This window comes from Photobacterium sp. DNB22_13_2 (genome assembly GCF_052873915.1).
Map to the genome: position 1 here is coordinate 1 of NZ_JBNNXU010000030.1, position 55460 is coordinate 55460.

At 49.7% G+C, this 55460-nt stretch carries 51 protein-coding genes and 1 tRNA gene; 12 read left to right on the forward strand and 40 right to left on the reverse strand.

The genetic code is table 11. From position 1 onward, the window contains the following. Positions 1-592 precede the first annotated feature (592 nt). Genes cysQ through cysG form a run of 6 tightly spaced genes read right to left on the reverse strand, consistent with a single transcriptional unit; the run spans position 593 to position 7520 of the window. On the reverse strand, positions 593-1339 hold the full coding sequence (gene cysQ / locus ACVA58_RS25700; RefSeq protein ID WP_446513110.1) for a 3'(2'),5'-bisphosphate nucleotidase CysQ: 747 nt from the start codon (positions 1337-1339) through the stop codon (positions 593-595). Between the two features lie 15 nt (positions 1340-1354). Beyond that, positions 1355-1975 (reverse strand): adenylyl-sulfate kinase, encoded by a 621-nt coding sequence (cysC, locus tag ACVA58_RS25705; protein WP_446513111.1) that lies wholly within the window; start codon positions 1973-1975, stop codon positions 1355-1357. Positions 1976-1999: 24 nt separating this feature from the next. Next, positions 2000-3727 carry an SLC13 family permease gene (locus ACVA58_RS25710; RefSeq protein WP_446513146.1) on the reverse strand — a complete coding sequence of 576 codons (1728 nt, stop codon included), beginning with the start codon at positions 3725-3727 and terminating at the stop codon, positions 2000-2002. Positions 3728-3732: 5 nt separating this feature from the next. Then, the gene (cysN, locus tag ACVA58_RS25715) at positions 3733-5163 is read right to left on the reverse strand and encodes a sulfate adenylyltransferase subunit CysN (protein WP_446513112.1); all 1431 of its coding nucleotides are present in this window, start codon (positions 5161-5163) and stop codon (positions 3733-3735) included. A 10-nt stretch (positions 5164-5173) separates the two neighbouring features. Continuing rightward, the gene (gene cysD / locus ACVA58_RS25720; protein ID WP_255045151.1) at positions 5174-6082 is read right to left on the reverse strand and encodes a sulfate adenylyltransferase subunit CysD; all 909 of its coding nucleotides are present in this window, start codon (positions 6080-6082) and stop codon (positions 5174-5176) included. A 13-nt stretch (positions 6083-6095) separates the two neighbouring features. Then, entirely contained in the window at positions 6096-7520 is a 1425-nt protein-coding gene (gene cysG, locus ACVA58_RS25725; protein WP_446513113.1) for a siroheme synthase CysG, read from the reverse strand. 410 nt (positions 7521-7930) lie between these two features. On the opposite strand from cysG, the gene ACVA58_RS25730 reads away from it, so the two are divergent. From ACVA58_RS25730 to ACVA58_RS25740, 3 genes are all read left to right on the forward strand, one after another. After that, a complete protein-coding gene (locus ACVA58_RS25730; RefSeq protein ID WP_446513114.1) occupies positions 7931-9892 on the forward strand; it encodes a bifunctional 2',3'-cyclic-nucleotide 2'-phosphodiesterase/3'-nucleotidase in 1962 nt (653 codons plus the stop codon). A 95-nt stretch (positions 9893-9987) separates the two neighbouring features. Beyond that, on the forward strand, positions 9988-10551 hold the full coding sequence (locus tag ACVA58_RS25735; RefSeq protein WP_446513115.1) for a Crp/Fnr family transcriptional regulator: 564 nt from the start codon (positions 9988-9990) through the stop codon (positions 10549-10551). A 102-nt stretch (positions 10552-10653) separates the two neighbouring features. After that, positions 10654-11103, forward strand: a complete 450-nt coding sequence (locus ACVA58_RS25740) for a GNAT family N-acetyltransferase (protein WP_446513116.1) — start codon at positions 10654-10656, stop codon at positions 11101-11103. 57 nt (positions 11104-11160) lie between these two features. Here the strand turns inward: ACVA58_RS25740 and ACVA58_RS25745 are convergent, their stop codons facing one another. Then, positions 11161-11874 (reverse strand): LysM-like peptidoglycan-binding domain-containing protein, encoded by a 714-nt coding sequence (locus ACVA58_RS25745; protein WP_446513117.1) that lies wholly within the window; start codon positions 11872-11874, stop codon positions 11161-11163. Between the two features lie 122 nt (positions 11875-11996). Here ACVA58_RS25745 and ACVA58_RS25750 point away from each other — a divergent pair, with 122 nt between their 5' ends. Together ACVA58_RS25750 and ACVA58_RS25755 are read left to right on the forward strand one after the other, a co-directional pair. Beyond that, positions 11997-12617, forward strand: a complete 621-nt coding sequence (locus ACVA58_RS25750) for an FKBP-type peptidyl-prolyl cis-trans isomerase (RefSeq protein ID WP_446513118.1) — start codon at positions 11997-11999, stop codon at positions 12615-12617. A gap of 210 nt (positions 12618-12827) precedes the next feature. After that, a complete protein-coding gene (locus ACVA58_RS25755; RefSeq protein ID WP_446513119.1) occupies positions 12828-13316 on the forward strand; it encodes a DUF2780 domain-containing protein in 489 nt (162 codons plus the stop codon). A gap of 131 nt (positions 13317-13447) precedes the next feature. Here the strand turns inward: ACVA58_RS25755 and ACVA58_RS25760 are convergent, their stop codons facing one another. The 7 genes from ACVA58_RS25760 to dusA form a co-directional block, all read right to left on the reverse strand. Continuing rightward, complete coding sequence (locus ACVA58_RS25760) at positions 13448-14209, reverse strand: phosphoadenylyl-sulfate reductase (protein ID WP_446513120.1); 762 nt, start codon at positions 14207-14209, stop codon at positions 13448-13450. Further along, positions 14202-15893 (reverse strand): assimilatory sulfite reductase (NADPH) hemoprotein subunit, encoded by a 1692-nt coding sequence (cysI, locus tag ACVA58_RS25765; protein ID WP_446513121.1) that lies wholly within the window; start codon positions 15891-15893, stop codon positions 14202-14204. The genes ACVA58_RS25760 and cysI overlap by 8 nt, the downstream gene beginning before the upstream one ends. Further along, positions 15893-17722 (reverse strand): assimilatory sulfite reductase (NADPH) flavoprotein subunit, encoded by a 1830-nt coding sequence (locus tag ACVA58_RS25770; protein WP_446513122.1) that lies wholly within the window; start codon positions 17720-17722, stop codon positions 15893-15895. Before ACVA58_RS25770 ends, cysI begins: the two co-directional genes overlap by 1 nt. A gap of 146 nt (positions 17723-17868) precedes the next feature. Further along, positions 17869-18102, reverse strand: a complete 234-nt coding sequence (locus ACVA58_RS25775) for a thymidylate kinase (RefSeq protein WP_255044259.1) — start codon at positions 18100-18102, stop codon at positions 17869-17871. Positions 18103-18218: 116 nt separating this feature from the next. Beyond that, on the reverse strand, positions 18219-18863 hold the full coding sequence (locus ACVA58_RS25780; RefSeq protein ID WP_446513123.1) for a TIGR04219 family outer membrane beta-barrel protein: 645 nt from the start codon (positions 18861-18863) through the stop codon (positions 18219-18221). A gap of 147 nt (positions 18864-19010) precedes the next feature. Continuing rightward, positions 19011-19241, reverse strand: a complete 231-nt coding sequence (gene pspG, locus ACVA58_RS25785) for an envelope stress response protein PspG (protein WP_446513124.1) — start codon at positions 19239-19241, stop codon at positions 19011-19013. Between the two features lie 217 nt (positions 19242-19458). Beyond that, positions 19459-20478 carry a tRNA dihydrouridine(20/20a) synthase DusA gene (gene dusA, locus ACVA58_RS25790; RefSeq protein WP_446513147.1) on the reverse strand — a complete coding sequence of 340 codons (1020 nt, stop codon included), beginning with the start codon at positions 20476-20478 and terminating at the stop codon, positions 19459-19461. A gap of 968 nt (positions 20479-21446) precedes the next feature. On the opposite strand from dusA, the gene zur reads away from it, so the two are divergent. From zur to ACVA58_RS25805, 3 genes are all read left to right on the forward strand, one after another. Next, positions 21447-21890, forward strand: a complete 444-nt coding sequence (gene zur, locus ACVA58_RS25795; RefSeq protein WP_446513125.1) for a zinc uptake transcriptional repressor Zur — start codon at positions 21447-21449, stop codon at positions 21888-21890. Between the two features lie 37 nt (positions 21891-21927). Next, complete coding sequence (locus ACVA58_RS25800) at positions 21928-22392, forward strand: chemotaxis protein CheX (RefSeq protein ID WP_255044256.1); 465 nt, start codon at positions 21928-21930, stop codon at positions 22390-22392. A 272-nt stretch (positions 22393-22664) separates the two neighbouring features. Continuing rightward, entirely contained in the window at positions 22665-22874 is a 210-nt protein-coding gene (locus ACVA58_RS25805) for a cold-shock protein (protein ID WP_255044255.1), read from the forward strand. A 73-nt stretch (positions 22875-22947) separates the two neighbouring features. Here ACVA58_RS25805 and pgi read toward each other — a convergent pair whose 3' ends face one another. After that, positions 22948-24600: a glucose-6-phosphate isomerase gene (gene pgi / locus ACVA58_RS25810; RefSeq protein ID WP_446513126.1), complete on the reverse strand. Its 1653-nt coding sequence runs from the start codon at positions 24598-24600 to the stop codon at positions 22948-22950. 293 nt (positions 24601-24893) lie between these two features. Between pgi and ACVA58_RS25815 the strand changes: the two genes are divergently transcribed. Further along, positions 24894-25313 (forward strand): secondary thiamine-phosphate synthase enzyme YjbQ, encoded by a 420-nt coding sequence (locus tag ACVA58_RS25815; protein ID WP_446513127.1) that lies wholly within the window; start codon positions 24894-24896, stop codon positions 25311-25313. 39 nt (positions 25314-25352) lie between these two features. Here ACVA58_RS25815 and ACVA58_RS25820 read toward each other — a convergent pair whose 3' ends face one another. From ACVA58_RS25820 to ACVA58_RS25845, 6 genes are all read right to left on the reverse strand, one after another. After that, a complete protein-coding gene (locus ACVA58_RS25820; protein WP_446513128.1) occupies positions 25353-26039 on the reverse strand; it encodes a hypothetical protein in 687 nt (228 codons plus the stop codon). 54 nt (positions 26040-26093) lie between these two features. Beyond that, a complete protein-coding gene (locus ACVA58_RS25825; protein ID WP_446513129.1) occupies positions 26094-26978 on the reverse strand; it encodes a hypothetical protein in 885 nt (294 codons plus the stop codon). Beyond that, entirely contained in the window at positions 26975-27724 is a 750-nt protein-coding gene (locus ACVA58_RS25830; RefSeq protein ID WP_446513130.1) for a hypothetical protein, read from the reverse strand. The genes ACVA58_RS25825 and ACVA58_RS25830 overlap by 4 nt, the downstream gene beginning before the upstream one ends. A 187-nt stretch (positions 27725-27911) precedes the next feature. Next, positions 27912-29162, reverse strand: coding sequence for a BamA/TamA family outer membrane protein (locus ACVA58_RS25835; protein WP_446513131.1), 1251 nt, complete (start codon positions 29160-29162; stop codon positions 27912-27914). 25 nt (positions 29163-29187) lie between these two features. Beyond that, positions 29188-30267 (reverse strand): alanine racemase, encoded by a 1080-nt coding sequence (gene alr / locus ACVA58_RS25840; protein ID WP_446513132.1) that lies wholly within the window; start codon positions 30265-30267, stop codon positions 29188-29190. A 92-nt stretch (positions 30268-30359) separates the two neighbouring features. Continuing rightward, positions 30360-31757: a replicative DNA helicase gene (locus tag ACVA58_RS25845; RefSeq protein ID WP_107351039.1), complete on the reverse strand. Its 1398-nt coding sequence runs from the start codon at positions 31755-31757 to the stop codon at positions 30360-30362. 226 nt (positions 31758-31983) lie between these two features. Between ACVA58_RS25845 and ACVA58_RS25850 the strand changes: the two genes are divergently transcribed. Next, positions 31984-32739 (forward strand): DUF481 domain-containing protein, encoded by a 756-nt coding sequence (locus ACVA58_RS25850; RefSeq protein ID WP_446513133.1) that lies wholly within the window; start codon positions 31984-31986, stop codon positions 32737-32739. A gap of 108 nt (positions 32740-32847) precedes the next feature. Here the strand turns inward: ACVA58_RS25850 and rplI are convergent, their stop codons facing one another. The 6 genes from rplI to nsrR all read right to left on the reverse strand — a co-directional run bounded on the left by rplI (position 32848) and on the right by nsrR (position 38371). After that, positions 32848-33300 carry a 50S ribosomal protein L9 gene (gene rplI / locus ACVA58_RS25855; RefSeq protein ID WP_107351036.1) on the reverse strand — a complete coding sequence of 151 codons (453 nt, stop codon included), beginning with the start codon at positions 33298-33300 and terminating at the stop codon, positions 32848-32850. A 37-nt stretch (positions 33301-33337) separates the two neighbouring features. Continuing rightward, positions 33338-33565 (reverse strand): 30S ribosomal protein S18, encoded by a 228-nt coding sequence (gene rpsR, locus ACVA58_RS25860; RefSeq protein ID WP_005421136.1) that lies wholly within the window; start codon positions 33563-33565, stop codon positions 33338-33340. Between the two features lie 301 nt (positions 33566-33866). Then, complete coding sequence (gene rpsF, locus ACVA58_RS25865; protein ID WP_255044247.1) at positions 33867-34265, reverse strand: 30S ribosomal protein S6; 399 nt, start codon at positions 34263-34265, stop codon at positions 33867-33869. Positions 34266-34528: 263 nt separating this feature from the next. Further along, positions 34529-35263 (reverse strand): 23S rRNA (guanosine(2251)-2'-O)-methyltransferase RlmB, encoded by a 735-nt coding sequence (gene rlmB / locus ACVA58_RS25870; RefSeq protein ID WP_107351034.1) that lies wholly within the window; start codon positions 35261-35263, stop codon positions 34529-34531. Between the two features lie 3 nt (positions 35264-35266). Beyond that, positions 35267-37822 (reverse strand): ribonuclease R, encoded by a 2556-nt coding sequence (gene rnr, locus ACVA58_RS25875; protein WP_446513134.1) that lies wholly within the window; start codon positions 37820-37822, stop codon positions 35267-35269. 117 nt (positions 37823-37939) lie between these two features. Continuing rightward, positions 37940-38371 (reverse strand): nitric oxide-sensing transcriptional repressor NsrR, encoded by a 432-nt coding sequence (gene nsrR, locus ACVA58_RS25880; protein ID WP_446513135.1) that lies wholly within the window; start codon positions 38369-38371, stop codon positions 37940-37942. A gap of 104 nt (positions 38372-38475) precedes the next feature. Here nsrR and hmpA point away from each other — a divergent pair, with 104 nt between their 5' ends. Beyond that, the gene (gene hmpA, locus ACVA58_RS25885) at positions 38476-39660 is read left to right on the forward strand and encodes an NO-inducible flavohemoprotein (RefSeq protein ID WP_446513136.1); all 1185 of its coding nucleotides are present in this window, start codon (positions 38476-38478) and stop codon (positions 39658-39660) included. A gap of 95 nt (positions 39661-39755) precedes the next feature. On the opposite strand, the gene motX is transcribed toward hmpA, so the two are convergent. The 12 genes from motX to ACVA58_RS25945 all read right to left on the reverse strand — a co-directional run bounded on the left by motX (position 39756) and on the right by ACVA58_RS25945 (position 53228). After that, a complete protein-coding gene (gene motX / locus ACVA58_RS25890; RefSeq protein WP_446513137.1) occupies positions 39756-40385 on the reverse strand; it encodes a flagellar protein MotX in 630 nt (209 codons plus the stop codon). A gap of 272 nt (positions 40386-40657) precedes the next feature. Then, a complete protein-coding gene (locus ACVA58_RS25895; protein ID WP_255045088.1) occupies positions 40658-41974 on the reverse strand; it encodes an adenylosuccinate synthase in 1317 nt (438 codons plus the stop codon). A gap of 121 nt (positions 41975-42095) precedes the next feature. Beyond that, positions 42096-42290, reverse strand: coding sequence for a DUF2065 domain-containing protein (locus tag ACVA58_RS25900; RefSeq protein ID WP_446513138.1), 195 nt, complete (start codon positions 42288-42290; stop codon positions 42096-42098). 89 nt (positions 42291-42379) lie between these two features. Beyond that, positions 42380-43378, reverse strand: coding sequence for a protease modulator HflC (gene hflC / locus ACVA58_RS25905; RefSeq protein WP_446513139.1), 999 nt, complete (start codon positions 43376-43378; stop codon positions 42380-42382). A gap of 2 nt (positions 43379-43380) precedes the next feature. Then, complete coding sequence (hflK, locus tag ACVA58_RS25910) at positions 43381-44538, reverse strand: FtsH protease activity modulator HflK (RefSeq protein ID WP_446513140.1); 1158 nt, start codon at positions 44536-44538, stop codon at positions 43381-43383. A gap of 57 nt (positions 44539-44595) precedes the next feature. After that, on the reverse strand, positions 44596-45885 hold the full coding sequence (gene hflX / locus ACVA58_RS25915; RefSeq protein ID WP_446513141.1) for a ribosome rescue GTPase HflX: 1290 nt from the start codon (positions 45883-45885) through the stop codon (positions 44596-44598). Positions 45886-45910: 25 nt separating this feature from the next. After that, the gene (hfq, locus tag ACVA58_RS25920; RefSeq protein WP_039458576.1) at positions 45911-46180 is read right to left on the reverse strand and encodes an RNA chaperone Hfq; all 270 of its coding nucleotides are present in this window, start codon (positions 46178-46180) and stop codon (positions 45911-45913) included. Between the two features lie 86 nt (positions 46181-46266). After that, positions 46267-47202, reverse strand: coding sequence for a tRNA (adenosine(37)-N6)-dimethylallyltransferase MiaA (gene miaA / locus ACVA58_RS25925; protein WP_446513142.1), 936 nt, complete (start codon positions 47200-47202; stop codon positions 46267-46269). Further along, on the reverse strand, positions 47195-49375 hold the full coding sequence (mutL, locus tag ACVA58_RS25930; RefSeq protein ID WP_446513143.1) for a DNA mismatch repair endonuclease MutL: 2181 nt from the start codon (positions 49373-49375) through the stop codon (positions 47195-47197). The genes miaA and mutL overlap by 8 nt, the downstream gene beginning before the upstream one ends. A gap of 2 nt (positions 49376-49377) precedes the next feature. Next, positions 49378-51261 carry a LysM peptidoglycan-binding domain-containing protein gene (locus ACVA58_RS25935; RefSeq protein WP_446513148.1) on the reverse strand — a complete coding sequence of 628 codons (1884 nt, stop codon included), beginning with the start codon at positions 51259-51261 and terminating at the stop codon, positions 49378-49380. Between the two features lie 4 nt (positions 51262-51265). After that, entirely contained in the window at positions 51266-51730 is a 465-nt protein-coding gene (gene tsaE, locus ACVA58_RS25940) for a tRNA (adenosine(37)-N6)-threonylcarbamoyltransferase complex ATPase subunit type 1 TsaE (protein WP_446513144.1), read from the reverse strand. Positions 51731-51737: 7 nt separating this feature from the next. Continuing rightward, positions 51738-53228: an NAD(P)H-hydrate dehydratase gene (locus tag ACVA58_RS25945; protein ID WP_446513145.1), complete on the reverse strand. Its 1491-nt coding sequence runs from the start codon at positions 53226-53228 to the stop codon at positions 51738-51740. Between the two features lie 179 nt (positions 53229-53407). On the opposite strand from ACVA58_RS25945, the gene queG reads away from it, so the two are divergent. Next, the gene (gene queG, locus ACVA58_RS25950; protein ID WP_446513149.1) at positions 53408-54535 is read left to right on the forward strand and encodes a tRNA epoxyqueuosine(34) reductase QueG; all 1128 of its coding nucleotides are present in this window, start codon (positions 53408-53410) and stop codon (positions 54533-54535) included. An 849-nt stretch (positions 54536-55384) separates the two neighbouring features. Here the strand turns inward: queG and ACVA58_RS25955 are convergent. After that, a tRNA-Gly gene (locus tag ACVA58_RS25955) sits at positions 55385-55460 on the reverse strand.

Genomic DNA, 55460 nt, shown 5'->3' on the forward strand with positions numbered 1-55460 from the left:
TTTCATTGATAATTCTTTTGTTGACTATCATTTCACGAGTGCCCACACAGATTGCATGGTCAAATTGTTAAAGAACGTTAACTCGACACTGCGTGTCGGTTGAGGCTGCGTATCTTACCAGTGCTAACCTCGATGTCAACAACTAATTTCAAAAAACATTTTTCAAAACTCTTTACTGACAAGGCTTGTTAATAGATACATTCTTATTTTAAAGAACTCATCGCTTTTAACAAGCAAGGCCGGCAATTCTAATTATTTACACTTCAGAGTCAAGCTCAAAAATGACAACAAAACTTAGCAGACCAACCACCAACAAGTTATCCACAATTTGTGAAGAGCTTACTAATAAGCCGTCATCCCGTTGGTGAGGCGGCATTATAGGGAGCACCAAAGTATTAGCAATGGTTTTTTTGACTTTTTTTGCCAATTGATGGCAAAAGAAACGTAAACGAGGAAAAAACACAAAAAACGGCCAAAGCAACGCTTCAGGTACCCGTTGTTATTGAAGCGCAACGTTAAGCGTAGACAATAACTACTCTCTCTGTGTGGTAGAACCTTTAAAAAAGAGGATATATTCGCCCTCTAATGAAATTTAGCTCGGTAGGCTAACAATAAAAGAAGGGTTTAGCAGATCTTCTCGGTCATAACGCAGTGGAGCATCATCAAGGCTTTTAACAATAGCTCCTGCACTTTCAGCAATACATTGACCTGCTGCAGTATCCCACATCATTGTAGGACCAAGCCTCGGGTAATATTGAGCTCGCCCTTCTGCGACTAAGCAAAACTTCAATGACGATCCCACCGCGACTAATTGGTATGTAGAAAGCTGCGCTAAGAACTGCTCCATCATCGGACTTGGGTGAGAGCGACTCCCAACCACTACAGGTGAGCTGGCAGATTTTACTTTTATCTCTTTTCGTAGATTATTACTAACGAGCCAAGCTTGATAGCCATTACCTAACCACGTCTGACCAAGGGCGGGAGCATGAACAACAGCCATAACCGGTTGCCCTTGTTCAATCAACGCAATATTAACGGTGAACTCACCATTTTTACGAAGGTACTCTTTCGTGCCATCTAAAGGGTCAACTAACCAAAATCGCTGCCAGTGTTTTCTCTGCGACCAAGGAATATATGCAGACTCTTCAGAAACGATGGGGATATCGGGTGTTAATGCTGCCAACCTTTTTAAAATAATTGCATTTGCAGCTAAGTCGGCAGCGGTAACTGGGCTGCGATCCTCTTTTTCTGATACCTCAATATGAGAGTGGTAAAGCGACATAATGGCCTCACCGGCTTCCAATGCAATTTGGTACAATGACTCAAGCTGGTTTCCCACACATCACTCCTTTCGTTATTCAATAATTTTTCGAGCTATCAGTACATCGACACATTGATCAACTAATCGCTGCACATCATCATGACCCGCAGATAAATGAACCTCAGCGTCTAATGGCTGCTCATACTCTGAATCAATGCCAGTAAACTGTTTGATCTCACCTGCACGCGCTTTTTTATATAAGCCTTTCGGGTCTCGCCTTTCACATTCATCTAGCGGTGTGTCTACGAACACTTCCAGAAACTCTCCTGAAGGAAGCATGTCACGTACTAACTGACGTTCGTGGCGGTGGGGAGAGATGAATGCGCTTAATACAATCAACCCCGCATCGGCCATAAGCTTTGCCACTTCGCCAATTCGACGAATATTTTCCCGACGGTCTTCCACGGAAAATCCAAGATCTTGGCACAACCCATGTCGAACGTTATCGCCATCTAATAAATAGGTGTGATACCCCATTCCTGCCAGGCGGTGCTCCAATGCCCCGGCAACCGTCGATTTACCCGCCCCACTTAGCCCTGTAAACCACAGTACACATGGTTGTTGTTTTTTCTGATCGGCCCGGAAGGCTTTATCGATTTGGTGAGAATGCCAAACAATGTTGTCATTGTTTGTCGAACGAAAAACCGACGTCATAACTGACTCCATATACGTTTATCATTAAAAAGGAAAAAGTCGAGGTATCAAGGCCAGTACGACGACCGAATACACCAGTGAAATAGGCAACCCAACACGTAAGTAGTCTTTCAGCTTGTAATTACCCACGCTATAGACCAACAAGTTAGTTTGATAACCATAAGGAGAAATAAAACTGGCACTGGCTCCAAATAAAATCGCCATGATGAAAGGCATAGGATCAACGCCATAACTCAGCGATAGACTGTAAGCAATGGGGAACGCCAATGCAGCTGCAGCGTTATTGGTCACAAGCTCCGTTAATACCAAAGTCAGTAAATACACTGCAACCAAAGCGCCGTATATTCCCCACCCTGCAAACCCGGTCATCAGCATATCTCCCATTCGTTCAGAGAGCCCGCTCGATAACATCAATTGAGCCAGTGACAATGCCGAGCCTACAATCACGACAATATCAATAGGAAAGCGCCGCCTAAGTTCGGCAAACGTGACCACTCCGAAGACAATCAACAATACTAAGTAACCAGCCAATCCTTTGATAATGGGCAAGGCATCCAATAATGCCGCCGCGATAACCAGCATGAAACCAAAGAGAACCATCGTACTTTTCTGGCTATCCAGCCTGGCACTCGAATCCAGTCCATTCACGAGAACAAATTCACGATTAAGCTGTTGCTTTTTAGTGTTGAAGTTTTTTCCCGGCACTACCACCAAGGTATCTCCAGCATGCAGTTCAATGTTACCTAGCCCACCAGCTAACCGTTCATGTCCGCGACGAATAGCGACAACAACCGCATCGAATCGCTCGCGGAACTGGACACTCTTTAAGGTCTTGCCACGGATTCCGGCTGAATGACTAACGATAACTTCAAGCATTGACTGACCATTAAGGTGATGCTGACCGAACAACTGGAGCCCGTTTATTTCCTGTAGTGTCGTTACACTCTCCACATCACCACAAAAGAGCAAGGTATCACCAGCCTTGAGCTGTGTGTCAGGACAGACCGGTGCCAATGTTTGGCCATCTCGAATGACCTCCGCTAGGAACAACCGTCTTAGCGCTCTCAAACCATTGTCGGCAACACTTTTACCGACTAAAGGAGAGCCCCCGATAACTTTAGCCTCCAAGAAATAAGGCAGATCGTCCTGTGAATTCTCGTCATAGATAGGAAGCAGGTAACTCAACGGGATCAAAATCAGCAAGCCAACAGCCAACACAGCCAGGCCAATCGTCGTTGGCGCAAAAAAGCCTAAACTGGGCAACCCGGCATCTTCGACAAAACTATTGATGATCAAATTCGTCGAGGTACCGATCAAGGTTAGTGTCCCACCTAAAATGGCGGTATAGGATAAGGGGAGCAACAAACGCGATGGTGCATGGCGCTGATTACGCTTAATCGCCCCAATTAAAGACACTACGACTGCGGTATTATTGGTAAAGGAGGAAAGAAAGGCGGTAGATAGTCCTAATTTTGCTACAACCGTCGATTGTCCTCCACTTGATATTTGTTTACCGACCCAACTGATCAATCGGGTTTTTTCCAATCCAATAGAAACAAGGATCAGCAACACCAAAGTCAATAGTGATGAATTGGTAAAATTGCTTGCCAACGTCGGCAGATCAATCATCCCAGCCTGAAAGCCAACGAAGGCCGCTCCCGCAAACAAATATGCAGGCTTGATCCTTGTTGTTAGCAGGCAGGTTACAATCACCATCAACATGGTGAGAACCATTCCTTGTTCCCATTGCATCATCATTATCCCAACAACTTACTGATGTCCTTCGCCTGCCAATCAGGGAAGTGTTTACGGATCAGGGCATTGAGCTCCACTTCAAACGCAGATACCGATGTTGAGGTGAGGGCTTGCTCTGCGGCAAGTGCCTCTCTAACCATACCAGCACCAACGGTGACATTGGTTAGGCGGTCTATAACAATGAAGCCACCGGTATCTGAACTATTAAGGTAGGGATCAACGGCAATGGACTCAATCAGAGTCACCTCACATAAACCAATACCGTTCAGTGGCAGACTGTCAGTCTCAAATGTGCCAAGATTGTTGATGTCCACCTGATGACGAATAGCTGAAATGCTCCCCACTGTCTTTTTACCGGCCACTTTAATATCGTATTGCCGTCCCACTTCAAGCGGTGCTTCTGCCATCCACACAATATCAGCTAGCACTCGGTTGCCCAATGGGACCTCGTTATTGGCAGCAGCTAAGGTATCACCACGGCTAATATCAATTTCATCGGCCAATGTCAGCGTAACGGCCTGACCCGCAAAGGCTGTTGACAGGTCACCATCAAAGGTCACGATACGCTCAACATGCGAGAGTTTACCCGATGGCAACACCTTAATAGCATCGCCTACGTTGATCGTGCCCGATGCGACAGTGCCGGCAAAGCCACGGAAATCCAAATTAGGTCGATTCACATATTGGATCGGCAGACGGAAATCTCCCGCTTGGCGGTCAACATTGATATCTACCGATTCCAGCATCGCTAGCAACGATTCACCACCATACCAAGGAGTCTCATCGCTGAGGTCAACAACATTATCCCCTTCCAGAGCGGATAGCGGTACCAGCTTGATATCCAGCTGTGGATTGAGCTGCTCGGCAAACGCGAGGTACTCATCACGGATAGATTCAAAACGTGACTGTTCAAAGCCCACCAAATCCATTTTGTTGATAGCCACGATGAAATGGCGGATCCCCAGCAAGCTGGCAATGTAGGAGTGGCGACGAGTCTGATCCAATACCCCTTTACGGGCATCAATCAAGATAACGGCCACATCACAGGTTGAGGCTCCGGTCGCCATGTTGCGGGTATACTGCTCGTGCCCAGGTGTATCGGCAATAATGAACTTTCGCTTTTTGGTCGAGAAATAACGATAGGCGACATCAATTGTGATCCCCTGCTCCCGCTCGGCCTGAAGGCCATCAACCAACAGTGCCAAGTCTGGTTTATCACCGGTCGTCCCGACCTTCTGGCTATCGGCATGAATGGCAGCCAATTGATCTTCATAAATCTGCTGAGAGTCATGGAGTAGACGACCAATCAAGGTACTCTTGCCATCATCTACCGACCCGCACGTCAGAAAACGCAGTAGGGATTTGTGTTGATGCTGGTCGAGATAGGCTTCAATACCCAGCTCGGCCACTTGTTGTTCAATTGCACTATTCATTATTCTCTCCTTAGAAGTATCCCTGACGTTTCTTGAGCTCCATCGAGCCGGACTGATCATGATCAATCGCCCGACCTTGTCGTTCACTGGAGGTGGCCACCAGCATTTCTTCAATAATGCCGGTGAGCGTATCGGCCTCTGATTCAATCGCTCCCGTCAGTGGGTAACAGCCCAAGGTTCTGAACCGCACACTCTTTTGCTCTATCTGTTCACCGGGTTGAAGTTTCATTCGGTCATCATCAACCATGATCAACATGCCATCACGCTCAACAACCGGTCGCACGGCCGACAGATACAAAGGCACTATCTCGATACCTTCGAGGTAGATATATTGCCAGATATCCAATTCAGTCCAGTTAGATAGCGGGAAGACACGTATGCTTTCACCTTTGTTTATCTGGCCATTGTAAGTCTTCCATAGCTCCGGTCTTTGGTTCTTCGGATCCCAGGTATGGTTCTTGTCACGGAATGAGTAAACCCGCTCTTTAGCGCGAGACTTTTCCTCATCACGTCGCGCGCCACCAAACGCGGCATCAAATCCGTATTTATTCAGCGCCTGCTTGAGACCTTGGGTTTTCATGATATCGGTATGCTTGGATGAGCCATGGGTGAAAGGGCCCACCCCCATTGCCAATCCTTCAGGGTTTTTGTGTACCAGCAGGTCAAAGCCATATTTCTCGGCAGCCCGATCACGAAACTCGATCATTTCACGGAATTTCCAATCGGTATCGACATGCAAAAGCGGAAACGGGATCTTCCCCGGGTAAAAGGCCTTACGGGCAAGATGTAGCATGACCGAGGAGTCCTTACCGATGGAGTACATCATGACTGGGTTATCAAACTCGGCGGCAACCTCGCGAATAATATGAATACTCTCCGCTTCCAGTTGCTTTAAATGGGTGAATCTTTTCGGGTCCATTACTCTCTCCATGCTAAGCCAGTTTCACCACGGAACCTTGTTCATCCGCATTGGGATAAGCAGGCTGTGGTTGCTTTCCAAACCAATGTAATTTTTCTGATAAATTGACCACTTCACCCACCACGATCAGTGACGGAGAAGCCGCCTGTTGAGCTAACTCTTCCAACTCTTTAAGTTGGCCTTTGTAAACCTTCTGGGTTGGCTGAGTACCACGCTCAATGATCGCAACCGGAGTGGTACCCTCGCGTCCATGCTGAATCAGCTGCTTCTGGATATCTGAGGAATTCATCAGTCCCATATAGATGACCAAAGTCTGATTGCCCCTGGCCAAGGTTTGCCAATCAAGCTGATCGCTACCAGCTTTTAGGTGCCCAGTAACAAACATCGCCGTTTGGGCATGATCCCTATGGGTCAATGGAATGCCGGCATACGCCGTTGCCCCCGCAGCCGCGGTGATCCCCGGAACCACCTCAAACGGAATATTGTGATCAAATAAGACCTCCAGCTCTTCACCTCCGCGGCCGAAGACAAAGGGATCGCCCCCTTTAAGGCGGACAACACGCTTACCTTTAGCAGCATATTTCACCAACAAACGATTGGTTTCCGCTTGAGGCACGCTGTGAAAGCCCGCTTTCTTACCGACACATACCCGCTCGGCATCACGACGGACTAAATCCATCACCTCATCCGATACCAAGTAATCGAACAGCACCACATCGGCCTGTTGCAATAATTGCAACGCCCTGAGAGTCAGTAGCCCAGCATCCCCGGGACCAGCACCAATAAGAGCGACGTCACCGCCAGAGCTTTGCCCTTGGCTCAATTGCTCCAGTTCATACTCTGCCGACTCAACCTGTCCAGCAGCTACCAATGAGGCAAAACGCCCATTGAAAGCTTGCTCCCAGAAGCGACGACGGGCAGAGAATGAGGTGGCCGTCTTGGCTAAGCGAGAACGAAAACGTCCTGCGATCGTAGCCATTAGGCCGAGGTGTTGTGGCAGTAATGCCTCGAGCTTTTCACGTATTAATCTTGCCAGTACCGGCGCTTGGCCCGATGACGAAACGGCGACGATAATGGGTGAACGATCGACAACCGATGGGACGATAAAACTACAGCGCTGAGTATCATCCACCACATTGACCAACACCTGCCGCTGGTTAGCTGATTGGTAAACAAGAGCGTTTAACGCCTTGCGCTCAGTGGCGGCAATCGCGAGGAAAATTCCATCAAGGTGATGTGGCGAGAATTCCTCGCCCAGGTAAGTCAACTGGCCGTTATCGACCGCTTGCAGGAAAAGAGGAGACAGCTCCGGGCTAATGACTTTTACGTCGGCCCCTGCTTTTAACAACATCTTCGCCTTGCGCCAAGCAATATCATTGCCCCCGACAACCAAGCACGGTCGGCGCTTTAAATCAGCAAAAATTGGCAGATAGTCCATATAGAGTGCCCCTGAGAATCCGTTGATAGAAGCACTATAGTTGCGGTGATTTATTACCTGAAATTCTTAAATTTCATTTTTTATTCCAAAAAGTTCACCCCAAAATTAATCCCTCGTCTCTTCCAGAAAAATAGAGATAAATCAGTTTATTTGGCAAAATGCCTACGATTGTCGGGAAAGGAATGATTCATCACGGTGATATAGGCGATTTACTCATAAGCTATGACTTTTTGGCCTAGGCTTATGCTTAGCCGAAATGTTGTTTTCTAATCCAACCTATTCCAACTACTCGAGAAAATACGCAGAAAAACGCGATTAATCACACATAAAAGCTATTCTCTTACGCAACTTAGGAAGCGTTTTTGTTACCTTATGCACGCTTTCCTATACCGACACTCACGGAGAAAATTATGAAGTTATCAGCCAAACCCTTATCGGTTGCGATTTTGGGCGGCATGCTGGCTATGGCAGGACCAGCTACAGCAGACACCATCAAGCTTCGCATCCTAGAAACAACGGATATCCATACCAATGTCATGGACTATGACTACTACAAAGACAAGCCGACCAAGAAAACAGGCCTAGTCCGTACAGCAACATTGGTAAAGCAAGCCCAGTCTGAGGTAACCAACAGTGTTTTGGTTGATAACGGGGATTTGATCCAAGGTAGCCCTATGGGCGATTACATGGCGGCTAAAGGCCTAAACCAGGGTGATATCCACCCCGTTTACAAAGCCATGAACCAATTAAACTACGAAGTCGGTAACATCGGTAACCACGAATTCAACTACGGCTTGGATTTCCTAGACAAGGCCATTGCAGGAGCGAACTTTCCGTACGTCAATGCCAATGTCTACGATCTTAAAACGGGTAAGAATCTATTTACTCCTTATGTGATCAAGTCACACACATTCAAGGATACGGATGGCGCCGAGCACGAAGTTAAAATCGGCTACATCGGCTTTGTGCCACCGCAGATCCTAATCTGGGATAAGCGCCACCTAGAGGGCAAGGTCAAGGCTGAAGATATCAAGCAGTCTGCTGAGAAATTCGTCCCTCAGATGAAAGCAGAAGGTGCTGATATCATTGTCGCAATCCCGCACTCGGGCGTGTCGACAGACCCTTACAAAGTCATGGCTGAAAATTCGGTGTATTACCTCACTGAAGTGGAAGGTATCGATGCGATTGCCTTCGGTCACTCACATGCTGTTTTCCCGAGCACAGCATTCGCTAACCTGCCAAATACCGATGTGGAGAAAGGCACCATCAATGGTATTCCAGCAGTCATGCCAGGCCGCTGGGGTGATCACCTGGGTGTTATTGACTTGGTCTTGAAGCAGAAAGACGGTAGCTGGACGGTAACCAGCGCTCAGACAGAAGCCCGCCCAATCTTCGATAAGATAAAAGGCGACGCGATTGTTGAAGCTGACGAGAAAATGGTCGAGGCCATTAAAGCTGAGCACGATGGTACTCGCGAATTTGTTAACCAGCCTATCGGCAAAGCCAACGATGTCATGTACAGCTTCCTGGCTCTGGTACAAGACGATCCAACGGTACAGATCGTCAGCCTTGCCCAGCAAGATTACGTTGAGCGCTTTATCCAAGGCGATCCGGATCTAGACGGTATTCCAGTATTGTCTGCAGCGGCTCCATTCAAGGCTGGCGGCCGTGGAAACGATCCAACAAACTTTACCGAAGTGGAATCTGGACAGCTTACCTTCCGTAACGCAGCAGATCTTTACCTGTATCCAAATACCCTCGTGGCACTGAAAGTTACAGGTAAAGAAGTGAAAGAATGGCTGGAATGCTCTGCAGGCCAGTTCAACCAAATAGACCTGAACAGCACCAAGCAGCAAGGTCTAATCAATTGGGATGGTTTCCGCACCTATAACTTCGATGTTATCGACGGCGTCAGCTACACCATCGATGTTTCCCAGCCAGCCCGTTACGATGGCGACTGTAAGCTGATCAACGACAAATCAGAACGTATTCAAGATTTAACCTTCAATGGCAAGCCTGTTGACCCAGCCCAACCATTTATCATCGCCACCAACAACTACCGCGCTTACAGCGGTAAGTTTGCCGGTACCGGCGAAGAGTACATTGCATTTGCTTCGCCAGATGAAAACCGCACTGTTGTCGCGGATTACATTACCCGCGTAAGCAAAGAGCAGGGTGAAGTAACACCAAGCGCCGACAACAACTGGCGTTTTGCCCCGCTGAAGAGCGAGAAAGAGCTAAACGTCACTTTCGAAACCTCACCGGGCGACAAAGCAGCCAGCTTCATAAAAGACAAAGCACAATACCCAATGGAAAAAGCCGGTAAAGATGAAATCGGCTTTGCGGTTTACCGAATCGACCTGCAAAAGTAAGTCAGAAGAACTAATCGCCTATGAAAATACCGCAGCCTCGGCTGCGGTATTTTTTTTGGTATGATAAAGCGTTATCAGATCCCTGCGAGCACAAGATGAAAACAGCCCTGACTCAGTATCTCCAGAACCATGGCGCCGATGAAGAGACCCTCCAGCAAGCCATTGCGGCAGCAGAGCCGATGGAACTGCCGACCCGCCATATCCTGCTCAACCAAGGCGCGCAACCTGACTGTGCCTATTTTCTGGCTGAAGGTATTTGTCATGCCAGTTACCTAACGCCTGAAGGTCGTCAGTTCAGCAAGGAGTTTTACTGGGAACAAGAGCTCATCATCGGCTTTGAAAGCCTACTGACCGGCCGACCTTCCGAGTATTTACTGGAGACCTTATCAGCTAGCCAATTACTGGCACTGCCCCTTACGCTTATCGAACAATGGAAAACGACCAGCCCTCGCCTTTATATAGGCTTACTGGAGCGCCAACTACTGTTTAAGGAGCACAAAGAGCGCTTTATGCTCATCCACTCCCCGGAAGAAAGATATACCTTGTTTTGCGAACACTTCCCAGATCTTCAGGCACAACTTGCCGATTACCAAGTTGCCTCTTACCTTGGCATTACCCCCACCAGTCTGAGCCGGATCCGAAGCCGAAGCTGTGAATAACCGCAAAAATAACAGCTCAACTTATCTTAAGTTAATGCCAAGCCTATAGGGTTCATTTATCCTGATGGGCCTATGAACCACATCAACCATCAGGAGAATGTGATGCAATGGCAATGCCTTCGCTTTGACCAACTGACCACACACCAGCTTTATGATTTACTCAAGCTGCGTAGTGATGTCTTTGTGGTTGAACAGACTTGTGCGTACCCGGACTTAGATGACCATGACAGAAAAACCGGCACTTACCATTTACTCGGCTATCAAGAAGAGACATTGATTGCCTACTTGCGCCTATTGCCTGCCGGTACGACCTATGATGGCGTCAGCATTGGTCGGGTTGTGACATCACCAGCGGTACGTGGCAAAGGGGTGGGTTATCCGCTTCTTGAACAAGGTCTGGCACTGGCCGAACAACTATGGCCGGGGAAAACCATTGAGATTGGCGCCCAGTCGCACTTACAACATTATTACCAGCGCTATGGCTTCGAGGCGTTTTCTGCTGAATACCTTGAGGATGGCATCCCTCATATCGATATGCGGATCACCAAATAAAAAAGCCACCTCAGAGGTGGCTTTTTTATTTGTATCTATCTAGGCGCAAATAATGCGTTACTGGGTACGGCGAACAAAGCTGCCATCGGAGCGGCGGAAAAACAATACCGGCTCGCTGTTACGACGCTCAATTTGCAGAGCATCTAAACCACCCTGCGCGGTCTGGCGGTAACGCAGCCATTGGCCAGCCTTGATTCGGCTCAGTGGCTTGTCATCTCCTTCAATCGCAGCCACCGCATAGAGATCATTAAGCGGTAGGTTATGCTGGCGGAATATATTGGCGAGGGTCTCGCCACTTTTTACCTGATAGCGCTGCCAATCAGCACTTTCTGACTGAGATAACGCAGCCTTCACCGTTTTTTCTGGCAGCTTGGTTTCAGGTTTGGAGGCAACAGGCTGGCTCTCAACCGGATCTAATGGCCTGATACGAGAAGGACGAGGCGGCGAGACAGGCTCTTCCCTATCCCCTGCCGCCACACTTTGTGGCTGCTGACTATCCAGATTCAGTGACAGTTCACGTCGAACAGGATCAGATGACTCAACACGCGCTGTTTGCTTTCCCGCAGGCATGATCAATAAGACAGCCGTAACCGGAACCAATACAGCCAAGGCACGGCGATGCAATTTAGGTAACTGCTGCCATTTGCTTTTCAGCGGTGCAAACTTAGCACGGATAGCCGCTCCTCCCTGTTTGAACGCCTCCTTATCAAAGGTGATACGAGGCCACGTAAATTCACTCTTTTTGTTCGAACGGCGTTTGGCCTGTCCCATACACTCCACTCCAGCGCTATCTAATTCACGCTATCCATCGACAGCTTATTACAATGGTTTACCCCTAGGGGGAGAAACTGTTATCCTGCCTGCTTTATTTATTCTACTAAAGAGATGACACCATGTCTGACGTAAAACTAGATACAGTTGAAACTAAAGCAAGCTACGGTATCGGTCTTCAAATGGGCCAGCAACTAGCACAAAGTGGTCTAGAAGGCCTTAATGTTGCTGCTATCGCCAAAGGTATCGCTACTTCTCTAACTGGTGACATGCCAGAAATCGAAGTTGACGACATCAATAACGCACTACGTGACCTACACACTCGTGCAGAATCTGTTCGTCAGGAGCAAGCTCAAGCTGCTGCTGCTGAAGGCGAAGCGTTCCTAAAAGATAACGCACTACGCTCAGAAGTTACAGTAACTGAATCTGGTCTTCAGTACGAAGTTCTTGTTGAAGGTAACGGTGAAATCCCAACTTCAGACAAGCAAGTACGTGTTCACTACCACGGTCAACTAACTGACGGTACTGTTTTCGACAGCTCTGTTTCTCGCGGCCAACCTGCTGAGTTCCCTGTAACTGGCGTTATCGCTGGTTGGGTTGAAGCTCTACAAATGATGCCTGTTGGTTCTAAGTGGAAGCTATGCATCCCACAAAACCTAGCATACGGTGAGCGCGGCGCAGGTGCAGCGATCCCTCCATATGCAGCTCTAGTATTCGAAGTAGAACTACTAGAAATCCTTTAATCGCACAGCGATTACTGGCAAAAACGGTGCTTCTGGCACCGTTTTTTATTGGCTAAACCTCGCCGCCCTTCCCTATTATCCTAACCAAAGTTTGTCTCTTTTTATCTTTTTATTCATTTTTTGCCATAGAATTTGGTATCTAAGCCGCATTCCTGACTAATCTTTAATAAGAAACCCAATAGTCGACGCCTACATGGAGGATTGCGAAAGATGTACCTATTGACCCAAACCCGAGCCAAAACTTGGCTACTGCTGCTTGTTGGCAGCTTGCTATTGCCTGCCACCAGCCACGCCTTCAGCCTTTCGGACTTATTCGGCGGTGATGACGAAGAAGCGGCATCTACCCTCAGTAACCCACTGACCGATTTACTCAGCAGCCAGCTCGATGTCTCGACTGAGCAAGCCGCAGGCGGGGCTGGCGCCTTACTTTCCATTGCAGCTAGCCAGCTTGGTGGTGAACAAGCGACCGAGCTAACCCAGATGATCCCCGGGCTGGACTCCCTAACCGGTAGTCTGCCTCCCGGCACCAGTGCATTGCTTGGCAATATGGATACTATCAACCAAGTTTTCAGTGCCCTCGGTATGGATCCAAGTATGGTAAGCCAGTTCATACCGGTCGTAATGCAGTTTGTGGGCGATCAAGGGGCCAGTTCGTCCCTAATGGATAACCTCGGAAGCATCTGGCAAGCGGCAGGCTAACCAGCAGCGACCGATAAAAACGCGCGCAAAGATACCGCGCAAGCCAAACCTTTCTGTCAGCATGATGTAAAAAAGCCTTACTCAGCAATGAGTAAGGCTTTTTATTCCGCTATATAAACAAGCAGAGCCGACTAGATACCGGAACCATCCGCTTCGACATCATCTTCATGCAAGCCACATTCACGCTTGAGTCCGAAGAAACGGGTTTCCTCTTCCTTCATGCCAGGCTGCCATTTTTGGCTGGTATGAGTATCCCCGATAGAAAGGTACCCCTCGTCTTTAAGTGGATGATAAGGAAGTTGATATCGGTCAAGATACTGCTCAATATCCCGGTCACTCCAATCAATCAGCGGCAGGAACTTGAATAGGCCATTTTGCACCGCCAGTACAGGCAAGGTCGCCCGGCTTTGTGATTGTTCACGGCGTAAGCCGGAGAACCATGCCGAAACTCCAAGCTCATCCAAGGCACGCCGCATCGGCTCGACCTTGTTCAGTCGGTTATATTGCTTGATCCCATCAAGGCCCTGCTCCCAAAGCTTACCAAATCGCGCCTCCTGCCAATTAGGACTCAATTCAGCACGGTAAACGTGCAAATTCAAGCCCAGACGATCAGTCAACTCATCGACAAACTGGTACGTTTCCGAAAAGAGGTAACCGGTATCGGTCAGAATCACGGGGATATCAGACTTGATCCGCGTGACCAGATGCAGCATCACGGCAGATTGAATACCAAAGCTCGACGCCAAACCAAACTGTCCGGGCAAATTGTCCAGGGCCCAACGGATTCGTTGTTCTGCGCTCATCACTTCAAGCTTGGCATTGACCTCTGCCAATTTTAGGATCTGCTCTACCTTGCTGGCTTTCAGCAATGAGGCATATTGGCTATCAGGCATAAAAGTCCCTCTTTGAAATCAGAACCGGCTCAATAATCCCGGTACGGATAGTGAAGTCGCCAAAATCTTCACCGTCTTCTCTTTCCTTGGCCCAACGGCCCACTAGGCTATCTATCTCGGTAAGAATTTGTTCGACTGTAATGTTCTCACGGTACATTTTCGGGATCCGGGTACCATTACGGTTACCACCAAGGTGCAGGTTATACCGCCCAGGCGCCTTACCCACCAAGCCGATTTCAGCCAGCATCGCCCGGCCACAACCATTCGGGCAACCGGTCACCCGCAAAATGATGTTGTCATCTTCAGGCAGGCCGTGCTTAGCCAACAACTGTTCGATGTCAGTCACAAACTCCGGCAGAAAACGCTCCGCCTCAGCCATTGCCAGCGGACAGGTGGGCAGCGAGACACACGCCATGGCATTTTTCCGCTGTTCGGATACGTCATTATCGATCAGGCCATGATCGCGGGCGATCCTTTCGATCTTAAGTTTATCTGCCGCAGGAACGCCAGCGACAATCAAATTCTGGTTCGCCGTCATGCGAAAATCCCCTTTATGGATTTTCGCGATTTCCGCTGCACCTGTTTTCAAAGGCTTACCCGGATAATCCAACAAACGACCATTTTCAATAAACAACGTCAGATGATGCTTACCATCAATCCCTTCGACCCAACCAATATTGTCGCCGCGTTCGGAAAATTCATAAGGTCGGCTCGGGGCAAACGCAATCCCCGCCCTCTTCTCGACTTCGGCCTTGAAGACATCAACACCAACCCTGTCCAGCGTGTATTTGGTCTTGGCATTCTTGCGGTTAGATCGGTTACCCCAATCGCGCTGGGTGGTGACAACTGCCGCTGCGACATCGAGGGTTTTCTCCAGCGGAATAAAGCCAAAATCGTCCGCCTGGCGAGGGTAAGTTGCCTTATCGCCATGTGTCATGGCCAAACCGCCGCCCACCAGTACATTGAAACCAATCAACTGGCCCTGCTCGGCAATCGCGACAAAGTTCAGATCATTGGCATGAACATCAACATCGTTTTGCGGCGGGATCACCACGGTAGTCTTAAACTTTCTCGGCAGATAATTGCTGCCTAGGATCGGTTCTTCATCCGTGGTTTCCAGTTTTTCACCATCAAGCCAAATCTCGGCATAAGCACGGGTTTTCGGCAATAAATGTTCGCTGATCTTCGTTGCCCACTCATACGCCTGCTGGTGCAGCTCGGACTCCACCGGGTTGGAGGTACACAACACATTACGGTTCACATCGCCGGCGGTGGCAATGGAATCAATCCCTATCTGATTCAGAGTTTGGTGCATCAGTTTGATATTCGGCTTGAGCACACCATGAAACTGGAAAGTCTGGCGGGTGGTCAGGCGAATACTGCCATACAGAGAATGCTCCTCGGCAAACTTGTCAATTGCCAACCACTGCTTGGGGGTGATCACCCCACCCGGCATCCTAGCTCGCAACATCACATTTTGTAGTGGCTCCAGTTTCTGTTTAGCTCGCTCAGCGCGGATATCCCGGTCATCTTGCTGGTACATGCCGTGAAAACGGATTAGCTGAAAGTTATCAGCGGTAAAGCCACCGGTAATCCGATCATTCAAGTCCTTGACGATAGTGCCACGCAAGAAGTTACTTTCACGCTTGAGGCGTTCGTTATCCGACAGTTTTTGCTCGCTCATTAGTACACATCCTTTTGATAACGCTTGCTCTTGCGCAGTTCACTTAAATATTGCTCGGCCTGCTCGCGACTCTTACTCCCCTGCTGTTCGACAATCGAAAGCAGAGCGGCGTGAACATCTTTGGCCATGCGGGTAGCATCACCGCAGACATAGAAATGGGCCCCCTCTTGCAGCCACTGCCATACTTCTGCCGCATGCTCGAGCAAGCGGTGCTGGACATACACCTTTTCGACCTGATCGCGGCTAAATGCCACATCAATTCGATCAACCACTCCGGACTTCAAATATTTCTGCCATTCAACCTGATACAAAAAATCCTCAGTGAACGTTCGGTCGCCAAAGAACAACCAATTTTTGCCTTCGGCATCGCGGTTATCCCGCTCCTGAACAAAGGCACGGAATGGTGCGATACCGGTGCCTGGCCCAACCATAATCACTGGTGTTGTATCATCTGCTGGCAGTTTGAAATGGTTGTTGGGCTCGACGAACACTCTTACACTCTCGCCTTCTTCCAGCCGCTGGGCTAGATAGCTTGAGGCTCCGCCATGACGGGTTTCGTCCCCTTTCTGGTACTCCACCACCCCAACAGTCAGGTGCACTTCTTCACCGACTTCTTCTTGGCTCGAGGCAATCGAATACAAACGCGGGGTCAAACGACGCAGCAAGCCAAGTAACTGCTCTGCGCTCAGGGCGGCCTTTTTCTCGCCGAGTACATCAATAACCTGGGTATTAGCGGCGTATTCACGCAGCTTGTCTTTATCTTCAATCAGCTTGGCCAGTTTTTTGCTGCCTGACAGTTCAGCGTATTTCGTCACCAGCAGCGGGTTAGCCAGCGTAATTTCATAGTGGTGGATCAGGGCATCACGCAACGACAGTGACTCGCCATCGACCTCAACCACCTCGTCGACCGATAAACCGGCCTTAAACAAAATCGCTTCCGCCAAAGCCGGTGCATTGTCATACCATACTCCTAACGAGTCACCCGGCTGGTAGCTAAGGCCTGAGCCCTCAAGATCGATTTCAACATGACGAACATCTTTGCCAGACTGCCGGCCGGTAATTTTCTGGCTGGTCAGCAATGCTGCCAGGTAAGGGTTCTTCTTGTTGTAGGCCGATACAGCTGGTGCTGCTTGGCCAAGTGGTAACTGAACCACATCCGCGTCACCGGATACCGCCTCAGATTTCAACGTTTCCTCAACCTTACCCAGAGCCTGGGCTCGCCACTGCGTAGCCTCTGACTCGTAGTCCACGTCACAATCGAGACGAGGCACAAACGCCGTTGCCCCAAGTTTGCCAAGGAAGGCATCAAAGTCTTTGGCGGTCTGGCAGAAGTACTCGTAACTAGAATCACCCAAGCCAATCACGGCATACTGCAAATTAGGCAGTTTGGGGGCCTTCTTCGATTGCAGAAATTCATGTAGCTCAATCGCATCATCGGGAGCCTCTCCCTCACCGTGGGTAGAAGCCACGATAATGACATGGGTTTCCTTGGCGAGATTTTTCCCCTTGTAATCCCCGCTAGCAAAAACCTCAGCCTTGATGCCTTTGGCATCGGCTTCGCCTTTCAACTGCTCAGCGATCCCTTTAGCATTCCCAGTCTGGGAGGCATAAATGATAGTCAGCTTACCGGCAGGTTGATTGCTGGTTGCTAAGGCCGGAGCCTGAGCAGGCTGAGTCTGACCAGCCACCTGGGTTTGGCTAAGGCCCCAAAAATAACCACTGATCCACGCCAACTGTTGTGGCGAAAGCTCGGCAGCAGCCTGCTGTAATTGACCTATTTGCTGATCATTGAGCGGGCTGGCCAAAGCTGAGAGTTCCTTAAGTAACATGACACGACGATCCCTATACATTGCGTATGGGTTAGATTAGCTACTCAGGGAAATAACAAGAAAGAATAGATAAGAATGTTTTATAACGATTTGTAAGGGTGGGAGGTAAAAAAAACTGCAACTCATGCTGCAGTTTTTCTTTGTATTCAAAAAGTATCGGCTATCCTCACTTGGTGAAAACCGACCTCGAATGCCCGTTCGGTGGCCGTATCAATATCGTGGTAGCATTTTTCACTACCGGATCCATCGGTAAGAGGAACAAAGCCCCCTCGGCGATGGCGAAACTCGACAATCCATCCATTCGCCTGAATGGAGGGTTCAATTACGGCTTCCACTATATCGCTATTGGTATAGAGGTTCTGCAATTCTGTTAACGTCATAAGCCTCTGCCCCTTCCAGTTGCACCTTTTATAAAAATGGTACAAAACCGAGAAAATAGGCAACAAAAAAGCCACGATTTCTCGTGGCTTTGGAATTAGTATTCTATTTGAATCGTTTAGATATCGAACTCTGCACCAAGGAACCAACCGTCAGCGAAGAATTCACCGCCGTTAGAACCCTTAATGAAGTCAAAATCGTAGTCCATCACACGGTAGCCCGCACGCAGGTTCAAATCTGCCGCTACCAGTGGAATGCTCCACTTCACGCCAACTTGGCCGTCTACCGTACTCGTGCTGTCGTAGTTACCGAAGTTAAGGTCACCAAACAATGATACTGGCGTCATTGGGATACCCAACTCCACGTTACCGTAGATATTTGGCTGCCACTCACTGAAGCTCTCGCCATTGAACTTGCCCGAGTTGAACTTACTCATGGTCACACCGATATCGAACGCTACAGCATCGTTATCCAAGATCTCGTAGTATGCGGTGTAATCCGTTTGACCGAATGAAACATTACCGTTGTCTATATCGGTGTAACGCAAACGGAAGTTTGGCACCAATGGAACGAAGTGCTCAAACGCTACATAGTAAGAGCCTGAGGTATTGCTGTCAGACTGGCTACGACTATCGTTAACCTTGGCATCGGTGAACCAAGCATCGGCACCGGCTTTTACCCCAAAAAGCGTTGCTGCTTGGGCAGGTACTGCCGCAGACAGTACGACTGCAGCGGCTACCGCAGAAAGCGCTAATTTTTTCATTTCGAGTCTCCGCTCTTTATTAGTATTTAGATAAAAAACGGCCAGACTATATCAGATGCCGGTTAATAAAACTGCACCTGTAATGTCAAACATCTAGTTTCTTTTCAAAATTTTACATTCTTTTTACTGCTTCATTTACAGCCACTATCAACGGTAATAACGCTTTCTGTGCGTTTGCTCAGCCTTATGCTCACGGTAAAACCATACCCCGACAGCAATCAGCAGCAACCACGGCAGCAGCTTAAACATCACCCCAATCATGCCCACAACCGCCATGACGACAAAACCGGCAGCAACCGCCAACGCCATACCCAATATACTCACACCGGTACATACCAACACCACAGCAAACACTAGCAAAAATAGAAACTCGATCATCGCTCTCTCCCCTTACATTCAATGAGATCTTTGGCAACATCATGCACCTTGTATGACATAGACACTGCACAAACCAGACCAAGTTTCCATAAGCCACTAAATTCATAAAAATCAAAGCATTAAAAAAGGCCCTCTACTAAATAGAGGGCCTTTTCTTGAGAGTTGTGGTATTTTTCGCCAACTATTTGGCTTAATTCACCATTAGGGTTCCACAGCTTTACACGTCTAGGTGAGCCGGGATTTTCGCCATCGCCTGCTGAAGTACCTCAATTCCAGAACCTGGTTTGTGGGCATTTTCACTGATATGACGACGCCATTGGCGCGCGCCAGGCAAGCCCTGGAACAAGCCCAGCATATGGCGGCTAATGTGATTTAGGTAAGCCCCTTTCGCTAATTCACGCTCAATATACGGGTACATTGCTTCCACAATTTCACGGCGCTTTTTCACTGGCTTATCAGAGCCGTACAAACGCTGATCAACCTCAGCCAGCAAATAAGGGTTTTGGTAGGCTTCGCGGCCAACCATAACACCATCCATGTGCTGAAGGTGTGCTTCAATCTCTTCCATGGTCTTCACACCACCATTGATCCCCATGGTCAGGTGCGGAAAATCTTTCTTAAGCTGATATACACGCGGGTAATCCAGAGGTGGGATCTCGCGGTTTTCCTTCGGGCTCAAACCGCTCAACCAAGCTTTACGGGCATGGATGGTAAAGTCTTCACAACCGCTTTTTTCGCTGACAATGCGGATAAAGTCGGTCAAAAACTCGTATGAATCCTGATCATCAATACCAATTCGAGTCTTTACCGATACAGGAATATCCGCCACTTCGCGCATCGCCGAGACACATTGCGCCACCAAATCGGCTTCACCCATTAGGCATGCACCGAAACGACCATTCTGCACACGATCAGAGGGGCAACCAACGTTTAGGTTAATCTCGTCATAGCCACGCTCTGCCGCCAGCTTAGCGCACTGGGCCAGATCAACCGGGTTTGAACCACCCAGCTGCAATACCAGCGGGTGCTCTTCTTCGTTGTAGGCCAGGTAGTCACCCTTGCCGTAAATAATGGCACCCGTGGTCACCATTTCGGTATACAGCTGAGTACGCTCACTGATCAAACGATGGAAATAACGGCAATGACGGTCAGTCCAATCGAGCATCGGTGCAATAGACAAACGACAATCTGGGTATTGACCCAACTGTGGTTGCTCATCATTAGACTGTTCATTCATTACAACAGCAGTATCTGTCATCGGAAACCTCATTATCGACCGCTAAATCTCTCGTTCAAGGCACTTTGGGAAGGATCCTCCCATGCCATGGATCTCACAACGCTGCGAGGAGGCGGATTCTACCCTATTACAGCCTCTATCCCAAATCACATCGCCATGGCCTATAAATTCTAGGCAACAACTACTGTAAACCCCAACACTTCACATTAGTATATAGGTCATGGCAATCATTTCAAAAATCAAAATAAAATCAATAAAAACAAGCACATAAAATCTACATTCGTTTACACGTACAGCTTTATAACCAGTTAGAACACCGGTAACTAAAAACCCCTTAAAAAGCTGAACACGCTCAGTAAGCAATTGAAAAGATAGACATAAAACCCTTAGCCGACATCAAACCCAAACACCAGAACAGCTTTTCGTTGAGATTCACCCTCATAGCTGCACGGCGTATTGACGAAATACTCCTGTCATGAAAACCAGTAAAAGGATCATAATAGGCTCAAAGCTTTGATTAAAAGGATCATAATAGGCTTAAAACTTCCACTAAAAAGAACATGATAAGATAATTACTAACAGTAAAAATAACATCATGTTCCAATTAATCCCAACAGCCAAATCAAACCACCATAAACCACTGATTTTAAACAAAATGGTTATTTACCACCAATAGGCAAATAGCCAAGTCACCTTAACCAGTAAAAAGCCCAAAAAGCTGAACACCAAAATAAACCCTTACCAATCAACATCTTAAACCACAAAAGTGCCGACACCACACACTTGTACACCTTTTAGCTGATATAAAAAGAAATGCTGAACACGCATACAAATGGCTTTGAGCCGGGCTAAAAACACAACCACCAGCTGTTGTTTTCAGGCGTGATTAACGGAATCGCCATAACAAAGGTCACTTTGGGCATGAGTGTGGTAATATGTAAGACTTATCGCTTGTATTTTGAGGTTATATGGCAAATAAAGGTCAGTTGCTGGCAACCGCCCAGCAGCTCTGTGAGCAACGAGGAGTAAGACTGACACCTCAAAGACTGAAAGTTCTGACTCTGATCATCGAACACCACAGTTCCATCAGTGCCTATGAACTCTTGGATTTGCTGCGCGAAAGCGAACCCCAAGCCAAGCCGCCGACGGTTTACCGAGCGCTGGACTTTCTTCTTGCCCAAGGCTTTGTCCACAAAGTCGAGTCAACCAATAGCTATATTGCCTGTTGCTTACTGGGCCACGCTGATCATTGTTCCCAGCTTCTTATCTGTAGCCAGTGCGGTAACGTCGAAGAGTGCCATGACGAAGAGCTTGCCAAGCTCCTTCGCCAACGCGCCGAGCAGCGAGGCTTTGAGGTCACTAACCATGTCGTTGAAAGCCATGGTGTTTGCCAGCAGTGTAAAAACAAGTAAGTTATTTTATTCAGACAGAGATCGTCGTTATTAAATTATGCGCGCAGAATTCGTAAACCCTTTCTTAGCGTCACTGTTGAATGTTCTTAAAACAATGGCGTCAATGGAGCTGGCTCCTCAGAAACCCCGGCTAAAAAAAGATGAAGTAGCCAGAGGCGATGTCTCAGGCTTGATTGGTATGGTCGGACCGAAAACCAAAGGTTCGATGTCGATCACCTTTGATGAAGGCCTGGCACTGGAGATCATGCAGAGAATGCTGGGCGAACGCCCACACAGTATTAACGAGGAAGTCACTGACATGGTCGGTGAAATCACCAATATGGTGACAGGTGGTGCAAAACGCATTTTGGCCGAGAAGGGTTACGAGTTCGATATGGCCACGCCTGCCGTCGTCTCAGGCCGTGGCCACACCATCACTCACAAATGTGATAGCGCCATCATCATCATGCCGTTTGATTCCGAATACGGTAAAGCCTTTATCGAAATATGCTTTGATGGCTAACCTCCCCACCTAGGCTCTCCTTTAAACTTCAGCCAGCCTCGCTGGCTGAAAGTATTTCCCGAAGCATATCATTAAACTTATCACTTTGATTTTTATGTGAAGTTGCCACAACTCTCGAACAAAAAATCTACCAACTGTCATATATTCGATCTAGACTCGATATGCTGGATAGGCATCAAGACACTTATGATTTGATGTCCCCCTGCGCGCCTTTTTGCTTACCCGTAGGGGCTAAGCAAGGAAATACCCTCATTCAAAGGAAAGAACGTAACATGAACAAACTGACTGGAACCGTTAAATGGTTCAACGATGAAAAGGGCTTTGGCTTCATCTCCGGTGCTGATGGCAAAGATGTATTCGTCCACTTCAGTGCGATTCAGGCCCAAGGCCGTCGCAGCCTGCAGGAAGGTCAAAGTGTTGAGTTTATCGTGACAGATGGTCAGAAAGGTCCACAAGCTAGCGAAGTTGTTGCTCTGTCTTAATGCCGCCAACTAACTCTTCATAAAAAAAACGCCGCTAAGCGGCGTTTTTTATTGTCTCAACAACTAATGGCCCTTACTGGCGCCATTGTTTGAATGCATTAATCAAACCGTTGGTTGAGCTATCGTGGCTCGCCACCGCTTCTTCACCACCTAGTTCAGGTAGGATCTGGTTTGCTAGCTGCTTACCAAGCTCTACTCCCCACTGATCAAACGTGAAGATGTTCCAGATTACACCCTGAGTGAAGATCTTGTGCTCGTAAAGAGCAATCAGAGAGCCCAATACCGCAGGGGTCACTTGCTTAACAAGGATAGAGTTAGTTGGACGGTTACCGTCAAATACCTTGAATGGTACTAGCTCTGCCACTTCTTCCTGAGTTTTACCTGCCGCCAGGAATTCTGCTTCAACCTGTGCTTTGGTCTTACCAAATGCCAACGCTTCAGTCTGGGCAAAGAAGTTCGCCATCAGTTTTGGATGGTGATCGCTCAGCGGATTGTGGCTCATAGCCGGTGCAATGAAGTCACAAGGGATCAGTTTAGTCCCTTGGTGGATCAACTGGTAGAACGCGTGCTGGCCGTTGGTTCCTGGTTCACCCCAGATAATTGGACCCGTTTGGTAGTCAATCGGGTTACCACCGCGGTCAACACACTTGCCGTTTGACTCCATGTTGCCCTGCTGGAAGTACGCCGCAAAGCGGTGCAGGTACTGATCATACGGCAAAATCGCCTCAGACTCAGCGCCATGGAAGTTGTTGTACCAAATACCGATCAGAGCAAGGATCACAGGCAGATTCTGCTCAAGCGGCGTTTGGGCGAAGTGCTGATCCATTTCATGGGCACCGCCAAGCAACTCAGCAAAGTTGTCAAAACCAATAGATAGGCTGATAGATAGACCAATCGCCGAACATAGCGAATAACGTCCACCAACCCAGTCCCAGAACTCGAACATGTTATCGGTATCGATACCGAACTCTGATACTGACTGAGCATTAGTTGATAGCGCAGCAAAATGCTTAGCGACGTGAGTTTGATCACCAGCGGTAGCTAGGAACCAATCACGTGCAGAGTGCGCGTTAGTCATCGTTTCCTGAGTGGTGAAAGTCTTAGAAGCAATCAAGAACAGCGTCGTTTCAGGGTTAAGTTCTTTAAGTGTCTCAGCAATATGAGTGCCGTCAACATTCGATACGAAGTGCATGTTAAGACGAGTTTTGTATGGTACAAGCGCTTCGGTCACCATATATGGACCAAGGTCCGACCCACCGATACCGATATTAACTACATCGGTGATCTCTTTACCGGTATAACCTTTCCATTCACCGTCAACAATACGTGCAGTAAAGGCTTTCATCTTTTCCAGTACCGCATTAACGTTTGGCATCACGTCTTCACCGTCAACCAGAACCGGTGTGTTGCTGCGGTTACGCAGCGCCGAGTGCAATACCGCGCGTCCTTCTGTTTGGTTGATCTTTTCACCGCTAAACAAATCAGCAATCGCAGCTTTAACTTCTGTCTGCTCAGCCAGGGCAAATAGCTTACCCATGGTCTCTTCAGTGATCAGGTTCTTGGAGTAATCCAGTAGGATGTCATCGCCAAAGTTGGCCGAAAACTTATTGAAACGCTCGCTGTCGCTCGCAAAAAGCTCGCTGAGCTGAAGGTCCTGTGCGTCTTCGAAGTGTGCAGTCAGCGCTTTCCACGCCTCAGTATGGGTCGGATTGATGTTTTTCAACATGATGAAATTCCTGATTTTTAATTGTTAATCCATTAATCTTGTTAGCATTATCCAAGTAATGGATCCCCGATTTTAGTAAATGTTATTCGTTATGTTGACCCTAGTGTAGCTCAACTTATCAGGCCAGCTAAATTTTTGTAATTTTACAACTTATGAATGATTATGACGTGAAGGGATACCTACCTTCATTGCGTCAGGTCACGAAATTCGAGAGTAAGTTGCAGGGGCAAAAGACCGCCATGTATTCAATCTCTGTGGCATATCTTGCTCTAGTATCTGTAAGGATAATAACGATGTGGTACCAAAAAACAATCCAGCTTCGTCCACGAGCCCGTGGCTTCCACCTTATAACCGATGAAATTGAACAACATATTCCGGCACTGGCCCAGATCAATATCGGCCTGGCTCACCTCTTTATTCAGCACACCTCGGCCAGTCTAACGCTCAATGAAAATGCCGACCCGACTGTACGCAGCGATATGGAGGCGCACTTCAACCAAGCCGCTCCCGAGCGCGCCCCATACTACCAGCACACCTATGAAGGCGATGATGACATGCCGGCCCATATCAAGGCCTCAACACTTGGAACCAGTGTCAGTGTACCGATCAGCCATGGCAGGCTGGCATTAGGAACCTGGCAAGGGATTTATCTGGGAGAACACCGAGACCAGGGCGGTAGCCGGCGGGTCGTGATCACTCTGCAGGGAGAATAATGCCTAACGGGCGAGCTGGGGAAAGGAGGCTACTCAGGATCACCACGGAAAGGTGGGCTTCTTGCGAGGTTTACGCTTCTTCTCGATATCAACGATACAGAGGAAGTCTTCATGAAACTGCGGAAGATCGAGGATCGCCTTTGGCACGAATAGCTGCACCTTCGAGTCGGCCAGAATAATGGTCTGCAGCGTGTCTGCTGGCATACACACAATCTCGCCAGCAGTCAGCTTCACCCCATAATTGAAAAACACCTTGCCGTTGTTACCGACGGATTTAACCAGGGGGTAGCCAAACAGGGTCAGAGGCTCTGCCGTTAACTTAATTGTTTCGTTGAAGGTCGCTTCGATATAAAACAGTTCGGAATTGATCTGCTCGGCTAATTTGTCGACTTCATGTTTGATGGCCGCCGAGAAGACCCATTCATTGAGCACCGGCTCCCATTTGCCGCCGAGCTGCAAACAACGCTTATATACAAAGCGGTTCTTTCGCCCCGTGGCCAGAGTACAAATGTCGATGTTCCCCTGCTGCTCAAAAGGCATCAGCAACCGGAACACGCTATCGTTGGCATGGTGGATATAACGGTCTGATATCTCTTCAGCATGCAGCATGAAGGTGCCTAAAGGCAGAGTCTGGCTATTTTCATCAATAATGATACGGCAGTGACCTGTCCCTTTTCTGCACAGGAAATAGGACTCTTTACGCTCTAGCACTGTGAATTCTTGCATCGACCCAAACCTTATAAAAACAAAACAGCGCTATATTGCGAGCATGGCATAAGGTTAGTCAATCTCGTCGATAACCACATGGCTGTTACTCGACCTCAGGGATTGGATCCTGTCGAAAGTTTCCCCTAGCTTACCCGGTAGCTTATAACCATGTGCGATTCGGTCATCAATATCCTTATCTGTCTCTGATTTGGGGATATTATTGGTCACTTCGCTGATTGCCGACTCCCTTTCATCCAGCTTGATATCACGATCATAAATTTCCACCTCCTCAAACGCCTCGAGGTAGAGCGTACGGAATTCTGCTGCGATATGTTTTTCAGACAGCGTTCTGAGCTTAGCCGATTTACGTTTGCTGATATAGTTCTCAACCCGGCTAACCGGTTTTTTCAGCGTCAGTATGTTGGTCCGAGCTTCGAGGATCTCACGATCGGTCGGGGTGTCCTTCAGCGCTTTGAATACTGCAAAAGAAGGCGGCCACTCCTGACCTTTCTTCAAGCGCTCATCTAGATTGTCTTTGAGCCGGCGATAACTATTGCGATCTAGCGAGGCGGCAAACTGCATCAGTCTTTCACCCGGCTCATCACCGAACTCCTGGCGCACCTTGCTCTGCCCGAAATTCATGTTCATATCATACCAAAACTGCATGATTTTCTTTTGGCTGGTTCCGGTGTACTTATCCAACATCACCTGAGTTTTCGGGGAAAACCCCGAGATCCCTTGGCCCTCAGCTGAAAAGCTTATCGCCCCGGTATCATCCGGTTTTGGGACTGGTGCCGTTGCCCTGACAGCAGGTGCCGTCGGCTCTCTCTGAGCGGGAGCGGGAGCAGAAGGCGCTGACGTCTCACTTTTGCCTGATTGCTTGGGTGCTTTAAGCTCGCTTTTAATTCGATTCCAATACTCGGCGTGCGTTTCACTGATGTTCTTTGGCGAACTCATAGTAAGTCGTCCCCTTCGTCGTCACTCTTAAAGTTAAAGTTAGCAATCTTTTCTTCCAAGATATCAATGGCACCACGTTTCACAGCCTGAGGTCTAGAGGCTGGGCGGTTATAGCCCTGCTTGTAACTTTTTTCGCTATGAAGATGAGAGTGGAGACGACTTCTTAGCTCATCAAGTGAATAGAGCTGTTTGCTTGGTGTTTCCTTGATACGTTCGATAAACGATGCCCAAACCTGAGTTTGGTTGCCATAGCCACTCTTGAACATCACAGCTTCGGCCCAAGGCTCAATCACATTCGGGGAGAGTTCGAGAATATTGATCGCTTTACCTGAAATCGTCTTATTCACCGGAGTAACTTGAGAGCGATGGAAACTAGATACCCGCTTGGCATTGCTATATACATCTTGATGGGGCTGGGCATAGCCCGCGTTGCCTTGCGGCGCGCTGTGCTCAACCGCGCGATGCTCCACATAAGTATCGATGTTCAAGCGTCCATTTATTTTGCCGCTGGTACGATAGCTTGCCGATGCCTTGTTGACCCCAATGATCAGCTGCTCCATCGACAGCTTGGCGATCAGGTTGTCAATCATACTCTCTGAGGCACACATCATCTCTTTAAGTTGGGACATGCTAGTGATGAAGGCACCGTCTCTGTCCGATAGCTCTGCCAGGGCAACCAGCAGCAGCTTATCTTCAAGGTTAACGGTTTTTTGGCTCCAGGCCTTTTCGAGATATTTCGATGACATGAGTATCTATACCAGAGAATTTATGGATAACGGCGAGACAGAAGACATATTGTAACAAACACAGACGGTGGTACGAACAAGTATAGCGCAGATTATTTCTTGACCAGACAGACACCGAGCCCGTAAACCGCCCGCTATCGCATTATGCGACACAAGTAGAACAGCAAGCTCGCCATCAGGCCAACGGCTAGAAAGGCTGGTTGATCATCACCCGGAACAGGCTATCCTCGCTACCCCAAGCCATTTCAGTGCGCACGACAATTCCTTCGACCTGGAAGCGCACCGCCCCGCCCGCGCTCCATTTCATATCGCGGTGCAACTCTGCAAGGTCGTACTCATCAGCCACCCGACCAACATCAACAAAGGCGACCCACTGCCACCAAGGCACGTCATACCATTCGAATACCGGCCAATCTTCCAGCGGCTGCCAGTCAGGCATCACCCGGTACTCCATGCTATAGCTCAATGCCGCTCGGTCGACAAAACGACCACCGGAAAAACTGCGTAACCGGTACAAGCCACCAAGACGGTTTCCCGCATAGGCCGGTGGCCGGCGGAATTCTTGTTGGCCATTGACCTGTTCCGTGCTATTCCAGCTTGGGGTATCGGCTGTATACATATTCAATGCCAATACTTGCTGATCGAACAACTCGCCCAGATTGCCGAATGACCAGAACCAACTCTGCTCAAACTCCCATTTCCACCAGCTTGGACGCTCACTGCTGCCGGGATCAACGGTCACCGAAAATTGGCTTTGGCTCCCCTCGGTCGGGTTGCGGGTATTATTGCGGTTATCCCAATCAAACCGGGTCTCCACTCCCCACACCTTCTCAGCCTCGCTAAAGTCAGCGGGCTCAATCTGCGAAGTGGGAAGATCGTCGAACTCTCGACCTTGATAAAATGGTCTAAATTCCACAGAACTCACCCCACTGTCCCAAGGCGTATAGCCCGTGAGCTTACGCACCGGCATCAGGGCTGCACGGATCCCCTGACTGTCCCCAGCCCCCAGAGGCAAGATATAGCGCATCGACAACCGGTACTGGAACTCCTTGGCATCAGCGATTACTTTGTCATTCGCACTGGAGTCATTACCCGAAGACTCACCCAGGTAGTAATCAAATTGCTTGTAATTAGCATCAAACAGTTCAGCCCCGAACAACCAACGGCTGTCTTGGCTAAGGATATAGTTGCTGGCCCCCAAATAGGTCAACCAGGTTCCTTTCTCACTGTAGACCCCAGCCCCGAGCAAGGCAGCTTGTGGCTGGCCTGCCCCCTTGAGCAAACCAGCCATCCCCACAGACAGCCCCATGGCATCGGTCGAGAAAGCAAAAGGGACGAAAGCCGTCTCAGGCTCCCATGTCGGCCAGCTATCGGCCATGCTAGTCGTTGAGCATGAAAAAGCCGCAACCATTGCTGCGGCTTTGATGATTTTTGTCATTTTAATGGGATAATTCGTTAATCGATTATAAGTAAGCCATTGCGACTCTTGATGTTAGTTTAGTCACCAACTCATAGGCAATAGTTCCAATATGCTCAGCTACGATTTCTGCTGGCAAACCCTCTCCCCACAAGATGGCCTCGTCACCTACCTTGTCGGTACTATCCGGGCCCAGATCGACCGTCAGCATATCCATCGACACCCTGCCTGCCATCGGGACGACACGGCCATTGACCAACACCGGCGTACCATTGGGTGCGGTACGCGGGTAGCCATCACCATAACCAATGGCAATCACCCCGACCTTGGTATCACGTTCGCTGGTCCAAATACCACCATACCCTACCGACTCGCCTTGCTTGACGTCACGGACAGCAATCAAGCTAGAGGTCAGCGTCATAACGGGCTGCAAACGGTATGAATTGGCTCCACGGCCGGTTTCGGCAAACGGAGAAACCCCATACATAATGATCCCTGGGCGAATCCACTCTAGGTGGCTATCCGGCCATTCCAATATTCCCGCAGAAGCCGCTAGAGAGCGCTCTCCCCGGCAACCATCGGTCAAGGCCATAAAGGCATCGATCTGGCGTGGTGTCACTTTGCTTGCAAGCTCATCGGCACAGCCGAAGTGGCTCATATAGCGCAGCGGCTTGGCAACATTATCGCAAGCATGAAGCCGCTCGACAAAATCGGTATATTGCTCAGGGCGGACACCGAGGCGGTGCATGCCGGTATCGATTTTCAACCACACCACCACCGGGCTATCAAGTTCAGCTTGCTCCAGCGCCTCGAGCTGTTCAATGGAATGAACGACAGTGTGGATATTGTTGGTTACCAGTACCGGGAGATCCGACGGGGCATAAAATCCCTCCAGCAGCAACACCGGCTTGACGACACCCCCTGCGCGCAGGGTCAGGGCTTCTTCAATACGGGCAACACCAAAGCCATCGACGTCGGGTAGGCTTTTGGCGACATGCTCCAACCCATGGCCATAGCCATTTGCTTTCACCACCGCCAGGATCTTGCTGTTTGGTGCCTGGCTGCGGATTTGCTGCAGGTTGTGAGTCAATGCCTCGGTACGAATATACGCTGTTGCCGCTTTCATCTTTGTTCCTACTTATTAATGCCCCGGCAAACCGGTATAACATCATGTGGCGGTATATACCCATGTAACCTCAAGATACTTGGATATAAACCTTATTCATCATCAAAGGCTGGACCGGCGTAATTATCGAACCGGGAATACTGGCCTTGGAATGTCAGTCGCACGGTACCAATCGGGCCGTTACGCTGCTTACCAAGAATGATTTCGGCAATGCCCTTCAGGGCACTGTCTTCGTGATAAACCTCATCACGGTAGATAAACATGATCAAGTCGGCATCCTGCTCGATGGCACCCGATTCACGCAAGTCCGAGTTTACCGGACGCTTATCTGCACGCTGCTCCAACGAGCGGTTCAACTGCGACAGCGCGACCACTGGCACATTGAGCTCTTTGGCCAGAGCTTTGAGCGAGCGGGAGATTTCCGCAATCTCCAAAGTACGGTTATCTTGCAGGCTTGGTACCCGCATCAGTTGAAGGTAGTCAATCATGATAAGGCTAAGCCCCCCATGGTCACGGGCAATACGCCGTGCCCGCGAGCGTACCTCTGTCGGAGTCAGGCCAGAACTGTCATCGATATACATGTTCTTCTTTTCCATCAGAACACCCATAGCAGAAGACACTCGCGCCCAGTCTTCGTCATCGAGCTGCCCGGTACGGATTTTGGTCTGATCGACACGTGCCAACGAGGCCAGCATACGCATCATGATCTGCTCCGATGGCATCTCCAGCGAGAAGATCAAGACCGGCTTTTCTTCCGACATCGCTGCGTTCTCACACAGGTTCATGGCAAAGGTGGTCTTACCCATCGAAGGACGGGCTGCAACGATAATCAAGTCCGACCCCTGCAAGCCAGCCGTCTTTTTATTCAGGTCAGTAAATCCGGTTGTCACCCCGGTCACACCGTCTTGCGGCGATTGATAGAGGATCTCGATACGCTCAAGGGTCTTTTCTAGGATCCCTTCAACATTCTGCGGCCCCTCATTTTCCGAAGTACGCTGCTCGGCAATGGCAAAGACCTTGCTTTCTGCCATATCCAGCAGCTCTTCACTATCACGACCTTGGGGATCATAACCGGCATCAGCGATCTCATTGGCGACGCTGATCATGTCACGGATAAGCGCACGCTCACGGACAATCTCGGCATAAGCTAAGATATTGGCTGCTGATGGCGTGTTTTTAGCAAGCTCAGCCAGATAGGCGAAGCCACCGACATCCTCAAGTTGATCGGCCGTTTCAAGGTGCTCGGACAAGGTGATCAAGTCAAGCGGGTTGCCGCCCTCCAACAAGGCGGCTACACCTTCGAAAATAATCCGGTGAGGGCGACTGTAGAAATCTTTGGCTACGACTTTCTCGGCAACAACATCCCATTTTTCGTTGTCCAGCATCAAGCCGCCGAGGACCGATTGCTCTGCCTCGAGCGAATGCGGCGCCATCTTGATTGCGTCCATCTTGGAGTCTTTCTGGGGGTTCGGTTTGCTATTCTCTGCCATAGAAATTGAAATGATTGCCGGAAACTAGGCCGTGCATTATACCTTAATTCACAAAGAGTCTATCTATCAATATAGCGTTGATGGCGATTTTCCCGATTGAAATGCCATATTAGGCGCTTACAAGCTAATAGGTACATTCAGTTAGCATTTCCTGACCAAAATATGACATAAATCGGTTACACTGCTTTGTTTGGTAATTGTTTGTTTCAACCGATGAGGAGGCCGCTTGGCAAGAACCCTGTTAGCTCTATTACTGCTTGCCAGCACCCATGCCAATGCCGCCACTAGCGATGAGCGCCCAACCCGGATCCCGCCGCCATTAACTACCGAGCTGGAACTTGGCTACCAGTCTCTGGGGGGAAACTCGGACTCGCAAACCCTCAACACCCGAATCGGCGGCACCTACCTCAAGAACCAGTACCGACATAGCGGCGAATTGCGTTTCCTGCTGGCCGAAAAAGACGGTGAAGAAGACAAGCGCAAGGGCCAGATCGAACTGCAAAGTGATAAAAAGATCAACGAACGGACCTATGTGCTGGGCAACGTCAACTATGTTGATGATCGCTATGGACCTTATTTTACCGACTTCACGATTGCAACCGGTATGGGTTACCAGCTCATCCGACGGGAGACCTTACAGGTAGAAGTAGAAGCCGGCCCAGGCTACCGACATCAGGAGCCCAATCTCGATGAACTCGATGATGACGACATTGTCGTTAGGGATACGGTGGATGAGCTAATTCTCCGTGGCAGTGCCAAAATGACCTGGAAACCGTCGAAAACCGTCGAGATCGGTGTCCGACTCACTGGTATTGCCGGCAACAGTAACAGCACAATGGAAGCCGAGTTCAATCTCACGACGGATATCAGTGACTTTGCCGCCATCAAGATCAGCAACAACCAGAAGCTCAACAGCTGGGTGCCCGAAGGCTTGAAAAAACGCGACTCTGCCATGACTGTGAACTTGCTGTTCAAAATGTAATTCTTGCCACGGCCCAACGGCTTTCACCCCTTCACACCCGTTTCACTGTTTTTCAGGCATAAAAAAACCAGCCCGGAGGCTGGTTTTAAGCTACCAACAAAAACGTTATTAGTCTTCAGCAACAACGTTTAGGTTAGCAGTTGCGAATACGTCAGAGTGCAGCTGGATGCTGATCTCAAATTCGCCAGTCGTACGTAGTGCACCTTCTGGTAGGCGAACTTCGCTCTTCACTACTTCAACGCCAGCCGCAGTAATTGCGTCAGCGATATCACGAGTACCGATAGAACCGAATAGTTTACCTTCGTCACCAGCTTTAGAAGCGATAACTACAGCTTCAAGCGCGTTGATTTTCTCAGCGCGTGCTTCAGCAGCAGTCAGTTGCTCAGCAACTTTAGCTTCTAGCTCAGCACGACGAGCTTCGAACATTTCAACGTTAGCTTTAGTAGCCATTACTGCCTTGCCCTGTGGGATAAGGAAGTTACGAGCAAAACCCGCTTTAACGTTAACCTGATCGCCAAGGCCACCTAGGTTACCGATTTTATCAAGTAGAATAACTTGCATTATCTTGTCCTCTTAAACTTAATTAAACCGCTACCGATTACAGATGCTTATCTGTGTATGGTAGAAGTGCTAGGTAGCGAGAACGCTTGATAGCGCGAGCTAGCTGACGCTGGTATTTAGCGCGAGTACCAGTGATACGGCTTGGTACAATTTTACCAGCTTCAGTGATGTAGTTTTTTAGAGTTGCTACGTCTTTGTAGTCAATCTCTTGTACGCCTTCTGCAGTGAAACGGCAGAATTTACGACGACGGAAGAAACGTGCCATGGGCTATCTCCTGATCTAAATTTTTTCAATGTGGTTGACATGTAACACTAATTACCAATGCCTTTCGGCTGGTGTGGTACGAGACAGCGCCTCTTACCTTAATGTGACCGCCAACAGCTAAAACTTGAGAGAGTATTTGCTGACCTTGCTTGCTAACTACCACGTTAATGTACGAATACATTTTCGTAATAAGCTGGCTCTTGCTAGTTAGAGTGCTAAAGCAATTCTTGCTAGCAATGTGCTTCGCTTGGAGTCTTAGGCAATAAAGCCGGACAACACCAGACGATTGGTCATTCAAAAATTACTCAGCTGCTGCTTCGCCTTCAGATGGTGCTGGAGCTGGTTGCTCTGCACGCTCTTCACGACGTGGGGCACGCTCTTCTTTAGCCTTCATCATTGGAGATGGCTCAGTGATAGCGCCTTTAGTACGCATGATCATGTTACGGATCACTGCATCGTTGAAACGGAAGTTAGACTCCAGCTCGTCAATTACAGACTGCTCAGCTTCAACGTTCAGTAGAACGTAGTGTGCTTTGTGCAGTTTGTTGATTGGGTAAGCCAGTTGACGACGGCCCCAATCTTCTAGACGATGGATCTGGCCACCAGAATCTTTGATAGCAGCAGTGTAACGCTCGACCATGCCAGCAACCTGTTCGCTTTGATCAGGGTGCACCATGAATACGATTTCGTAATGACGCATTGGTTGCTCCTTACGGATTAATCAGCTTCCTGAGTTGGCTCGGTTATCCAGAGGAAGCAAGGAACTAAAAATAGAACCGAGAATTTGGACGCTGAATAGTACAGAGAATGGACAATCGAAGCAAGAGAATTTTACGGCTTGGAGACAAGTTAAATCGTTAAAGAAGGAAAGTTGGAGATGAGCAATAAAAAAGCAGGCGTGCAATATTCACTGCGCGCCTGCTCTTGCTAGGAACTAGGTGTTGTTTTTCCTAATTTCTGCTGTTATTGACGCTGACGTACCGCTTCGAACAGGCAGATGCCAGTTGCGACCGAGACATTCAGGCTAGATACCGAACCCGCCATCGGGATCTTGATCAAATCATCACAGGTCTCGCGGGTCAGGCGACGCATACCTTCACCTTCCGCGCCCATCACAATGGCCAACGGACCTGTCAGCTTGCTTTGGTAAACATCGTGGGTGGCCTCACCGGCCGTACCAACAACCCACACGCCCTTGTCCTGTAGTGCACGAAGGGTACGAGCCAGATTGGTCACTCTTACCAATGGCACGACTTCAGCCGCGCCACAAGCTACCTTGCTTGCCGTGGCATTCAGCTGGGCCGAACGGTCTTTCGGTACAATCACAGCCACGGCACCGGCCGCATCGGCATTACGTAGGCAAGCGCCCAAGTTATGCGGATCGGTTACCCCATCCAATACCAGCAAAAGCGGGTTTTCTTGGCTAGCCAGAAGGTCATCAATGTTATTTTCATTGAACTGCTTACCCGGACGCACACGGGCAATAATGCCCTGATGCGATGCTCCCTGGGCTTTATCATCCAGCGCCTTACGACCAGCCTGCTGAATAGTGATACCCAGCATTTGCAGCTCATTGATCACTGGCAGCAAACGGTCATCTTCACGGCCTTTCAGCACAAAGACTTCAATGAAACGTGAAGGGTCAGACGCCAAAACGGCTTTGACGGCATGAATGCCGAAAATCATGTCATTACTCATGGTTTAGTTCTTCTTAGCTGCTCGTTCTTTCTTACCGGCACGCTGTTTCTTCTTACGGGCCTTGGTCGATTTCTTCTTCACGGCCGGCTTACCCTTGCCGTCCTCTTTCTCCGCCTTGCCTGCCGGTGCTTTGTCGCCCTCGAGTTTAGGGATTGCACCCGCTTTCAGCTTTTGACGTACCGAGCTACGCTCTTTCTTCGATTTAGAGCGCTGCTCCTGCTGGGCTTCGCCGTCGGCAACACGGTACACTTTCATACTCTGGCGCTGCATGCCTTCGGCTTTGCGCATACGCTGCTTTTTCTCGCGGTTTTTGGCTGTCTTGCCGTCACCACGAGGCTTGCGGTTGCTGCCAACAATATCAAAATCAATTTGGCGATCATTCAAGTTAATGGATGCGACCTTAACTTTTACCGTATCACCCAGACGGTAAACCTGCCCAGAGCTATCACCAATCAGGCGCTGCCCAATCGGATCAAACTGGTAATAGTCATTAGCCAAGTTGGAAATGTGAACCAAGCCGTCAATATTCAATTCATTAAGACGAACAAAGAAACCAAAGCCAGTTACATTGGCAATCACACCATCGAACTCATCACCGACGTGATCTTGCATGTACTCACATTTCAGCCAATCGGCCACATCGCGAGTCGCGTCATCGGCACGGCGTTCTGTGGTTGAACACTGCTCGCCAAGACCGTCAACATCATCAAAAGAATAGTGGTAACCGCCTGTTGGCGTCCAGCGATCCTTATTGGTCCCTTCCTGTTTGGCCACAAGGTACTTAAGCGCACGGTGAAGGGTCAGGTCTGGGTAGCGACGAATCGGTGAGGTAAAATGCGCATATTGCTTCAACGCCAAGCCGAAGTGACCGATATTATCGGCCTGATAAACCGCTTGCTTCATCGAGCGCAACAGCATGGTTTGAATCAGCTCTTTGTCTGGACGATCTTGGATCAACGCGGCAAGTTCAGCATAGTCTTTTGGTGATGGCTCCAAGCCACCAGACAACTGTAGGCTCAGCTCACCGAGGAAATCACGGAATCCCAGCAGGCGTTCTTCACCTGGAGAGTCATGTACTCGGTATAGGGCCGGTTCCTTCGCTTTCTCCACAAAGCGTGCAGACGCGATGTTCGCCAGGATCATACACTCTTCGATGATCTTATGGGCATCATTGCGAACGGCCGGCACAATACGATCGATTTTGCGGTCGGCATTAAAGATAAACTGCGTTTCAATCGTTTCAAACTCAATCGCACCACGCACTTCACGCTCGCTTTTGAGTACCTTGTACATGCTGTAGAGTTCTTCAATATGCGGCACCAACGGGGCATATCGCTCGCGCAGCTCTTCATCGCCGTCCAGCATTTTACTTACTTTGGTGTAAGTGAGACGGGCATGGGAGTTCATGACCGCTTCATAGTGCTTGTAGCCTGACAGTTTACCGGTTTCAGATATGGTCATTTCACACACCATACACAAACGGTCAACCTGCGGGTTCAGTGAACACAGGCCGTTGGACAGTACCTCCGGCAACATCGGGATCACCTGAGACGGGAAGTAGACCGAGTTACCACGCTTCACTGCCTCGTTATCGAGTGCCGTGTCTGGACGTACATAGTAGCTGACATCAGCAATCGCAACCCACAGGCGCCAACCACCTGATTTTTTACGCTCACAATATACAGCGTCATCGAAGTCGCGGGCATCTTCACCATCAATGGTAACCAGCGGCAAGTCGCGTAAATCAACACGGCCTTTTTTCGCCTCTTCAGGCACTTCTTCGCCCAGTCCCTGAATTTGTTTTTCAACTTCAGACGGCCACTCGTGAGGAATATCGTGGGTACGCAAAGCAATTTCGATTTCCATGCCCGGTGCCATGTTTTCACCAAGCACTTCAACCACTTTACCGACAGCGTTATATTGACGTGTCGCACGCTGGTTGACTTCGACCACCACCACGTTGCCCATGCGAGCGCCCATGCGCTGGTCATTCGGGATCACGATATCTTGGGCAATACGGGAGTCATCAGGGACCACATAGCCCATATTGTCTTCGATAAAGAAACGTCCGACAATTTGTCCTTCGTAATGCTTCAGGACACGTACCACACGGCCTTCACGACGACCACGCTTATCCGTGCCCGCCACCTGAGCCAAGATGTAATCACCATGGATCACACCGCGCATTTGGTGGTGAGGCAATAGCAAATCTTCTTCTTTGCTATTGGTGCCTTCAGGGCGCAGGAAACCAAACCCATCTCGGTGGCCAATCACATGACCTTTGATCAAATCGAGACGTTCCGGCAGGGCGTAGCACTGGCGGCGGGTAAAAATCAGTTGGCCATCACGCTCCATGGCGCGAAGGCGGCGGCGCAGACCTTCATATTGGTCGTCGCCCTCAAGTTTCAGCTCTGCAAATAGCTGATCGCGGCTAACAGGCGCCGAGTAACCCCGGATCACTTCCAGCAGCATTTCACGGCTAGGGATAGGGTTTTCGTAGTTTGATGCTTCGCGATCGCGAAAAGGATCGACCGGTAAATCGGTAGTACCTTTTGACATAATTAGATCCAAGTTAGCGAAGAGATACTTCAAGTATATCTGCGCCCTAGGTGAACAGACGGGAGCCAAGTCGAAAAATTAGCTCCCCAGAGAGATTTTGAAGTTATTGCGTTTCTATCACTGTGCAGACTGATCCAACAGGACACGTAGAGGCGGGTTGTCATTGATCATTTCTGACAAGGTGTGGTTGTCCAGCTCATCCAAGAAAGCTTGGCGCGCATCGAAGAGGATACCTTTAAGCCGACAGGCTGGTGTTATATGGCAAAAATCCTCGCTGCAATTGACGATTTGCAAAGGCTCAATCGCCCGTACGACGTCGCCGATCACTATTTTATCGGCAGGCATACCTAGGCGGATCCCGCCATTTTTACCGCGCACTGTTTCGACGTAACCCAGCTGTCCCAGCTTATTGATGATTTTCACCATGTGGTTACGTGACACGCCGTACACCTCGGTCACTTTGCTGATACTCGCGAGCTCCCCCTGTGGCAGGGTAGCTAGGTATATAAGGGCACGCAGGCCGTAATCGGTAAAACTCGTCAGTTGCACAATAACTCCTCCTGCCGACATTTTAATCTGGATATTGACTAAAAGATACAGATACGATACAACTTAAAACATATATTATAAATACACCATTACAAGGTAAAGTCATGCTCAGCTCCCAAACTATTGAGATCGTTAAAGCTACCGCGCCAGTTATTGCCCAGACCGGCCCTGCTTTGACCGCACATTTCTACGATCGTATGTTCAACCATAACCCCGAACTCAAAGATATTTTCAATATGAGTAACCAGCGTAACGGGGACCAACGCGAAGCGCTGTTCAATGCAATCTGCGCCTATGCCAACAATATTGAAAATCTTCCAGCCCTATTGCCAGCGGTCGAGAAGATTGCCCACAAGCACACCAGTTTCATGATCACTGCAGAGCAATACGCTATTGTCGGTGGCCACCTGCTGGGTACGATTGACGAGTTACTGTCGCCAGGCCAAGAAGTTCTGGATGCCTGGGGAGAAGCCTACGGCCTACTTGCAGACATCTTTATCAAGCGGGAAGAAGCGATCTACCAAGAGAACGAAGGCAAGGACGGCGGCTGGCGCGGTACCCGTAAATTTACCTTGGTTGAGAAAACCCAAGAGAGTGATGTGATCACTAGTTTCACCTTCAAACCCGTCGACGGAGCCGCTGTCGCAGGCTACCTACCGGGTCAATACCTGGGGGTTTACCTCCAGCCAAAAGGGTTCGAGTTCCAGGAGATCCGCCAATACAGCCTATCTTCAGCCCCGCAAAATGATCAATACCGCATCTCGGTCAAACGCGAAGAGGGAGGTACGGTGTCGAGTTACCTGCATGACACCCTACAAGTTGGCGACGATATTCTGCTTGCTCCACCGGCCGGTGATTTCTTCCTCGATGTGGAAGACACGACACCAGTTGCATTGATTTCAGCCGGTGTGGGTCTGACCCCAACCCTGTCCATGCTAGAAACCCTGACTAACCACAAGGCTGACGTGCACTGGTTGCACGCCGCTGAAAACGGTAAACACCACGCATTCAAAAATTCAGTTGCCCGCATAGTGGCCGCCCACGAGCATATTTCCAGCAACATCTGGTACCGCGAGCCATTAACCTCTGACAGCCCGGCCGAAGACTTCCAATTTGACGGCATGATGGATCTCAGCAAGGTCAAAGCGTTGGTAACTACACCTGGCATGCATTACTACTTCTGTGGCCCGGTCGGGTTTATGCAGTATGGGGCTAAGCAGCTGATCGAGGTGGGGGTCGCCGAGGAGCAACTCCATTACGAATGCTTCGGACCACATAAAGTGCTTTAAGCAAAAAAGCAAAAGAGAGGCTTAAGCCTCTCTTTTTTATTCTCTCTTCAGCCAAGGTGTCAGCCCTAACCGTTTCATCGACCAAACTGATCCATCTACCAAAAGCTATCCCGCCGCTTGGCTCTGGCAATCACATTGGCCGGCATCCGATTTTCCAACCCGCGCCGCAGGCGGGCAATCTTTTTATGGGTATTTTGGCTGGCGGTCGCGGTGTTATACAACCAGCGATAAGCATCTTCAAAGTCCAGTGGGCTACCATAGTTACTCAGCAGTAACTCGGCAAGCTGGATACGGGCATCGACATTCCCCATGGCTGCAGCTTCACGCAGGTAAGGGATCGCCCGCTCTCGGTCTTGCTGAACCAAGGTGCCGCGAGCATAGTAGCGTCCGAGCTGCTCTAGTGCCGCCGGAGAGCCTTGCTGGGCTGCCGACTGCATATAATGGACTCCAAGCTCAACATCCCGCTCGACACACACCCCCCAAGCCAACATATCGCCGTAGAGGAACTGGTAGGAAGGGGACTCCACCCGAATAGCCCTGGCCTCAATATCCTGGACTAACTGGCAATCATCGGCCTGAACTTGTTGCAAGTGACTATTGGAAATGAACATCCGGCTGAGCTCGTTTTCGCTATACACTGGCACGGCCTCGCCGACCTCTTCCAGGGCGGAAGCAGGGACTGCGCTGCACAGGGCAATAGCAACTATAAACGGGCGTAGGCTCATGGATGGATCTCTTACCGAATGTGCTAACCTTATCGGCGGCAGAAGCTGAGACTTTAGGGAAAAAACCGCCTAAGCGGCAATTTTATGGCACTCCAATGACATAGTATAAATCACTTTTTGACGCAATCTTCTACACCCACTTTTGGAACCAACCTCCACTTTGACAGCACCGCTACGCAACCGAATGCTTATTGGCTATTGACGAGTAATTTAGCCATAAAAAAAGCCAGCCCCATAGGGCTGGCTTTCAAATCAATCACTGTAATCAGCAATTACTCACCGTATGGGTGAACCTTGATGATTGTCTCGTTACGGTCAGGACCGGTAGAGACGATGTCGATTGGCACACCAGTTAGCTCTTCGATACGTGCAATGTAGTCTAGAGCCGCTTGTGGAAGCGCATCCAGAGACTTAGCACCGAAGGTGTTCTCAGACCAGCCAGGAACCGTTTCGTAGATTAGCTCTAGATCTTCGTAAGCATCAGCCGCCATTGGTGATACTTCTAGGATTTCGCCATCTTTGGTTTTGTAGCCAGTACAGATCTTAAGTTCTTTTAGGCCATCCAATACATCTAGCTTGGTTAGACAAAAGCCTGAGATTGAGTTGATTTGTACCGCACGGCGCATAGCAACCGCATCAAACCAACCAGTACGACGTAGACGGCCTGTTGTAGCGCCAAACTCGTTACCTACTTCACCAAGGTGCTTACCAACAGGGTCTTGCTTATCCAGACCATCGTAAAGCTCAGTCGGGAATGGACCTGCACCAACACGTGTGCAGTATGCTTTGGCAATACCTAGGATGTAACCAAGGTGACGCGGACCGAAGCCAGAACCTGCAGCAACACCACCAGCAGTCGTGTTTGAAGAGGTTACGTACGGGTAAGTACCGTGGTCGATATCAAGAAGTGTACCTTGCGCACCTTCGAACATGATCTTGTCGCCACGTAGACGGGCATCATCAAGTTCTTTCGTTACGTCGATAACCATTGAAGTTAGAATATCAGCCTGAGACATGATCGTCTCAAGGACTTCATCGTAGCTTACAGGCTCAGCATTGTAGTAATGCTCAAGCTGGAAGTTGTGGTAAGCCATAACTTCTTTAAGCTTCTCAGCAAATGCTTCTTTATCGAAAAGGTCACCAACGCGTAGGCCACGACGAGCAACTTTATCTTCATATGCTGGACCGATACCACGACCAGTTGTACCGATCGCTTTCTTACCACGTGCGATTTCACGCGCTTGGTCAAGAGCAATATGGTATGGAAGAATTAGCGGACAAGCTTCTGACAGGAACAAACGTTCGCGCACAGGGATACCACGTTCTTCTAGTGGGCCCATTTCTTTCATCAGCGCGTCAGGAGAAAGTACAACACCGTTACCGATGATACATTTAACGTTGTCACGTAGGATGCCTGATGGGATCAGGTGAAGAACAGTTTTTTCACCGTCAATGACAAGGGTATGACCGGCGTTGTGACCACCTTGGTAGCGCACTACGTATTTTGCATCTTCGGTCAATAGATCAACGATCTTACCTTTACCTTCGTCACCCCATTGGGTGCCAAGAACGACTACATTATTTGCCATCTTTCTTCATCTATAGTAGTTAAAAAGGGATTCTAGCACCTTCAACGTTGGCTTGCAGTCATTTTTTGACCATAGGCGGCAAATGTGCAAGATGCCTGTCACGCAAACGTGCTAGCGGAATTTACATACTAGTGTACATCATATATGCGATGACACTACCGGCAACCACCAGGCAGCCACCGATACGGCGCAGGGCATTATCATCCTGCTGGCTGAGCTGGCTCACCATTTCGCGCCAACCTTTCGGTGCCAACAAAGGCCCAAGTCCTTCAAAGACAAGGACTAGCCCCAACGCCATCCATATCGCCTTACTCATTGTTATCTCCTCACATTACTGGCAGGAATTATACCCAATAAAAAAGGCAAGACCGAAGCCTTGCCTTTTCATTACAACCAGAATGGTACTTAGTTGGCTACCGCATTGGATTCTTTCATGTACCTGAAGAAATCCGTGTTCGGATCAACAACCAAGATATCGTTCTTAGAGTTGAAGCTGTTCTCGTACGCTTTCAATGAACGCAGGAAGTTATAAAACTCTGGGTCCTGATTGAAAGCCGTTGAGTAAATCTCCGCTGTTTGCGCATCTGCGTTACCACGGACAACGGCAGCCAGACGGTTAGCATCGGCCAAAATCTTCGCTACTTCAAGCTCAGACTGGGCACGGATAACCTCGGCTTTCTCGCGACCCTGAGAGCGGTGCTTACGGGCAACAGACTCACGCTCGGCACGCATACGGCGGTAGATAGATTCGCTGATCTCATCCGGTAGGTTGATTTTCTTCATTCGGAAGTCAACTACCTCAACACCCAAGTCTTTAAAAGCGCTGACTTTGATGTCGGCCAATACATTGGCCATAATTTGATCACGCTGACCTTCAACCTCTTTACGAGGTGCAATTTCAGCGACGATTTCTGTTGCCGGTGCGTCATCTTCTTCAACAACTGCATTGCTGTCGACTTGGTCACCGCGATCTGGGCCTGAAACAATCTGCTTGATTTCTCGAGAACCGATTTCAGCACGAAGGCTATCCACCACTTTACGTTTAAGTAGCGCTTCTGCTGTTGATGCATCACCACCACCAGTTGTCAGGTAGTACTGGCCGAAATCTTCGATTTTCCACTTCACGTAGGTATCGATGATCACGTCTTTTTTCTCAGACGTTACGAAACGGTCAGCTTGGTCATCCATAGTCTGAATACGGGCATCCAACGTTCGGACCCGATCAAACACTGGCACTTTGAAGTGCAAGCCTGGCTCGTAGATCCGTGCTACATCAGAATTGGCATCTTTAAGAATACGGCCAAAACGGACAACAATTCCACGTTCGCCTTCCTGTACCACAAACATTGACATCAGCAACGTCGCGATAAAGACAACAATCACCGGGATCATTAACTTACGCATAATTAAAATCTCCCCTGGCGGCCAGTATCGGTACTACGTGGAGCGGTTGATACCGGGGCGGTCTCGACTTTCTCCAACTCAATACCGTAATCAGTAGACGAGCTGCTCTTCGGCTGACTGCTCTGCTGGGCAGGGTTAATCAGCTTGTCCAGAGGCAAATACAACAGATTGCCGCTTGATTTCGAGTCGACCATTACTTTACTGGTGTTAGAGTAAACACGTTCCATCGTCTCAAGATACAGACGGTTACGCGTTACTTCCTGTGCCGCTAGGTATTGAGGCAACAGCTTTTCAAACTGAGCCACTTCACCCAATGCACCGTTGATCACGCGCTCAGAATAACCTTCAGCTTCTTTCTTCAGACGCTCAGCACGACCTGTTGCCTTCGGCAAGATGTCATTGCTGTATGCTTCTGCTTCACGAACGAAGCGCTCTTCATCCTCTCGCGCTGCGATAGCATCATCGAAAGCATCTTTCACTGCTTCCGGTGGACGAGCAGACTGGAAGTTGACGTCAACGACAAACAAGCCCATGTTGTAGCGCTGAATAATGCCGTCGATCGCTTCTTGCGTATTCGCACGAATCACCTGACGCCCAGTGGTCAGAGCTTGGTCCATGGTCGAGTCACCAATCACCGCACGCAGTGCAGAGTCAGTGGCCTGACGCAAACTGTCATCGGCATTAGTCACGCTGAACAGGTATTTCTGTGGCTCGGCCACGCGATACTGAACGTCCATTTCAACTTTCAGTACGTTTTCGTCTTTAGTCAGCATCAAACCTGAGCTGCGCAAAGAACGAATAGCCTGCACGTTTACCGGCTCTACTTCATCGATAAAAGTAGGTTTCCAGTTCAGACCTGGATCTACCATTTCGTAGAATTTACCGAAACGCAAAACAACCCCGCGCTCCGCTTCACCGATGGTATAGAAACCAGAAAAGCCCCATACCGCTGCAGCCACAACTGCTATTGCCCCAAGACCTGCAGCGCTGCCGCCGGTCGAAGGTCCCTTTTTATTCCCAAAAATACCACCGAATTTACGACTCAGTTTTGAAAAAACTTCATCGAGGTCCGGCGGACCTTGTTCACGACCACCGCGATTATTGTTCCCCCAAGGGTCTTTATCACGGCCGCCGTTGTTTCCAGGCTCATTCCACGCCATTATAGAACTCCATCAATATGATATGACGACAGTTTTTCTTATTACTCTAGCAGTCCATTAAGCAACGATAAAGTCATCTAACGAAGTACTTTCTCTTTTTTGTAACCTAGACCACTCTACCAGCGGTAAGCGGATGTCAATTTGCAGACTGCCATCAGTGTCATATTCCTCACTGACAATGCACCCCAGCTGGTAAAACTTGCTCCGGTAGCGCCCGATGTACTGAGGCGGTAACCGCAAGGTATGCTTCACCATGGTTCCAGAGAGACGCTCGGTCAGAGCTTCAAACAGCAGCTCAATCCCTAGTCCTTCCATCGCCGAGACCCAAACTCGTTGAGGAACACCGTTCTCATCACGTTCAATACGTGGCGATGCACCTTCTAGATTATCGATCTTATTCATCACAACCAAGATTGGCACCTCGCCGGCATCAATCTCTTCGAGCACCGTCTCAACCGCTTCAATATTTTCACGAAAACGGTCATCACTAGCATCGACCACGTGTAACAGCAAACTGGCATCCTGAGTTTCTTTCAGGGTTGCCTTGAAGGCTGCGACCAGATCATGGGGCAAGTGGCGAATAAAACCGACCGTATCGGCCAAGATCGAAGTGCCAACATCGGCTACATCAACCTTGCGCAGAGTCGGGTCCAGGGTGGCAAACAGCTGATCAGCAGCATAAACACCAGCATCGGTCACCCGGTTAAACAACGTCGACTTGCCGGCGTTGGTGTAACCAACCAGTGAAATCGTTGGGATTTCGGCACGGTTTCGTGCACGGCGCCCCTGATCACGTTGCTTGGAGACTTTTTCAAGACGGCGCAAAATCGTCTTGATTCGATCGCGAAGCAAACGGCGGTCCGTTTCCAACTGGGTTTCACCCGGTCCACGCAAGCCGATCCCGCCTTTTTGACGCTCAAGGTGGGTCCAACCGCGGATCAGTCGGGTTGAGATGTGACGTAGCTGTGCCAGCTCGACTTGCAGCTTACCCTCATGGGTACGCGCTCGCTGAGCAAAGATATCGAGGATCAGACCGGTACGGTCCAATACACGGCATTTGCAAATCTGCTCCAAGTTGCGCTCTTGCGCTGGAGAAAGAGAATGGTTGAATATGACGATATCGGCGTCTTCAGCCCGAACCGCTTCGGCAATTTCCTGTGCTTTACCTTCACCCACGTAATATTTAGGGTGGGGAGTTTTACGACTACCGGTTACCACCCGTAGCGTATTGACTCCCGCCGAGGAGACTAGCATTTCGCATTCGCTTAAGTCTTCCCACTCCCCTTCTTGCGTGAAGTTGATATGAACAAGAATTGCCTGCTCACCGGATTCATAACGGTCAAACAAGCAATCAACTCCTTAATGAAGAGTATTATTCTTCGGTTTTTTCTTGTGAACGTTCTGCCGAAGCTGGGCGATCACCTGTATGGTGGTGGTTAACTGGACGAGCCGGTACCACAGTTGAAATCGCATGCTTGTATACCATCTGGTTTACAGTGTTCTTCAGTAGGATCACAAACTGATCAAAAGACTCAATCTGGCCCTGTAGCTTGATACCGTTAACCAGGTAGATTGAAACTGGGATTCTTTCACGACGCAAAGCGTTCAAAAATGGGTCTTGCAGAGATTGCCCCTTAGCCATTATTTCTTTTCCTTATTTGTTTGTAGTTGTAGTTAGCAACGAACAAAATTAAAAATACGCAAAACAGTAACCAGTATACACGTTAATCAAACATCACATCTAACTGAGTTTGTGACGGTTTGTAACGCCAACTCTGGGTCACTGCTATCCAACCACGTCAGATCTTTCCAGCTTCTCAGCCAGGTAATTTGACGCTTCGCCAATTGACGAGTAGCACAGATACCGCGGAAAACCGCTTCATCCAAAGAACACTGCCCGTCCAAATATTCCCACATCTGACGGTAACCAACACAACGAATTGAAGGAAGGTCTGGGTGCAGATCATCGCGTTCATACAAAGCTCGTACTTCCTGCTCAAAACCTGCGTCGATCATCTTCTCAAAACGCTGCTCGATCCGCCGATGCAGCACAGCCCTATCCGTGGGCGTTATTGCAAACTGGTGAACCCTGTAAGGCAAAGTATCGCCTTGAGTTTTCGTCAGCTCAGTTAAAGTTTTACCCGAAATACGAAAAACTTCCAATGCGCGTGAAAGGCGCTGGGGATCATTGGGGTGGATACGCGCCCCGGAAACTGGGTCGATCCGTACCAATTCCTCATGCATCGCCTGCCAGCCTTTCTCCGCCGCTTCCTGCTCAATCTGAGCTCGGATCACCGGTTCAGCCGCTGGCAATGGCGACAAACCTTCCAATAATGCTTTGTAGTACAACATAGTACCACCAACCAATAAAGGAATGCGCCCTTGTGCAACTATATCAGCCATTTCTTTCAGTGCATCAGCGCGAAAGTCTGCAGCTGAATAACTTTGCGCTGGATCACGAATATCGATCAATCGATGTGGCGCTTGCGCCAACTCGTCGGCATCGGGCTTTGCCGTACCGATATCCATATTCTTATAGATAAGGGCTGAATCAACGCTTATCAACTCTACCGGAAGTTGTTGGCGCAATCGGATCGCCAAATCAGTTTTGCCCGACGCTGTCGGACCCATCAGGAAAATTGCCTGTGGTAGTGGCTTAGTCATAATTAAAAGCTTCTACTGCTGCGCTCACGTCAACCGGGCGCAACAAGTCTGAAAAAAAGTGTTCGAGTTCTGGGCCCCATAGCTGCTCCAGTTCAGTGACCAACTGGATTGCTTGGGATAAGGTATAGGCTTCTGTGGGCACAGTCAGCTGCCCTGCCAGCCAGTCTAACAGTTTGTCCCACCCTTGCGCTTCGGCATCTTCGGCCACGGACATGAGGTAGGCTAACAGCGCCGGTATCAATTGTTGCAGGTTCTGCTGACGCAATGGCTGGCATACCGACAAAATAATCAACTGCTGTTTGTTCTTGGCCTTGAGCTGTATGCCGAGCTGCTTAAGCAACATCGCATGCTGCTCGGCGCAGTTTATCATACTCGGCTCGACGGGGATGGAATGGGGGATCAGCAGGGGCTGCGGTTTCAACCCTTCACCCTGGGCCAAACGTAACTGCCCTTTGCTCCGCAGGCTCTGAGCCCGGGGCAATGACAATAGGGCCAGACCGTCATCACGGTTAAGCAGTAAGTATTGCTTCGCCACCAGCGACAGGGCCTTGCCCAGCCCGACTCCATTGGTCGTATCGATGGTATCCTGACGGGTTGGCACCTGGCTGACAGCTTTCCTCTCATGGAAGGAAGCGGTCTGCTTGGCCTGTGGTTGAGCAGGCGATTGGCTAGCTAGAGACTGGCTGGATACCGGCAAACTCGATGACGCTGGCGTCGGCGACGATTCCACCGTCTGCATCAGCTGCTGGTAGACCTCGACTTCTTCCGGACTAGGGCCGTCATCCTGATAGCGGGAGCGGCTATTACCACCAGAGCGACCAGATCCACCCGTTGAACCATCATTTCCACAATAGGTCTGTTCATCCCTTGACGGAACATAGGAGGTATCCGTTCTATCGCGATAGCCTAATGATTCAGGCTCAGAGCCTTGATCGCCAGCATCACTGACAGCGGTCCTTCCTGAAGGCGTGCCAGCTACAAGCCAGTCTCGGGCAGGAGCCTTATTGGGGTAATCCGGGGTGCGAGCCACGGCAGCCAATGCCGCATTGGGTTCGGCAATACCATGAGAATGGGAAGGCTGAGTTGAGGGTGAAGTCGATGAGTACGGCGCTTCCGGTGCTCGGGCACTGGCCCTAGGAGCCGGCGCATTCACCATCTGATCGGCGTCATCCGCCGCCCCTTCAATCAAGGCGCTTTGCAACCCCTGACAAATAAAGTCATGCACCAAACGGGCCTGATGAAAGCGAACTTCATGCTTGGCCGGGTGCACGTTGACATCCACTTGGTGTGGATCGACCTCTATAAACAGCACATAGGCCGCATATTGATCGGCGGCCAGACTGGTCTCGTAAGCTTGGCGGATAGCATGATTAATCAGCTTGTCTTTCATCATCCGCCCGTTGACATAGCAGTACTGGATATCGTTCTGTGATCTTGCGCCCTGCGGGCTGCAAATCCAACCGCCGAGCTTGAGATCGCCATGGGCCAATTCAACCGCCAGGGCATGCTCCAAGAAGGCCTGCCCGCACACAGCGGCCAAGCGACGCTCTTTCTGGATTTGGGTGCTGGCCGCACGATACTGACGAATCACCTTACCGTTATGACGGAGATTAATGGTGGCATCCATCCGGCTGAGGGCGATGCGCTTTAGCAGCTCGTCGATATGGCCGAATTCGGTCTTTTCGGTACGGAGGAATTTACGTCGGGCCGGCGTATTGAAAAACAGATCCAACACCTCCAGCGTAGTCCCGACAGGATGGGCTGCGGGCTTGAGTTGCACCTCCATATCCCGCCCTTCGGCATACGCGGCCCAGGCCTCTTCCTGCTCGGCTGTGCGAGAGGTTAGGGTCAGGCGCGACACCGAGCTAATACTGGCCAACGCCTCACCACGAAAGCCCAGACTGGCAATGGCTTCTAGATCATCGAGCGTGGCAATTTTTGACGTTGCATGGCGGCTCAGGGCCAAGCCCAGCTCGTCCTTTGGGATCCCCTTGCCGTTGTCACGGATCCGGATTGTTCGACTGCCGCCTTTATCGATATCAATATCGATGCGGGTTGCTCCCGCATCCAAGCTGTTTTCAACCAGCTCTTTGACCACCGACGCGGGTCGCTCTACCACCTCACCAGCAGCAATTTGGTTCGCCAAACGAGCTGGCAAGATCTGAATAGGCATAATCAACTACTCGGAATAGTAAGTTTTTGTCCAACCGCCAATTTATCTGAGCGTAATTGGTTCGCTTCACGCAAACGACTGACAGTCACTCCATAGCGAGTGGCAATCTTACCGAGAAAATCCCCCCGCTGCACGGTATGAACCACCGATGCCGGGGCCTTCACTGAAACTTTCAGCTTTTGGCCAACCGCCAGTTCATCGGAACGTAACGCATTGTCACGCCTGATACTCGCAACAGTCACCCCATACTGGCTGGCTATCTTGCCAAGGAATTCACCACGCTTCACGGTATGCGTCACCGTTTTGGTGGTTGTCGCTCTAGCTACCGTTGTGGGAGCGGTTACCGGAACCGTCGTTGACACTCTCAGTTTTTGGCCGATTGCCAGTTCATCGGAACGTAATTTATTATCACGCCTGATACTCTCGACAGTCACCCCATACTGGCTAGCAATCTTGCCTAGGAAGTCTCCACGCTTCACGGTATGCGTCACCGTCTTAGTGGTTGTCGTCACAGCTGCCGGTGCCGTTACCGGTGCTTTACCCGGGATCACCAACACCTGGCCGACCTTCAAGGTATTCGACTTGAGATTATTAGCCTGTTTTATAGCTGCCACAGACGTGCCGTAACGGTTAGCGATCACGCTCAGCGACTGACCACTGGCGACCTTGTGCTTGACTCCCTGGTTGCGAGAAGCAAATAGGGTCCCTTCCGGTGGCTTCTCGTTAAAATACGACAATACGCCACGGTAGACCGCATCCGCCAGTTTGTTCTGGTGTGACTTCGAGTTTAGCAGTCGCTCCTCGGTCGGGTTGGTGATAAACCCCGTTTCAACCAGCAACGACGGAATATCCGGAGACTTCAACACCGCCAGGCTGGCATGCTCCGGCTTGCTCTTGTGCAAGGTCGTGACCTTGCTCATCTCTTTCAGCACCCGACTGGCGACGTCATAGCCTTCCTTCTGGGAATGGCTAAACTGCAAATCGAGAACCGCCATACTCAAATACTGGTCATCACTGCCACCGGACAGTACATCACCGCCACCGAGCAACTCGGACTGCTTTTCATGCTGTTCAAGCCAGCGGCCAATTTCATTGTTCGCCCGGCGGGTATTGAGTACCCATACCGATGCGCCACGTGGCTGAGGTTTATGGAAACCGTCAGCATGAATAGAGACCAGTAAATGGGCACGCTTTTTACGGGCCAATTCGGTACGTCGGTTGAGGTTAACAAAGTAATCCCCCTGACGGGTCATCACGGCCTTCATTCCCGGGGTAGCATTGATCCGGGCCGCAACTATCTTGGAAATGTCCAACGTCACTTTCTTTTCATATAAACGGCTCGGACCAATCGACCCCGGGTCCTCTCCACCGTGGCCAGGATCGATCGCGACGATAATATCGTCACTGCCATAAGGCAATATGGCCTGTTGGTTCGCAACAGACTGCTTCGAGGTCGATTCAGGCTTCTTTACTGGGGCAGCTTTGCCATGCGGCAAGTCCAACACCAAGCGATGACTGTAATGGCCATCGGGCGTGGGTGCTAGCGTAAACAGGTTCGGGGTCATCCCCGCTTTCATTTCCAGCACCAGGCGGTAGGTCCCTTTTTCTGGCGCACCACTGTTGCGAATTTTGGTCAGGATCGCACTGTCCTTCACCACCACAGGCAACTTTGTTTTCAACGAAGTCTGTTTGAGATCCACCACCAAGCGATCTGGCTTGGTCAAGGTGAAATAGCTGAAAACCGCCTCGTCTTTTAGATCCAGCACCACGCGAGTTTCCTCTGGTGCCGGCCAAACCCTGATCCCTTTCAACTCATTTGCCATGGCCAATGAGCTAAACAGACTGGCCCCTAAAATCACAGCATTCAAAAAAGCCCGTAACGACATCCTATCAACACAACTCCAAGCGTTTAATGAGTTCACTACCGTATTCGTTATTTGCCGTCAGGGTAACTTTACGTTGCTCACCGTGATAGCGCATATCTAATTCAAGATCAGCTTCTGGTAATACGCCAGCCCCTTTCTCCGGCCATTCCACCAAGCAGATGGCATCCGCGGCAAAATAGTCACGGATCCCCATAAATTCTAGCTCTTCAGGATCCGCAAGACGGTACAGATCGAAATGATAGACCTGCCAAGGCGGAAGTTCATAAGGTTCCACCAAAGTATAGGTAGGGCTTTTCACATTCCCCTGATGGCCCAAAGAGCGAATAAAGCCCCTGCTAAAGGTGGTCTTCCCAGCGCCCAAGTCACCATGAAGATAAATGGTGGTCTGGCGCTGACAGGAGTGGGCCAGTTTGTGGCCTAAATCTACCGTCGCCTGCTCATCAACGAGCAGGATTTCAAAACTATGCATTGTCTTCTTATCTTGGATTTACTAATTGTCGAATATGAGGGAACAAATCGCTGGCAAGCATACCACGCTCCCCCTCTGCTGCGCAGCGGTCGGCAGCGGTACTGTGGATCCATACTCCGCATCTGGCAGCCGCTGCCAAAGACAAACCTTGGCCCAGCAACGCCCCTATGATACCGGAAAGCACATCCCCCATCCCACCCGTTGCCATTCCTGGGTTCCCCGCTGCACATACCCAGCATAGGGTACCATCATCCACCAAGGTCCCTGCACCTTTTAGCACGACCACTCCGCCATACTTCTGTTGCAGGGATCTTGCGGCACAGAAGCGATCGGCTTCCACCTCCGCGACCGAACAGGCCAGCAACGTTGCCGCTTCTCCGGGGTGAGGAGTAATTATACGATTATTTTTATAGTCTGGTGAATGCGCTAATAAGTTCAATCCATCTGCATCCACCACATGTCTTTTGTCTGTCTGGGCGAGAACGTCGTATAAAGTCCGACTCCACGCCGATTGACCGAGTCCAGGGCCCAAAACCAACACATCGGCCCAACGCAATCGCTGGGCCAGGACTGCACTGTCCGAATCCAGCCAACCAAGGGGCATTATTTCAGGTCTTGCTGCCACAATTGCCAACACATTGTCAGGTTGCGTCAGTACGGCCGTCAGGCCTGCTCCGGCCCTTGCCGCCGCTTCGGCCGCCATACGAATCGCCCCACCCATCCCATGATCACCTCCGGCCAACAAGATCCTACCGTGATCACCCTTATGGGCATCACGCTGCCTTGGGGGCAAACAGAACGCGATATCGGAGGCTTGGCTTACTATTACCGAAGACGACTCGATTTGTTCAAAGGCATCCGCCACCTCCAACCCTGCAAACTGCACGTGGCCAACATAACAAGCCGCTTGCGCCGTCCATAAGCCTTGCTTGCTACCTATAAAGGTCACCGTGACCCAGGCTTTGATGGCCTGACCGAGGATCTTCCCGGTATCCGCGCAAAGCCCAGACGGAATATCGACCGCGATCACAGGCAACGAGATCCGATTGATCATCGCGATCAACCGCTGCCCTTCAGGGCGTACCTCACCGCTGAGGCCGGTTCCCAGCAAAGCATCGATCACCACCTCGATCGTGGTTGGGATCGCCTTACCGGGGGGCAAAATCTGACCTCCGGCCGCCAGCCAGGCATCCCGGGCTTTGGCTGCATCTCCTGTAAGCCGCGCAGCCTCCCCCAACTGCCAAAGCGTCACCTGATAGCCAGCTTCGCATGCCAACCGGGCGACGACATAGCCATCCCCACCGTTATTACCGCCGCCACAGCATACCAATACGTGCTGCTGACGGGAAAATTCTTGCTCAAGCACTCGGAACACCGCGGTGCCGGCCCGCTCCATCAACTGGTACATATCCAATTGCTGCTGTGCAGCGACCTGCTGCTCTCCCCGGCGAACCTGCTCAGCTCGGTAAAGTTTGCCAGACCAATATTCCGTACTCATGAAAGCCTCCCTTTTCTCGTCAACATGGCGGACCTATGCCACATTGGCAAGCTCCATTGTAGCGACAACATCAATTAGTACGATCAACAGACCAAGATCTTCATGATGATCCTCTCAACATTTGCTGTGGTTGTGGTAAACTTCCGCCCCCTATTAAGCCCGGTACTGCAAGTATGACCATCGACTATCGCAATCTGACCCAAAAAATCAAGCAATGGGGCCTAGAACTCGGTTTCCAGCAGGTTGGGATCAGCGATGTCGATTTGAGCCAACATGAAGCGCAACTGCAACGCTGGCTCGATGCTGGCTACCATGGCGACATGGACTGGATGGCCCGCCATGGCATGATGCGGGCACGCCCAGCAGAACTGCACCCTGGCACCGTTCGGGTGATCAGCGCAAGAATGGATTACCTACCACCTGAGGCAAGCTTTGCCCACAGTCTAAGTCATCCAGAGACCGCCTATATCAGCCGATATGCCCTCGGCCGTGACTACCACAAGCTGATACGTAACCGGCTCAAGCGACTCGGGCAATTGATTGAGCAGGAAGTGGGGCCATTTGGCTATCGGCCATTCGTTGATTCGGCTCCCATCTTGGAACGCCCGCTGGCTGAAAAAGCCGGACTGGGCTGGACCGGTAAGCACTCGTTGCTACTGAACCAACAGGCTGGCTCATGGTTTTTCCTTGGTGAGCTGCTTATCGACCTACCATTGCCTGTTGATAGCCCTGAGGAAAACCAATGTGGTAAATGCGTCGCCTGTATGACCAGTTGCCCCACCCAAGCAATTGTCGAAGAAGGCGTGGTTGATGCTCGACGGTGTATTTCTTATCTCACCATAGAGTTTGACGGTGTGATCCCTGAAGAGTTCCGGGAAGCGATAGGCAACCGAGTTTACGGCTGCGATGATTGCCAGCTCGTCTGCCCATTCAACCGCTTTTCCGAAGTGACAAAAGAAACCGATTATCACTGCCGTGACAACTTACGCCTGCAACCTTTGACTACACTGTATGCTTGGACCGAAGCCGCTTTCCTGAAAAACACTGAAGGTTCAGCAATTCGCCGCATCGGCCATATTCAATGGCTACGAAATTTGACCATTGCGATGGGAAATGCCCCATATAGCCCAGAAATCATCGAAGCATTGGAGTCCAGAGAGGGTGAAAATGCGTTATTGGATGAACACATCCATTGGGCAAAAGGCAAGCAACTCGAGAAGCGCCAACAGGCTGCTATCAATGTCCTGCCTGTGAGCACTAAACGACTAGTGCGCATCGTGGAGAAAGGCCTACCACGCGATGCCTAGTGGGGAGGAAAAACTGTCCGGCTGCCATATTGCAACGTTATCCACACATAGTGAGAGCTTGATCAGGCTTCTGAGCTAATGTGGAAAACATTTTCAATTTTGTCTGTTTATCTGCTATTCCCAATATTAAACACAGCCCAATAGGGCCTACTCAAAAAAAGTTATCCAAACATCCACAGAGTGGATCAAGTTGTATATAAGTCTTGAATAAAGGCATCCAAATCTATAAAAAACAACACTTTACATTGTGGATGATTTTTTTTAGATTATTGTTCGATTGAAGAATAAAAAGATAAATACAGACTTGTTCACACTGTATCGGCACACGTAATCAACCGACTTACCCACAACATGAAATTGTGGATAACTCTGTGCACGATCTCAGTATTTTCTATCCGCCACAGGCTCAAACCCACGAACGACAAGGCATTCAGGCATAAGCTGGTCGGGATAAATTAAGACAGATACGATTCACAGCTCCCTGCTGGCAATTTACATTACCCGTATCACACCATTCAAAGAGCTTGTGTCGTCATTTGACACCAAACAGAGCATTTCGATATTGCTTAATAAAAATAAACAGCCATAAGGCTGTAGGGGCAAATCAACAATGATGTTTTCGAAGCTGATCGCTTCATAATGGTTCCCAATAACCCTCAGGCTATGGAACATTGAAACAACACACAAGATTATCGAGAATCGATTAACCCAGGAATGTTGCAATTGAACTAATACTTCACAGTAGTAGCTTTGCCGTTCCCCTGCTCATGCAGCGGCAGCAATGAAATTGGAGCGACGTGGCCGACTAGGTACGCGAGGTTCCTCGTGGGAGCACATCTATCCTGAAATTGGAGCGACACACGAGGTTCGAACTCGTGACCTCAACCTTGGCAAGGTTGCGCTCTACCAGCTGAGCTAGTGTCGC

Excerpts from the sequence above, each read along its gene's own strand:
- ACVA58_RS25935 (WP_446513148.1), bottom strand. The coding sequence starts at position 51,261 with ATGTCGTTACGGGCTTTTTTGAATGCTGTGATTTTAGGGGCCAGTCTG.
- cysD (WP_255045151.1), bottom strand. The coding sequence starts at position 6,082 with ATGGACCCGAAAAGATTCACCCATTTAAAGCAACTGGAAGCGGAGAGT.
- ACVA58_RS25780 (WP_446513123.1), bottom strand. The coding sequence starts at position 18,863 with ATGAAAAAATTAGCGCTTTCTGCGGTAGCCGCTGCAGTCGTACTGTCT.
- rplI (WP_107351036.1), bottom strand. The coding sequence starts at position 33,300 with ATGCAAGTTATTCTACTTGATAAAATCGGTAACCTAGGTGGCCTTGGC.
- hflK (WP_446513140.1), bottom strand. The coding sequence starts at position 44,538 with ATGGCGTGGAATGAGCCTGGAAACAACGGCGGCCGTGATAAAGACCCT.
- ACVA58_RS25945 (WP_446513145.1), bottom strand. The coding sequence starts at position 53,228 with ATGAGTACGGAATATTGGTCTGGCAAACTTTACCGAGCTGAGCAGGTT.
- cysN (WP_446513112.1), bottom strand. The coding sequence starts at position 5,163 with ATGAATAGTGCAATTGAACAACAAGTGGCCGAGCTGGGTATTGAAGCC.
- hfq (WP_039458576.1), bottom strand. The coding sequence starts at position 46,180 with ATGGCTAAGGGGCAATCTCTGCAAGACCCATTTTTGAACGCTTTGCGT.
- rpsR (WP_005421136.1), bottom strand. The coding sequence starts at position 33,565 with ATGGCACGTTTCTTCCGTCGTCGTAAATTCTGCCGTTTCACTGCAGAA.
- rlmB (WP_107351034.1), bottom strand. The coding sequence starts at position 35,263 with ATGAGTAATGACATGATTTTCGGCATTCATGCCGTCAAAGCCGTTTTG.
- ACVA58_RS25830 (WP_446513130.1), bottom strand. The coding sequence starts at position 27,724 with ATGTCATCGAAATATCTCGAAAAGGCCTGGAGCCAAAAAACCGTTAAC.
- miaA (WP_446513142.1), bottom strand. The coding sequence starts at position 47,202 with ATGACTAAGCCACTACCACAGGCAATTTTCCTGATGGGTCCGACAGCG.
- hmpA (WP_446513136.1), top strand. The coding sequence starts at position 38,476 with ATGCTCAGCTCCCAAACTATTGAGATCGTTAAAGCTACCGCGCCAGTT.
- ACVA58_RS25825 (WP_446513129.1), bottom strand. The coding sequence starts at position 26,978 with ATGAGTTCGCCAAAGAACATCAGTGAAACGCACGCCGAGTATTGGAAT.
- zur (WP_446513125.1), top strand. The coding sequence starts at position 21,447 with ATGGCAAATAAAGGTCAGTTGCTGGCAACCGCCCAGCAGCTCTGTGAG.
- ACVA58_RS25735 (WP_446513115.1), top strand. The coding sequence starts at position 9,988 with ATGAAAACAGCCCTGACTCAGTATCTCCAGAACCATGGCGCCGATGAA.
- dusA (WP_446513147.1), bottom strand. The coding sequence starts at position 20,478 with ATGAATGAACAGTCTAATGATGAGCAACCACAGTTGGGTCAATACCCA.
- cysC (WP_446513111.1), bottom strand. The coding sequence starts at position 1,975 with ATGACGTCGGTTTTTCGTTCGACAAACAATGACAACATTGTTTGGCAT.
- mutL (WP_446513143.1), bottom strand. The coding sequence starts at position 49,375 with ATGCCTATTCAGATCTTGCCAGCTCGTTTGGCGAACCAAATTGCTGCT.
- ACVA58_RS25900 (WP_446513138.1), bottom strand. The coding sequence starts at position 42,290 with ATGAGTAAGGCGATATGGATGGCGTTGGGGCTAGTCCTTGTCTTTGAA.
- cysG (WP_446513113.1), bottom strand. The coding sequence starts at position 7,520 with ATGGACTATCTGCCAATTTTTGCTGATTTAAAGCGCCGACCGTGCTTG.
- ACVA58_RS25755 (WP_446513119.1), top strand. The coding sequence starts at position 12,828 with ATGTACCTATTGACCCAAACCCGAGCCAAAACTTGGCTACTGCTGCTT.
- ACVA58_RS25815 (WP_446513127.1), top strand. The coding sequence starts at position 24,894 with ATGTGGTACCAAAAAACAATCCAGCTTCGTCCACGAGCCCGTGGCTTC.
- cysI (WP_446513121.1), bottom strand. The coding sequence starts at position 15,893 with ATGAGCGAGCAAAAACTGTCGGATAACGAACGCCTCAAGCGTGAAAGT.
- motX (WP_446513137.1), bottom strand. The coding sequence starts at position 40,385 with ATGAGCCTACGCCCGTTTATAGTTGCTATTGCCCTGTGCAGCGCAGTC.
- rpsF (WP_255044247.1), bottom strand. The coding sequence starts at position 34,265 with ATGCGTCATTACGAAATCGTATTCATGGTGCACCCTGATCAAAGCGAA.
- ACVA58_RS25835 (WP_446513131.1), bottom strand. The coding sequence starts at position 29,162 with ATGACAAAAATCATCAAAGCCGCAGCAATGGTTGCGGCTTTTTCATGC.
- ACVA58_RS25845 (WP_107351039.1), bottom strand. The coding sequence starts at position 31,757 with ATGGCAGAGAATAGCAAACCGAACCCCCAGAAAGACTCCAAGATGGAC.
- ACVA58_RS25805 (WP_255044255.1), top strand. The coding sequence starts at position 22,665 with ATGAACAAACTGACTGGAACCGTTAAATGGTTCAACGATGAAAAGGGC.
- ACVA58_RS25895 (WP_255045088.1), bottom strand. The coding sequence starts at position 41,974 with ATGGCAAATAATGTAGTCGTTCTTGGCACCCAATGGGGTGACGAAGGT.
- ACVA58_RS25730 (WP_446513114.1), top strand. The coding sequence starts at position 7,931 with ATGAAGTTATCAGCCAAACCCTTATCGGTTGCGATTTTGGGCGGCATG.
- hflC (WP_446513139.1), bottom strand. The coding sequence starts at position 43,378 with ATGCGTAAGTTAATGATCCCGGTGATTGTTGTCTTTATCGCGACGTTG.
- ACVA58_RS25740 (WP_446513116.1), top strand. The coding sequence starts at position 10,654 with ATGCAATGGCAATGCCTTCGCTTTGACCAACTGACCACACACCAGCTT.
- rnr (WP_446513134.1), bottom strand. The coding sequence starts at position 37,822 with ATGTCAAAAGGTACTACCGATTTACCGGTCGATCCTTTTCGCGATCGC.
- ACVA58_RS25745 (WP_446513117.1), bottom strand. The coding sequence starts at position 11,874 with ATGGGACAGGCCAAACGCCGTTCGAACAAAAAGAGTGAATTTACGTGG.
- ACVA58_RS25800 (WP_255044256.1), top strand. The coding sequence starts at position 21,928 with ATGCGCGCAGAATTCGTAAACCCTTTCTTAGCGTCACTGTTGAATGTT.
- ACVA58_RS25770 (WP_446513122.1), bottom strand. The coding sequence starts at position 17,722 with ATGTTACTTAAGGAACTCTCAGCTTTGGCCAGCCCGCTCAATGATCAG.
- ACVA58_RS25760 (WP_446513120.1), bottom strand. The coding sequence starts at position 14,209 with ATGCCTGATAGCCAATATGCCTCATTGCTGAAAGCCAGCAAGGTAGAG.
- pgi (WP_446513126.1), bottom strand. The coding sequence starts at position 24,600 with ATGTTGAAAAACATCAATCCGACCCATACTGAGGCGTGGAAAGCGCTG.
- ACVA58_RS25710 (WP_446513146.1), bottom strand. The coding sequence starts at position 3,727 with ATGCAATGGGAACAAGGAATGGTTCTCACCATGTTGATGGTGATTGTA.
- ACVA58_RS25775 (WP_255044259.1), bottom strand. The coding sequence starts at position 18,102 with ATGACGTTAACAGAATTGCAGAACCTCTATACCAATAGCGATATAGTG.
- tsaE (WP_446513144.1), bottom strand. The coding sequence starts at position 51,730 with ATGCATAGTTTTGAAATCCTGCTCGTTGATGAGCAGGCGACGGTAGAT.
- ACVA58_RS25820 (WP_446513128.1), bottom strand. The coding sequence starts at position 26,039 with ATGCAAGAATTCACAGTGCTAGAGCGTAAAGAGTCCTATTTCCTGTGC.
- pspG (WP_446513124.1), bottom strand. The coding sequence starts at position 19,241 with ATGATCGAGTTTCTATTTTTGCTAGTGTTTGCTGTGGTGTTGGTATGT.
- alr (WP_446513132.1), bottom strand. The coding sequence starts at position 30,267 with ATGAAAGCGGCAACAGCGTATATTCGTACCGAGGCATTGACTCACAAC.
- ACVA58_RS25750 (WP_446513118.1), top strand. The coding sequence starts at position 11,997 with ATGTCTGACGTAAAACTAGATACAGTTGAAACTAAAGCAAGCTACGGT.